Annotated in this window: 55 protein-coding genes; 25 read left to right on the top strand and 30 right to left on the bottom strand. The window is 70.2% G+C overall.

Going from position 1 to position 55923, the window contains the following annotated elements:
• Positions 1-113: 113 nt before the first annotated feature.
• On the bottom strand, positions 114-1454 hold the full coding sequence (locus ACLD7X_RS06435; RefSeq protein ID WP_425625108.1) for a CPBP family intramembrane glutamic endopeptidase: 1341 nt from the start codon (positions 1452-1454) through the stop codon (positions 114-116).
• A gap of 197 nt (positions 1455-1651) precedes the next feature.
• Here ACLD7X_RS06435 and ACLD7X_RS06430 point away from each other — a divergent pair, with 197 nt between their 5' ends.
• Both ACLD7X_RS06430 and ACLD7X_RS06425 read left to right on the top strand, forming a co-directional pair.
• Positions 1652-3007, top strand: coding sequence for a histidine phosphatase family protein (locus ACLD7X_RS06430; protein WP_411422690.1), 1356 nt, complete (start codon positions 1652-1654; stop codon positions 3005-3007).
• Complete coding sequence (locus ACLD7X_RS06425; protein ID WP_411422689.1) at positions 3008-4345, top strand: amidohydrolase family protein; 1338 nt, start codon at positions 3008-3010, stop codon at positions 4343-4345.
• On the opposite strand, the gene lepB is transcribed toward ACLD7X_RS06425, so the two are convergent.
• Complete coding sequence (gene lepB / locus ACLD7X_RS06420; protein ID WP_411422688.1) at positions 4281-5033, bottom strand: signal peptidase I; 753 nt, start codon at positions 5031-5033, stop codon at positions 4281-4283. The genes ACLD7X_RS06425 and lepB overlap by 65 nt on opposite strands.
• A 73-nt stretch (positions 5034-5106) precedes the next feature.
• Between lepB and ACLD7X_RS06415 the strand changes: the two genes are divergently transcribed.
• Complete coding sequence (locus ACLD7X_RS06415; RefSeq protein WP_412007043.1) at positions 5107-6708, top strand: hypothetical protein; 1602 nt, start codon at positions 5107-5109, stop codon at positions 6706-6708.
• Here ACLD7X_RS06415 and ACLD7X_RS06410 read toward each other — a convergent pair.
• Both ACLD7X_RS06410 and ACLD7X_RS06405 read right to left on the bottom strand, forming a co-directional pair.
• Entirely contained in the window at positions 6668-7018 is a 351-nt protein-coding gene (locus tag ACLD7X_RS06410) for an arsenate reductase family protein (protein WP_411422686.1), read from the bottom strand. The genes ACLD7X_RS06415 and ACLD7X_RS06410 overlap by 41 nt on opposite strands.
• Positions 7019-7063: 45 nt before the next feature.
• Positions 7064-7423, bottom strand: a complete 360-nt coding sequence (locus ACLD7X_RS06405) for a 2Fe-2S iron-sulfur cluster-binding protein (protein WP_411422685.1) — start codon at positions 7421-7423, stop codon at positions 7064-7066.
• An 83-nt stretch (positions 7424-7506) separates the two neighbouring features.
• Here ACLD7X_RS06405 and ACLD7X_RS06400 point away from each other — a divergent pair, with 83 nt between their 5' ends.
• A complete protein-coding gene (locus ACLD7X_RS06400) occupies positions 7507-8169 on the top strand; it encodes a class I SAM-dependent methyltransferase (protein ID WP_411422684.1) in 663 nt (220 codons plus the stop codon).
• A gap of 45 nt (positions 8170-8214) precedes the next feature.
• Here ACLD7X_RS06400 and ACLD7X_RS06395 read toward each other — a convergent pair whose 3' ends face one another.
• Both ACLD7X_RS06395 and ACLD7X_RS06390 read right to left on the bottom strand, forming a co-directional pair.
• Complete coding sequence (locus tag ACLD7X_RS06395; protein WP_411422683.1) at positions 8215-8748, bottom strand: inorganic diphosphatase; 534 nt, start codon at positions 8746-8748, stop codon at positions 8215-8217.
• 459 nt (positions 8749-9207) lie between these two features.
• Positions 9208-9669 carry a hypothetical protein gene (locus ACLD7X_RS06390; RefSeq protein ID WP_412007042.1) on the bottom strand — a complete coding sequence of 154 codons (462 nt, stop codon included), beginning with the start codon at positions 9667-9669 and terminating at the stop codon, positions 9208-9210.
• Positions 9670-9900: 231 nt separating this feature from the next.
• On the opposite strand from ACLD7X_RS06390, the gene ACLD7X_RS06385 reads away from it, so the two are divergent.
• The 4 genes from ACLD7X_RS06385 to ACLD7X_RS06370 all read left to right on the top strand — a co-directional run bounded on the left by ACLD7X_RS06385 (position 9901) and on the right by ACLD7X_RS06370 (position 14701).
• Complete coding sequence (locus ACLD7X_RS06385; RefSeq protein WP_411422680.1) at positions 9901-11748, top strand: proline--tRNA ligase; 1848 nt, start codon at positions 9901-9903, stop codon at positions 11746-11748.
• Between the two features lie 38 nt (positions 11749-11786).
• Positions 11787-12242 (top strand): photosystem II protein Psb27, encoded by a 456-nt coding sequence (gene psb27 / locus ACLD7X_RS06380; RefSeq protein WP_411422679.1) that lies wholly within the window; start codon positions 11787-11789, stop codon positions 12240-12242.
• Between the two features lie 86 nt (positions 12243-12328).
• The gene (locus tag ACLD7X_RS06375) at positions 12329-13642 is read left to right on the top strand and encodes an adenylosuccinate synthase (RefSeq protein ID WP_411422678.1); all 1314 of its coding nucleotides are present in this window, start codon (positions 12329-12331) and stop codon (positions 13640-13642) included.
• Positions 13643-13705: 63 nt separating this feature from the next.
• Complete coding sequence (locus ACLD7X_RS06370; protein ID WP_411422677.1) at positions 13706-14701, top strand: adenosine kinase; 996 nt, start codon at positions 13706-13708, stop codon at positions 14699-14701.
• Positions 14702-14772: 71 nt separating this feature from the next.
• On the opposite strand, the gene cutA is transcribed toward ACLD7X_RS06370, so the two are convergent.
• Both cutA and ACLD7X_RS06360 read right to left on the bottom strand, forming a co-directional pair.
• Positions 14773-15111 carry a divalent-cation tolerance protein CutA gene (gene cutA / locus ACLD7X_RS06365; RefSeq protein WP_425625107.1) on the bottom strand — a complete coding sequence of 113 codons (339 nt, stop codon included), beginning with the start codon at positions 15109-15111 and terminating at the stop codon, positions 14773-14775.
• 16 nt (positions 15112-15127) lie between these two features.
• Positions 15128-15970: a precorrin-6A/cobalt-precorrin-6A reductase gene (locus ACLD7X_RS06360; protein ID WP_412007041.1), complete on the bottom strand. Its 843-nt coding sequence runs from the start codon at positions 15968-15970 to the stop codon at positions 15128-15130.
• A gap of 31 nt (positions 15971-16001) precedes the next feature.
• Here ACLD7X_RS06360 and ACLD7X_RS06355 point away from each other — a divergent pair, with 31 nt between their 5' ends.
• Entirely contained in the window at positions 16002-16514 is a 513-nt protein-coding gene (locus tag ACLD7X_RS06355) for a single-stranded DNA-binding protein (protein WP_411422674.1), read from the top strand.
• A 55-nt stretch (positions 16515-16569) separates the two neighbouring features.
• Here the strand turns inward: ACLD7X_RS06355 and ACLD7X_RS06350 are convergent, their stop codons facing one another.
• Positions 16570-16920 carry a hypothetical protein gene (locus tag ACLD7X_RS06350; protein WP_411422673.1) on the bottom strand — a complete coding sequence of 117 codons (351 nt, stop codon included), beginning with the start codon at positions 16918-16920 and terminating at the stop codon, positions 16570-16572.
• Between ACLD7X_RS06350 and ACLD7X_RS06345 the strand changes: the two genes are divergently transcribed.
• The 3 genes from ACLD7X_RS06345 to ACLD7X_RS06335 are packed head-to-tail and all read left to right on the top strand — an operon-like array spanning position 16919 to position 19527.
• Positions 16919-17467, top strand: coding sequence for a DUF2854 domain-containing protein (locus tag ACLD7X_RS06345; protein WP_411422672.1), 549 nt, complete (start codon positions 16919-16921; stop codon positions 17465-17467). The two genes, ACLD7X_RS06350 and ACLD7X_RS06345, sit on opposite strands and share 2 nt — an antisense overlap.
• Before the next feature lie 32 nt (positions 17468-17499).
• A complete protein-coding gene (argB, locus tag ACLD7X_RS06340; RefSeq protein ID WP_411422694.1) occupies positions 17500-18399 on the top strand; it encodes an acetylglutamate kinase in 900 nt (299 codons plus the stop codon).
• A gap of 18 nt (positions 18400-18417) precedes the next feature.
• Entirely contained in the window at positions 18418-19527 is a 1110-nt protein-coding gene (locus tag ACLD7X_RS06335; RefSeq protein WP_411422671.1) for a DUF3153 domain-containing protein, read from the top strand.
• Here the strand turns inward: ACLD7X_RS06335 and priA are convergent.
• Positions 19524-21776 (bottom strand): replication restart helicase PriA, encoded by a 2253-nt coding sequence (gene priA, locus ACLD7X_RS06330; RefSeq protein WP_411422670.1) that lies wholly within the window; start codon positions 21774-21776, stop codon positions 19524-19526. The genes ACLD7X_RS06335 and priA overlap by 4 nt on opposite strands.
• A 554-nt stretch (positions 21777-22330) precedes the next feature.
• Here priA and rpoD point away from each other — a divergent pair.
• The 4 genes from rpoD (at position 22331) to ACLD7X_RS06310 (ending at position 27194) form a co-directional block, all read left to right on the top strand.
• Positions 22331-23647 (top strand): RNA polymerase sigma factor RpoD, encoded by a 1317-nt coding sequence (rpoD, locus tag ACLD7X_RS06325; RefSeq protein WP_411422669.1) that lies wholly within the window; start codon positions 22331-22333, stop codon positions 23645-23647.
• A 79-nt stretch (positions 23648-23726) separates the two neighbouring features.
• Entirely contained in the window at positions 23727-24122 is a 396-nt protein-coding gene (locus tag ACLD7X_RS06320; RefSeq protein ID WP_411422668.1) for a DUF1824 family protein, read from the top strand.
• A 137-nt stretch (positions 24123-24259) separates the two neighbouring features.
• Positions 24260-25225 (top strand): hydroxymethylbilane synthase, encoded by a 966-nt coding sequence (hemC, locus tag ACLD7X_RS06315; RefSeq protein WP_411422693.1) that lies wholly within the window; start codon positions 24260-24262, stop codon positions 25223-25225.
• Positions 25200-27194 (top strand): chloride channel protein, encoded by a 1995-nt coding sequence (locus tag ACLD7X_RS06310; RefSeq protein WP_411422667.1) that lies wholly within the window; start codon positions 25200-25202, stop codon positions 27192-27194. The genes hemC and ACLD7X_RS06310 overlap by 26 nt, the downstream gene beginning before the upstream one ends.
• 39 nt (positions 27195-27233) lie before the next feature.
• On the opposite strand, the gene ACLD7X_RS06305 is transcribed toward ACLD7X_RS06310, so the two are convergent.
• The 4 genes from ACLD7X_RS06305 to ACLD7X_RS06290 form a co-directional block, all read right to left on the bottom strand.
• Entirely contained in the window at positions 27234-27392 is a 159-nt protein-coding gene (locus tag ACLD7X_RS06305) for a hypothetical protein (RefSeq protein ID WP_412007040.1), read from the bottom strand.
• Between the two features lie 258 nt (positions 27393-27650).
• Complete coding sequence (locus ACLD7X_RS06300) at positions 27651-28235, bottom strand: L,D-transpeptidase (RefSeq protein WP_411422665.1); 585 nt, start codon at positions 28233-28235, stop codon at positions 27651-27653.
• Between the two features lie 99 nt (positions 28236-28334).
• Positions 28335-28922 (bottom strand): inorganic diphosphatase, encoded by a 588-nt coding sequence (locus ACLD7X_RS06295; protein ID WP_411422664.1) that lies wholly within the window; start codon positions 28920-28922, stop codon positions 28335-28337.
• Positions 28923-28978: 56 nt separating this feature from the next.
• Positions 28979-30505, bottom strand: a complete 1527-nt coding sequence (locus tag ACLD7X_RS06290; protein ID WP_411422663.1) for a hypothetical protein — start codon at positions 30503-30505, stop codon at positions 28979-28981.
• Between the two features lie 103 nt (positions 30506-30608).
• Between ACLD7X_RS06290 and ACLD7X_RS06285 the strand changes: the two genes are divergently transcribed.
• Positions 30609-31202, top strand: a complete 594-nt coding sequence (locus ACLD7X_RS06285) for a zinc metalloprotease (protein WP_411422662.1) — start codon at positions 30609-30611, stop codon at positions 31200-31202.
• Positions 31203-31221: 19 nt separating this feature from the next.
• On the opposite strand, the gene ACLD7X_RS06280 is transcribed toward ACLD7X_RS06285, so the two are convergent.
• The 4 genes from ACLD7X_RS06280 to ACLD7X_RS06265 all read right to left on the bottom strand — a co-directional run bounded on the left by ACLD7X_RS06280 (position 31222) and on the right by ACLD7X_RS06265 (position 34056).
• Positions 31222-31671 (bottom strand): OsmC family protein, encoded by a 450-nt coding sequence (locus ACLD7X_RS06280; RefSeq protein ID WP_411422661.1) that lies wholly within the window; start codon positions 31669-31671, stop codon positions 31222-31224.
• A 92-nt stretch (positions 31672-31763) separates the two neighbouring features.
• Positions 31764-33356 (bottom strand): phytoene desaturase family protein, encoded by a 1593-nt coding sequence (locus ACLD7X_RS06275; RefSeq protein ID WP_411422660.1) that lies wholly within the window; start codon positions 33354-33356, stop codon positions 31764-31766.
• A complete protein-coding gene (locus ACLD7X_RS06270) occupies positions 33353-33820 on the bottom strand; it encodes a thiol-disulfide oxidoreductase DCC family protein (protein ID WP_411422659.1) in 468 nt (155 codons plus the stop codon). The genes ACLD7X_RS06275 and ACLD7X_RS06270 overlap by 4 nt, the downstream gene beginning before the upstream one ends.
• Positions 33817-34056 carry a hypothetical protein gene (locus ACLD7X_RS06265; protein WP_411422658.1) on the bottom strand — a complete coding sequence of 80 codons (240 nt, stop codon included), beginning with the start codon at positions 34054-34056 and terminating at the stop codon, positions 33817-33819. Before ACLD7X_RS06265 ends, ACLD7X_RS06270 begins: the two co-directional genes overlap by 4 nt.
• 66 nt (positions 34057-34122) lie before the next feature.
• Between ACLD7X_RS06265 and ACLD7X_RS06260 the strand changes: the two genes are divergently transcribed.
• The 4 genes from ACLD7X_RS06260 (at position 34123) to ACLD7X_RS06245 (ending at position 36288) form a co-directional block, all read left to right on the top strand.
• Positions 34123-34575: a secondary thiamine-phosphate synthase enzyme YjbQ gene (locus tag ACLD7X_RS06260; protein ID WP_411422657.1), complete on the top strand. Its 453-nt coding sequence runs from the start codon at positions 34123-34125 to the stop codon at positions 34573-34575.
• Positions 34576-34686: 111 nt separating this feature from the next.
• A complete protein-coding gene (locus ACLD7X_RS06255; RefSeq protein ID WP_411422656.1) occupies positions 34687-35052 on the top strand; it encodes a hypothetical protein in 366 nt (121 codons plus the stop codon).
• 75 nt (positions 35053-35127) lie between these two features.
• On the top strand, positions 35128-35430 hold the full coding sequence (locus ACLD7X_RS06250) for a 4a-hydroxytetrahydrobiopterin dehydratase (protein ID WP_411422655.1): 303 nt from the start codon (positions 35128-35130) through the stop codon (positions 35428-35430).
• An 84-nt stretch (positions 35431-35514) separates the two neighbouring features.
• Entirely contained in the window at positions 35515-36288 is a 774-nt protein-coding gene (locus tag ACLD7X_RS06245) for a Coq4 family protein (protein ID WP_412006703.1), read from the top strand.
• Between the two features lie 40 nt (positions 36289-36328).
• On the opposite strand, the gene clpB is transcribed toward ACLD7X_RS06245, so the two are convergent.
• Both clpB and ACLD7X_RS06235 read right to left on the bottom strand, forming a co-directional pair.
• Complete coding sequence (clpB, locus tag ACLD7X_RS06240; protein WP_411422653.1) at positions 36329-38980, bottom strand: ATP-dependent chaperone ClpB; 2652 nt, start codon at positions 38978-38980, stop codon at positions 36329-36331.
• Positions 38981-39188: 208 nt separating this feature from the next.
• Entirely contained in the window at positions 39189-39515 is a 327-nt protein-coding gene (locus ACLD7X_RS06235; protein ID WP_411422652.1) for a hypothetical protein, read from the bottom strand.
• An 88-nt stretch (positions 39516-39603) separates the two neighbouring features.
• Between ACLD7X_RS06235 and ACLD7X_RS06230 the strand changes: the two genes are divergently transcribed.
• Positions 39604-39822, top strand: a complete 219-nt coding sequence (locus ACLD7X_RS06230; RefSeq protein ID WP_425625106.1) for a hypothetical protein — start codon at positions 39604-39606, stop codon at positions 39820-39822.
• A gap of 187 nt (positions 39823-40009) precedes the next feature.
• On the opposite strand, the gene ACLD7X_RS06225 is transcribed toward ACLD7X_RS06230, so the two are convergent.
• From ACLD7X_RS06225 to ACLD7X_RS06180, 10 genes are all read right to left on the bottom strand, one after another.
• Positions 40010-40351 carry a c-type cytochrome gene (locus tag ACLD7X_RS06225; protein WP_411422650.1) on the bottom strand — a complete coding sequence of 114 codons (342 nt, stop codon included), beginning with the start codon at positions 40349-40351 and terminating at the stop codon, positions 40010-40012.
• 180 nt (positions 40352-40531) lie between these two features.
• A complete protein-coding gene (locus tag ACLD7X_RS06220; RefSeq protein ID WP_412006702.1) occupies positions 40532-40879 on the bottom strand; it encodes a plastocyanin/azurin family copper-binding protein in 348 nt (115 codons plus the stop codon).
• 20 nt (positions 40880-40899) lie between these two features.
• Entirely contained in the window at positions 40900-41967 is a 1068-nt protein-coding gene (locus ACLD7X_RS06215) for an NAD-dependent epimerase/dehydratase family protein (RefSeq protein ID WP_411422648.1), read from the bottom strand.
• Positions 41964-43022 (bottom strand): uroporphyrinogen decarboxylase, encoded by a 1059-nt coding sequence (gene hemE / locus ACLD7X_RS06210; protein WP_411422647.1) that lies wholly within the window; start codon positions 43020-43022, stop codon positions 41964-41966. Before hemE ends, ACLD7X_RS06215 begins: the two co-directional genes overlap by 4 nt.
• A gap of 142 nt (positions 43023-43164) precedes the next feature.
• The gene (glgB, locus tag ACLD7X_RS06205; protein ID WP_412006701.1) at positions 43165-45462 is read right to left on the bottom strand and encodes a 1,4-alpha-glucan branching protein GlgB; all 2298 of its coding nucleotides are present in this window, start codon (positions 45460-45462) and stop codon (positions 43165-43167) included.
• Positions 45463-45531: 69 nt separating this feature from the next.
• Complete coding sequence (locus tag ACLD7X_RS06200) at positions 45532-46347, bottom strand: hypothetical protein (protein WP_411422645.1); 816 nt, start codon at positions 46345-46347, stop codon at positions 45532-45534.
• The gene (locus ACLD7X_RS06195) at positions 46347-48038 is read right to left on the bottom strand and encodes a CocE/NonD family hydrolase (protein ID WP_411422644.1); all 1692 of its coding nucleotides are present in this window, start codon (positions 48036-48038) and stop codon (positions 46347-46349) included. Before ACLD7X_RS06195 ends, ACLD7X_RS06200 begins: the two co-directional genes overlap by 1 nt.
• A 6-nt stretch (positions 48039-48044) precedes the next feature.
• Positions 48045-48275, bottom strand: a complete 231-nt coding sequence (locus ACLD7X_RS06190) for a hypothetical protein (RefSeq protein ID WP_425625105.1) — start codon at positions 48273-48275, stop codon at positions 48045-48047.
• A 159-nt stretch (positions 48276-48434) separates the two neighbouring features.
• Positions 48435-48836 (bottom strand): DUF4332 domain-containing protein, encoded by a 402-nt coding sequence (locus ACLD7X_RS06185; RefSeq protein WP_411422642.1) that lies wholly within the window; start codon positions 48834-48836, stop codon positions 48435-48437.
• A gap of 22 nt (positions 48837-48858) precedes the next feature.
• Positions 48859-49329 (bottom strand): Ycf51 family protein, encoded by a 471-nt coding sequence (locus tag ACLD7X_RS06180; RefSeq protein WP_412006700.1) that lies wholly within the window; start codon positions 49327-49329, stop codon positions 48859-48861.
• A gap of 250 nt (positions 49330-49579) precedes the next feature.
• Between ACLD7X_RS06180 and ACLD7X_RS06175 the strand changes: the two genes are divergently transcribed.
• The 3 genes from ACLD7X_RS06175 to ACLD7X_RS06165 all read left to right on the top strand — a co-directional run.
• Entirely contained in the window at positions 49580-53764 is a 4185-nt protein-coding gene (locus ACLD7X_RS06175; RefSeq protein ID WP_412006699.1) for a translocation/assembly module TamB domain-containing protein, read from the top strand.
• A 57-nt stretch (positions 53765-53821) separates the two neighbouring features.
• A complete protein-coding gene (locus tag ACLD7X_RS06170) occupies positions 53822-54751 on the top strand; it encodes an ROK family protein (RefSeq protein ID WP_411422640.1) in 930 nt (309 codons plus the stop codon).
• Positions 54752-54758: 7 nt separating this feature from the next.
• The coding region (locus ACLD7X_RS06165) for a glutamate-5-semialdehyde dehydrogenase (protein ID WP_411422639.1) at positions 54759-55923 on the top strand (1165 nt) is incomplete at its 3' end.

Genomic DNA, 55923 nt, shown 5'->3' with positions numbered 1-55923 from the left:
AGGACCTGCTGGGTGGAAGCCTGCCGAGGCGAGAACGAGGCGACCACGGTCGGAGCCGAACACTGCGCAAGTGAACCACCCCGCCCGCTGGACAGCAAGGCTTTGTGGGCCACTCAGCCAGCCAGCAGCAACAGGTTGGTGAAGGTGAGGCCATTCCAGAGGGCATGCATCAGCACGCAGCTGCCCAGCCGGCCTCCCTGCAGCCGCAGCCAGCCCAGTCCGAGACCGAGCACCACCAGGGGCGCCAGTTCCCCGATGCTCAGGTGGGCCACCCCGAAGATCACGGCGCTCACCACCACCGCCACTCCGCCGCCCCAGCTCCGCCCGAGCACCGGCAGCAGCACGCCCCGGAACAGGGTCTCCTCGAACAGCGGTGCCAGCACCACGGCGGTGATGGCGAAACAGGCCAGGGCCAGGGGCTGGTTGGTGGTGAGCACCAGCTCGAGCAGGGGATTGCTGCCACCCTGATCCCCCAGCAGGTGCTCCGTCAGCCAGCCGACCAGCGCCACCAGCGGCAGCACCATCAGCACCTGTGCCAGTCCCCGCAGCACGGTGCTGGGCAGCGGGCGCCAGCGCCACTGCAGCCATCCTCCTTCGGGACGGCAGGGCTCCAGGGGGCGCAACTGGGCCCAGAGGATGGCCAGGGGGGCGGCCATCAGCCCCAGGTAGAGCACCAGGATCAGCACCCCCTGCTGCAGGGCGGGATCGCCGTCGAGCGCCCGCAGCAGCGGCTGAACGGCGGGAGCGAGCACCAGGGGCACCCCCAGCTCGCCGATCACCACGAAGCCACCGGCGATCAGCAGCGTGACATCCACCGGATCGAGGCTCGGACCCACCAGGGGCTGGGCCGCCGGGGCCCTGCCGCGCAACCGCAGCACACCCTCCCGCAGCAGCAGCCCGGCGCCGGCGAGCAGCAGCAGTCCCGGGGCCCAGCTCACCCCCACGAGGCGCCAGAGCGCCTGTTCCGCCTGCTGCCGATCGGTGCAGCGCTCCGGAGTGGTGCTCAGCGCCTCGCAGACCAGCCGCTCGCTGAGGGGGCTGAGGCTCCAGGGGCTGCTGAGCAGCTCGCGCTCCGCCGCCGGCAGCGGCGCACCCTCCTCGAGGGCGACCACCAGCGGCCGCTGGTCCGGTGGAATCTGCCCGAGCAGCCGCTCCCGCAGCCTGCGGGCCTCGGCCGCCCCCTCGCTGCGGGCCTCCAGCAGTCCCAGCTGGAGCAGGGTCTCCGGCTCCCCGGGCCCCGCCGAGTCCTCCAGCCGGCTGCGCAGATCCTCGCGCAGATCGTCCAGGGGATCCCCGCCGATCAGCGGCTCCTGGAGCGCCGGCGGGAGGGCCGGTTCGGCCAGCGCGGCCAGTTCCAGCTGGCGCTGGTTCAGCACATTGCCGACGGTGGGCTCCTCGAAGCTCTGCAGCAGGCCGTTCACCCAGAGCAGGCCACTGAGCACCAGGCTGAGCATGGCCAGGAGGGTCTTCCAGCCGGGGCTTCCGGGGCCTCGTGGTGACAAGCGCGTCTCCCGCGGTGAGGTGATCCGCCCGATTCTCCCCCTGCAGGGCGGCGGCAGGGGCTCAGGCGCAGAGCCGTGCCAGCGGCCATGGCTGCCCCCAGGTCGCTTCGACGTGCTCCCATACGATGTGGCCGAGCAGCCAGAGGTCCGTGGCCCTTCGGATTGTGTTGGTCCGTCACGGGCTGAGCAGCTTCAATGTCGAGCACCGCATCCAGGGGCGTGATGACCTCTCGGAGCTCACGGCCGAGGGGGAGCGCCAGGCCCTGGCGGCGGGGGAGGCCCTGGCCGACGTGCCCTTCAGCGGGGTCTACAGCTCACCGCTGCGCCGGGCCGCCGACACGGCCCGGCTGATGCTCCAGACCCACGGCCAGGGGCTCGAGGCCAGCCTGGACGACGATCTGATGGAGATCGATCTGGCCCCCTGGAGCGGCCTGTTGCGGCGTGAACTGCGGGAGCGCTTCCCCGAGCAGGAGCAGCGGTGGCGGGAAGCCCCCCAGGAGCTGGTGCTCGAGCGCGCCGACGGCAGCAGCTACCGCCCCCTGCCCGAGCTGATGGTGCAGGCGGATCGCTTCTGCCGGCGGCTGATCGAACGGCATGGCGCAGCCCTCGGGGAGGACGGCCCCGGCGGTGATCCCGCCAGCGTTCTGGTGGTGGCCCACAACGCCATCCTGCGCTGCCTGGTGCTCAGCCTGCTCGGCCTGGAGGCCTCCGGGTTTCGCCGGCTGCGGATCGACAACGGCTCCATCTCGGTGCTCAATCTCAGGGCCGGCGAGCGGCAGCGGCCGGACGTTCAGCTCGAATCGCTGAACAGTTCAGCCCACCTCGGCGATCCGCTTCCGCCCAAGGGGGCCTGTCCCCGCCTGCTGCTGGTGCGGCATGGCGAAACCGACTGGAACCGCCAGGGACGGTTTCAGGGGCAGATCGACATTCCCCTCAATGCCAATGGCCATGCCCAGGCCGAAGCGGCGGGTGCGTTTCTGGCTTCGGTGGCGATCCAGCGGGCCTACACCAGCGCCATGGCCCGTCCCCGCCAGACGGCCGAGGCGATCCTCGCCTCCCATCCGGGGGTGCCCCTGACCAGCACCACCGGCCTGGTCGAGATCGGCCATGGCCTCTGGGAGGGGCGGCTGGAAGGGGAGATCGCCGAGGGCTGGTCCCAGCTGCTGGCCGACTGGAAGCGGGCTCCGGAAACGGTGCAGATGCCCCAGGGCGAGACGATTCACGACGTCTGGCAGCGTTCCCTCAGCACCTGGCAGCGGATCGCCGCGAGCCTCTCCGCCGACGAGACCGCGCTGGTGGTCGCCCACGATGCCGTCAACAAGACCATTCTGTGCGCGCTGCTCGGCCTCACCCCTGCCGACATCTGGATGATCAAGCAGGGCAACGGCGGGGTCACCGTGGTGGACTACCCCAATGGACCTGCCGGAACCCCGGTGGTGGCGGCGATGAACCTGACGGCCCATCTCGGCGGTGTGCTCGACCGCACCGCTGCGGGAGCCCTCTAGGTGGCGGCGGGGCCCCTCTGGCTGCACCGGGTCCAGATCCTGGTGGGTCCGGATCAGGAACCGGTCCGCGCTGGCGATGCCCTCATCGGTGCGGACGGGGTGTTGGAGGCGCTGGGGGCCGAGGCGGTGGCCCGGGCGCGCCAGCTTGACCTGGCACCCACCGAGGCGGGCCCCTGGCTGCTGGCGCCGGTGCTGGTCGATCCCCACAGTGTGCTGGAGGAGCCATGGGCTGGGCCAGCCGAGACCCTGTCGAGCCTGGCGGCGGCCGCCGCCGCCGGGGGCTACGGCACCGTTGCCCTGCTGCCCTGGGCCCGGCCATGGCGGGACCGGCCCGAGCGGCTGGGGCTGCGCTGGGACCCGCCCCTGGAGCTGCGGCTGTGGGGCAGCTTCAGTCGGGATGGCGCCGACGCCGATCTGGCTTGCCACGCCGAACAGATCGAGGCCGGCGCGGTGGGTCTCGCCGCGGCGGCGGAGTGCCCGCCCTGGCCGCTGCTGGAGCGGGGTCTGCTCCTGGCCGAGGCGGGCGACGCCCCGGTCCTGGTGGCGCCCCGTCTCGCCGCCCTCACCAGTGGAGGCTTCGTGCGCGAGGGCGTGGAGAGCCTCAGGGCCGGCTGGCCCCCCGATCCGGTCCACAGCGAGCTTCTGCCGCTCCAGGCTCTGCTCAGCCTTGCCCAGGGCCCTGCAACCCGTTCCCTGGTTTTGATGAATCTCTCCACGGCCGCCGCCGTCGAGGCCCTGGCCGGTTCGCCGCGCCCCCCGGCCGCCACGGTGTGCTGGTGGCACCTGGTGGCGGACAGCGCCTCCCTGGCGCCCACGGCCGAGGGATGGCGGCTGGAACCCTCCCTGGGCACCCCCCGGGATCGTCAGGCCCTGATCGATGCCCTTGCCGCCGGGCTGCTCCAGGGGGTGGCGGTCCACCACCAGCCCCTGGACGCGGAGGAACGGCTGCTGCCGCTGGATCAGCGCCGCCCCGGCGTCGCGGGCCACGGCGGCCGCCATGGCCTGGTCCTGCCCAGCCTCTGGCAGGAGCTGGTCGCCCTCCGAGGCTGGACCCCAGGCCAGCTCTGGCAGGTGCTCAGCTGGGGGCCTTCACGTCTGCTGCGGCAGGAGCCCGAGCAGCTCTCCGTGGGCAGCCGCCGCTGGCTGCTCTTCGATCCCTGGGCCGAGCAGGGCCCGGGAGCGGGCAACGCTGGGACCGGTGGCGGTCCCTCCCTGGCGGCCAATCAGCCGCTGCTGGATCGGCCTCCGCGGGGCATGGTGCGCGCCACGGGCCTCAGGGTTGCCGATCAGTGGCGCCTGGAGCCTCTGCCGCCGGCAGCAGACTCCCCGCCTGCTTGAGGGGATAGAAGCGGAAGAAGGCCCGGCCGATGATCTCCCGGGTGGGCAGGAACGCACCCCCCGGCCAGAAGCGTCCGTCCCAGCTGTTGGCCCGGTTGTCCCCCAGGGTCAGCACATGACCGGCCGGCACGACCGCGTTGATCGTGCGGCAGGGACCCATGCCCTGGCTGTCGACCGGGCAGTAGTTCCGCACGTAGGGCTCGGTGAGCTTCACGCCGTCGATGAAGACCTGGCCCATCGGGTTGACCGTGACCTGGTCACCCGGCAGGGCCACGACCCGCTTGATGTAGGCGTCGCAGGCGGGGTTGGCCAGGCCCGGCAGGGATCCCAGGAAGGGGATGTTGACCATCAGGCAGCGCAGGGGGTTGCGGTCCGTGCCGCTCGCCAGCACCGGGTCGAAGTGGTGGGGCGAGTGGAACACCACGATCTCGCCACGCTGGGGGGCGCGGGTGCGGTAGGTGAGCTTCTCCACCAGCAGCCGGTCCTGGATCTGGAGACCCGGCAGCATCGACCCTGAGGGGATGTAGCGGGCCTCCACGAGGAACTGGCGGATCCCCAGGGCCACCGCCAGGGTCATCAGCACACTGCGCCAGAACAGCCAGGGGCTGTCGCTGTGGCCGGTGGGGGGCCGGCTGCCGGAGGAGGGGGCTGGTCCGGCGGTGTCCACCTCCCTGTTCTGCTCGCTCAACTCCAGGACTCTCCGCTGCGGCATGACGGCTCGGCCACGGCAGATTAGGCACGCCCGAACCCCCGATCGGCTGATGGCCCGCCCGCGATGGCAGCGCGCTTCCACCGTTGACGGGGGGCGCTGGGGGCTGGCCTGGGACCGTTTCGTGGCGCTCTGGGCCACGCTCAACCTCCTCTGGGTGGCCTTCGACATCACGTATGTGCCGCTGCGGACCTTCTGGCTGCAGCGCAACCTCTACCCGATCCCCTCGGTGCCCCTGGTGGTGCCGCTCACCCTCCTGCCGGACATCACCCCCTGGGTGGATCCGATCAAGGGCATCGAGCCCCATCGCCAGACCCAGGCCTACCGCGACCACTTCGAGCGGGTGGACCGGGCCCTGCAGAGCCTGCCGGCCGGCGCCCGGCCCGATGCCACCCAGCGCTCCCTGCTGGACACGCAGGTGGAACTCACGGCGCGGATGATCGATGAGAATCCCTTTCTGGCGTCAGGGAAGTCCGGCACCCTCGAGAAGATCAAGAACCGGCTCGAGAAGCGTGCCGGTCTGGATTCGGGCAAGGACTCCACGGCCCGGCTGCTCAGTGACCCCTGGCTGGCCGACCATCCCTGGTCCGAGGAGCGCCGCTTCTGGACGGAGCAGGTGCTGCCGCTGGTGGAGACGAACTACTGGCGCTCCATCGATGAGAACGGTCGACCCACCGACCACTTCTGGCGGATCGATCTGCTGCTGTTCCAGAGCGTCTTCGCCCTCGACATCCTGCTCCGGGTGGTGCGGATGAAGCGGCGTCTGCCGCGGCTGAGCTGGCGGGATGCCCTGCTGCGCCGTTGGATCGACCTGCCCCTGCTGCTGCCCTTCTGGCGCTGGCTGCGCCTGCTGCCCGTGGTGGAGCGGCTGCAGACGTCCGGCCTGGTGAACCTCGAGCCCCTGCGGGCCGTGGTGAGCCGCGGCGTGGTGGCCCTGCTGGCGGTGGAGCTGTTCGAGGTGCTGGCCCTGCAGCTGCTCGACGGCATTCAGGGGTTGATCCGCTCGCGGCAGTGGCCCCAGCGGATCCGGGCGCTGCGCAGCCACCAGAGCGTGGCCAGCAGCCGCGATGAGCGGGAACTGGCCGAACTGGTGCGGATCTGGGGGCCGCTCCTGCTCAGCCAGGTGGCCCCTCGCCTGGCACCCGAACTGCAGGGGGTGCTGGGGTACACCCTGCGGCAGAGCCTTGACCGCACCGTCGTTCCCCCTCCCCTGCGCCAGCTCCAGCCCCTCCTGCAGGTGGAAACCGGGCTGAGCCGCCAGCTGGCCGCGGGCATGGTCGACAGCCTGCTGGATCTGGCCCGCACCACGGGGAATCGCCTGGCCCAGCGGGATGATCTGCAGGTGGAGCTGCTGCAGCGCTGCATCGACCGCTTCTGGGAGGAGCTTGCCCTGGCTCTGGAGCAGGGCCCGGGGCTCGAGCGCTCCCAGGAGCTGCTCTGCTTGCTGCTGGAGCAGCTGAAGGGCTCCTACCTCAGCCAGATCAGCCGGGCCGGCATCGATGCCCTGATCCGTGAGCTCGATGAGCTGATGGTCGCGGGAGCGGCTGGGGAGACCTCCGGCAGTCCCTCACGACCTTCGCCGGGCTCCCCTTCCCCGGGTTCCGGGGGCGGATTCACGGTGCCAGCAGGGCCTCCTGCCACTCCTCCGGTTTGAAGCCGGTCAGGATCCTGCCATCGTCGCTGATCAGGAACGGCCGCTTGATCAGCTTGCCGTCTGCGGCGAGGGCAGCCAGGGCCTGACCATCGTCCATGGCCTGCACGGCGGCGGAGCCGAGGGCGCGGTAGCTCTGGCCACTGGTGTTGAACAGTCGCTTGCGCCCCAGCTGTTCAAGGGCCTGGCCCAGTTCCTCCAGGGTCGGAGGCTGACGGGTGATGTCGATGGGATCGACGCTGATCGCCCTGTCCCGCAGCCAGGCGAGGGCCTTGCGGCAGGTTCCGCAGGCTGGGTAGCTGTAGAGCTTCATGGCGCCGCGCAGCGGCCGGGCAGCCCCGGCCCAAAGGCCTCCTGCTCAGCGGCCGACGAGGGCCTTCAGGGCTCCCACCAGGCTGTTGGAGCCCTTGCCGACGGCCTCGGCGGGGCGGGTGCGCACGGTGACATCGCCATTGACGCTGGTGCGGCAGCTCAGGCGGTAGTTCGCGGGACGATCGGCCAGGTACACCTCCTCGACATCGCTGCGGGGGGAGAGGTTCTGCATGCCTTCGACCACCTCCATCACGCAAGTGCCGCACTGGCCCAGGCCACCGCAGTTGTTGACGTTGTTGAGGCCCTTGTAGGGGTTGATCCCGGCGTCCAGAGCCGCCTTGCGGAGGTTTGCCCCCTCGATGCAACCGACCTGCTGGCCTTCCTGTTCAAAACGGATGGTGGGCACGGCCGATCAAGGGTGAAACGCGCCCGCAAACTTAAGGCCCCCGGGGTCCCCCTGCCTAGCATCGATGCAGTTGTTCCGAGTTCTTGGCCGTTCCCCAGGGTTACGACCTGACCGTGCAGCAGCTGATTCCGGGTTACGCCAGCCTGGCTCGGCTCTCGGTGGCCCTCCTGGCCGCCTCACCGCTTGCCTCCCGGCCGGGGGCGGCCGTTCTGGTCGCCGGTTGCGGCACCGGAGCGGACCTGGTCGAGGCCCGGGCCCAGCGCCCCGACTGGCAGGTGACCGCCATCGACCCCTCTGCCGAGATGCTCGCCGCTGCCCAGCAGCGGCTCGGACCCGCGGACATCGTCTGGCGCCAGGCCCGGGTGGAGGAACTCGAGGCCGAGGCCTGCTTCGCGGGGGCCCTCTCGGTGCTGGTGCTCCAGTCGTTGCCCGATGACGGCACCAAGCTCGCCTTCCTGAGCGCCCTGGCCCGCAGCCTGGAGCCCGGCGGCCAGCTGGTGCTGGTGGACCTGATGGCCCCCGAGCGCTCACCGCTGCAGCCCCAGGTGGCGGAGGCCTGGCTGGGATTCCAGCGGGCCAGCGGCCTGCTCGCCCGCGACGAGGACCTCCTCGCCCTGACCCAGGGCCTGCATCCGATCGGTGAGGCGCGCCTCACCGCCCTGGTCAACGCCGCTGGATTCTCCGACCCGGCCCGGGTGTTCCAGGCTCTGGGCTACGAGGGATTCCTGCTGCAGCGTGCCCGCTGACCACCCGTGCCCCCTGACCGCAAGTGCCCCCTGACCGCAGCCGAGTCAGGTGCCTGCCGTCGCTGAACCCTTCGTGGCGGCGCTAATGCAGTGCTCCAGCAGGGCGGGCACGGCGTCCGCATCCAGCCATCCGGAAATCCTGGTCACCCGTCCCTCCATGTTCTTGTAGGTGCGGAAGAACTCCGCCACCTCTTCGAGGGTGTTCGGAGCGATCTGCCGGATGGAGTGGATGTCCCGATGGCGAAATCCAGCTTCGGGCACGCACAGCAGCTTGCCGTCGTGGGCACCGGAGTCGACCATGTCGAGGATGCCGATCGGCCGCGCCCGGATCAGACAGCCGGCGAAGGTCGGCTCCTCCATGATCACCATGGCGTCGAGGGGGGCGCCGTCGTCGGCGAGGGTGTTGGGGACGAAGCCGTAGTCGAACGGGTAGCGCACGGAGGAATGCAGCACCCGATCGAGAACCATCAGCCCGGCGGCCTGGTTGTACTCGTACTTGTTACGGCTGCCTGCCGGGATTTCCACCACCAGGTTCACCAGCCCGGGCGCTGGGGATGCCGGCAGGTGGCGCAGATCCATGGAGGGTCGGAGGGCCTTCTGTGGGTGGGCGGCCCGCCACCACCGTGGCCAGGGGCACCACGGCTGTGATCAGGGCGATCAGGGTTCCGAACAGAAAGGCGAGGGGTTCGGGGCCCGGACTGTGGGGATCGTCGCCGGCCTCGTTGCCCGAGGACTGCAGTGCCGCCAAGCCTTCGGCTTCCCCAGAGCGGGCGGGGGCGAAAGGACCTGGCGATGGGCTCGAAAGTTGCGTGTGGGTCATGGGTGCGGCCCTTGGGGCATCGCGTGCTCCAGGCCTTGAGCCCAGGAGATGTCGACGCAGGCCGTAACCGGTTCAACAGGAGATGGCGCGATTATGCCACCGATGGGCGCAGAAGTGGCGGCCGATCCGCAGGCGGATGGATCGGAAGGGCGTGACCGCGAAGGGCGATGGGTTCAGGTCGCGGCCAGCGATCAGGCGGCAGGGCGTGCGCCCAGCGATCAGGCGGCAGGGCGGGCCTGTTGGTCAAACCGGTTGGCCAGCGCCGGGGGTGTGGAGAGTCCCCCGGCCGGGGCCTCATCGAGGCGATCGAGCCGATGCCGAATGGCCTGCAATTCCTCGAGGATCGCGCTCAGCAGCTGGTGGGTGGCGGTGGAGGGGGAGTTGAGCACCTCCACCGTGACTTCCTTGATGCGCAGAACGTCCCGGGCGAAACGGGCCACCTCGTGGGGGTGGAAAAGCAGGGGATCCTTCTGGTCGCTGCGGTACTCGGGATTGAGTTTGCGCGGGTTGAAGGGCGGGTTGAGATTGCGGGGGTCGGTGTTGGTGTAGCGGTACACCGAAGCCCGGGAACGGTTCAGGGCCTTCTGAACCTCGTCGATGCCGATCAGGGCGTCGGCGGCGCCGTCGCCGCCGCCGCGGGTCTCCGGGGCGCCCGCCAGGGAACCGGGATCGATGGTCAATCCTTCAGCTGTCCCCAAGGTGTTGACATCGCCTTGGTTGGGAAGCATGAGACGCGCTTTGGACTGACTGGATTTGTTCGCGGACACTAGCAGAGGTCTCGGGCGCCGGATGTGGTCCTCGTTACGTCTGCAGCGCCGGCTGTGGCGCTGGCGAAGGCCTTGTTTCGGCCCTGCCGGATCGGGCCCCTGAAGGAGGGGTGATAGTTTCCGCCAACCCTGAAGTTGCTTTCCATGCGCGTCTCCCGCCTGATGCTGGTGACGCTGCGGGATGATCCCGCCGAAGCCGAGATTCCTTCCCATCGGCTGTTGCTCCGCGCCGGTTACATCCGCCGCTTGGGCAGTGGCATCTATGCCTACCTGCCGCTGCTCTGGCGTGTCCTGCAGAAGATTTCCGCCATCGTGCGCGAGGAGCTCGACGCCACCGGGGCCCTCGAAACCCTGCTCCCCCAGCTGCAACCCGCCGAGCTCTGGCAGCGCAGTGGGCGGTGGGCCGGCTACACCCAGGGCGAGGGGATCATGTTTCACCTCGTGGATCGTCAGGGCAGGGAGCTTGGGCTGGGGCCGACCCATGAGGAGGTGATCACCGCCCTGGCCGCCGACCTGTTGGTCTCCTACCGGCAGCTTCCGGTGAATCTGTACCAGATCCAGACCAAGTTCCGCGATGAGATCCGACCCAGGTTCGGCCTGATGCGCGGCAGGGAGTTCATCATGAAGGATGGTTATTCCTTCCATGCCGATGAGGCCTCCCTTGGCGCGACCTACGCCGCCATGGATCTGGCCTACCGGCGCATCTTTGCCCGCTGCGGGGTGAACGCCGTGGCCGTGGAGGCCGACAGTGGCGCCATCGGTGGATCGGCCAGTCAGGAGTTCATGGTGACGGCCGATGCGGGTGAGGATCTCATCCTCAGCAGTGCGGATGGCCGCTACGCCGCCAACCAGGAGCGGGCGGTCTCCCTGCCGGTCGAGGCCCAACCCCTGCCGGGTGGCCCCAGGCTGGATGGTCGGGGTGAACCGCTCGCGACGCCCTCCCAGACGACCGTCGAGGAGCTCTGCCAGGCCCATGGCTTCCATCCCAGTCAGATCCTCAAGGTGCTGCTGCTGCTGGCCCGCTTCGAGGACGGGGCCCAGCAGCCCCTGCTGGTGAGCCTGCGGGGCGATCAGCAGCTCAACGAGGTCAAACTCGCCAACGCGGTGACGGAGCGCTGCTCCGCCGAGCACGGCACGCTGCTGGAGATTGCACCGCTCACGGCCGAGGCCGTCGGGGCTGAGGGCCTGCGCCCCATCCCCTTCGGCTACCTCGGCCCGGACCTTGCCGATGGGGTGCTGGACGGGGCCCGGCGCTGGATCCCGAACTTCCTGCGGCTGGCCGATGCCACCGCGGCCGATCTGGACGCGTTCATCTGCGGGGCCAACCAGGTCGACACCCACCGCAGCGGCGCCAGCTGGGGCGCGCTGGGACCCTGTCCGGGCAGCCTGGATCTGCGGGCGGCCCAGCCGGGCGATCGCTGTCTCCACGATGCCGGCCAGCGGCTGGCCGCGACCCGCGGCATCGAGGTGGGCCACATCTTCCAGCTGGGCCGCAAGTACTCCACGGCCATGGACGCCACCTTCACGACGGAAGACGGCGTGGAGCAGCCCCTCTGGATGGGCTGCTACGGCATCGGTGTCTCGCGGCTTGCCCAGGCGGCGGTCGAGCAGCACCACGACGCCCAGGGCATCTGCTGGCCCACGGCGATCGCCCCCTACGAGGTGATCATCGTGGCGGCGAACGTGGCGGAGGAGACCCAGCGGCTGCTGGCCGAGCGGCTCTACGGGGATCTCCAGGAGGCCGGCCTGGCCGTGCTGCTGGACGACCGCAGCGAGCGGGCCGGGGTGAAGTTCAAGGATGCCGACCTGATCGGCATCCCCTGGAGGGTCGTGGTCGGCCGGGGGGCCGCGGAGGGCCGACTGGAACTGGTCCAGCGGGCCGGAGGCGACCGCAGGGAGCTGTCCCAGGACGCGCTGCTGCAGACCCTGGTACCCACGGTGCTGCGGGAACGCGGGGGCCTGCAGCCGCTGCCGGGATCACCCTTGCCCTGAGGGGAGGTCCTTAGGATCGGCGCACTTGCACAGCGGCCATGGTTGGCGCCCTCTCGACCCAGGTCCGCCGATGGCTGCAGGCTTGCGGCCGGGCCCTCCGGGCCGGTCGGCGTTCCGTCCTGGCGCTCTGCCTGACGGGCTGCCTGCTGCTGACCGCCTGCGGCAGCGTCGATGGCAGTCTTTCCGGCAACTATGTCGACGACACGGTCGCCGTGGCGGATGCCCTGATCGCCACGGTCGGGATGGGCGCGGACGACGCCGGACGCTCCGAGGCCGAAACCGAGGCGCGCCAGCTGATCAACGCCTACATGGCCCGCTACAGGCCCCGCCAGTCCGTGAATGGGCTGGCCTCCTTCACCACCATGCAGACGGCCCTGAACTCCCTGGCCGGCCACTACGCGAACTACCCCAACCGTCCGGTGCCGGATGCCCTGCGGGATCGGGTCACCAAGGAACTGCAGAAGGCCGAGCGCGGCGTGGTCCGCGGGGCCTGATCCGCGGGGCGTGATTTTGACGAAGGGGACCTCCATCTGAGAGTCTCTGTGGTTGTGCTGTGAAGCGGCTCCGGGCCGCTGTGTCCTTGGCCAACGTTGTCGTCATCGGTGCGCAGTGGGGTGACGAGGGGAAGGGCAAGATCACCGATCTCCTCAGCCGCTCCGCCGATGTGGTGGTGCGTTATCAGGGCGGTGTCAACGCCGGGCACACCATCGTCGTGGACGACAAGGTGCTCAAGCTGCACCTCATCCCCTCCGGGATCCTCTACCCCGACACGGTCTGCCTGATCGGGTCGGGCACCGTGGTCGATCCCCGCGTGATGCTGGAGGAGCTCGACATGCTGGCCACCTTCGGCATTGACGTCTCGGGCCTGCGGCTGGCCTCCACGGCCCACGTGACCATGCCCTACCACCGCTTGCTGGACCAGGCGATGGAACAGCGGCGTGGTGACCGTCGCATCGGCACGACGGGACGGGGGATCGGGCCCACCTACGCCGACAAGTCGGAGCGCAACGGCATCCGCATCATCGACATCCTCGAGGAGGCCCGCCTGCGGGACCGGCTGGCGGGCCCACTGGCTGAAAAGAACGAGATCCTCGAGAAGCTCTACGGCATCGCCCCCCTCGACTTCGAGGCCGTGGTCCAGGAGTACCTCGGCTACGGCCAGCGTCTGGCTCCCCATGTGGTGGACTGCACCCGCACCATCCACCAGGCCGCACGCGCCCGCCAGAACATCCTGTTCGAGGGAGCCCAGGGAACCCTGCTGGACCTCGACCACGGCACCTACCCCTACGTCACCTCCTCCAATCCCGTCAGTGGCGGCGCCTGCATCGGTGCCGGCGTCGGCCCCACCCTGATCGACCGGGTGATCGGCGTCGCCAAGGCCTACACCACCCGGGTCGGTGAGGGGCCCTTCCCGACCGAGCTGCAGGGCAGCCTCAACGACCACCTCTGCGACCGGGGAGGCGAATACGGCACCACCACCGGTCGGCGCCGGCGCTGCGGCTGGTTCGACGGGGTGATCGGCCGCTACGCCGTCGAGGTGAACGGCCTCGACTGCCTGGCCATCACCAAGCTCGACGTGCTCGACGAGCTCGACGCCATCCAGGTGTGCGTGGCCTATGAGCTTGACGGCGAGCGCATCGAGCACTTCCCCAGCAGTGCCGAAGTGTTCGCCCGCTGCAAGCCGGTGTTCGAGACCCTGCCCGGCTGGCAGACATCCACGGCCGAATGCCGCACGCTGGAGGATCTGCCGGCCACGGCGATGAGTTACCTGCGCTTCCTGGCCGAACTGATGGAGGTGCCGATCGCCATCGTCTCGCTGGGGGCAGACCGGGACCAGACGATCGTGGTGGAGGACCCCATCCACGGACCGAAGCGGGCCCTGCTCAGTGTCTGACCTGCTCAGTGTCTGAGCGGTGCTGCCCTCCCGATCCGCCGCGTCGACCCTCCCCGATCCTTCATGACCCCCAAAACCCTTGATGTCGTCGGCATCGGCAACGCCATCGTCGATGTCCTCGTGCAGGCGGACGACCGCTTCCTCGGTGACCACGGTCTGACCAAGGGCACCATGGCGCTCGTCGACGAGGCCCAGGCCGACCGTCTCTACGGCAGTGTCGGTCCCGGGCTGGAGACCTCCGGCGGCTCCGCGGCCAACACCCTGGCGGGCATCGCCCAGCTGGGTGGCCGGGCCGGCTTCATCGGCCGGGTGCGGGACGATCAGCTCGGCCGGATCTTCAGCCATGACATCCGTTCGGTCGGGGCGCGGTACGAGACCCCTGCCGCCACCAGCGGGCCCTCGACGGCCCGTTGCCTGATCCTGGTGACGCCCGATGCCCAGCGCACCATGTGCACCTATCTGGGTGCCTCGGTCGCCCTGGACCCTGCCGACCTGGATCTGGCCATGGTGGCCCAGGCCAAGGTGCTCTACCTCGAGGGCTACCTGTGGGACAGCGAGGCGGCCAAGCGCGCCTTCATCGCCGCGGCGGAGGTGGCTCGCTCCCATGGCGGCCAGGTGGCCCTGAGTCTCTCCGATGCCTTCTGCGTCGAACGGCACCGGGACAGCTTCCAGGAGCTGGTCGACGGCCATGTGGACATCCTCTTCGCCAACGAGATGGAGATCACGGCGCTCTACAGGGCCAACAGCTTCGAGGCGGCGGTCGAGGAGGTGCGCGGCCGCTGTGCCGTGGCGGCCCTGACCCGCAGCGAGCAGGGCTCCCTGGTCCTCAGCGGCGAGCACAGCCACGCGATCGCGCCGTACCGGCTCGGGCCCCTGGTCGACACCACCGGCGCCGGTGATCTCTATGCGGCGGGCTTCCTGCACGGCTTCGCCCAGGGATGGGATCCGGCCCGCTGTGGACGCCTCGGCTCCCTCTGTGCCGGCCAGGTGGTCACCCAGCTGGGTCCGCGGCCCCAGGTCGACCTCGGCGAGCTGGTGGCCACGCACCTGCCCTCCTGAGTCCGGCTCACCGGCATCCCGGATCGCCCGAACACCGCAAGAGGGCAACACCGAATCACCGAATTACCGAATCACCGAAGGTCGCTGCTGCACTCCGCGTTCCCTGGGCCGCAGGCCGTCAGCCACGCCCCGTAACCGCGGCTGCAGCTGGCCTCCCAGTGGATCCACTCGGGGGTGTCGTAGCTGTGCAGTCGGTGCACGAGGGCTTCGAGTTCCTGCAGCTGCTCCGGCCGGCTCTTGATCAGCAGCTGCACTTCGTGCCCAGTGACCAGTTCCCCCTGCCAGTGGTAGAGCGACTGCAGCGGCGTGAGGGCGACACAGGCCGCCAGCCGGGCCTCCAGCACCGCCCTGGCCAGGGTTTCGGCCTGCTCCTGGCCTGCCTCGGTGGTGATCGCCAGCAGCAGGGTCATGCGGTTCCGGGCGCCCTCAGCCATCCTGCCCCGCGGCTCCCGTTCCCCCGGGACCGGGCCAGGCCGCCAGCCGGGCCAGCAGAGCCTGCTGATCCAGTCCCTGGACGCCTGTCGGGTCCGGCGGCCGGCGCAGCAGCAGCAGGCGGCACCCTTGCCGGAGGGCCAGGTGACGCCACAGGGCTTCGGGAGGCCCGCCCGACTGCCGCGCCAGGATCAGCGTGATGCCCCAGCGCTTCAGCAGGGCCTCCTCGACGGCCCCCCCGGCCGTCGGCCGCAGGCAGGCCACCCGCTCCGCCGCCAGCCCCGCCGCCATGGCCTGCTGGAGCGCTGCGGCGCTGGGCAGCAGGCGGGCATGGTGGAGGGCCCCCGGGCTGCAGGCCACCGCATCGGCCAGCCGGCGGGCGCCGATCGCCAGCAGGATCCGCTCACCCCGCAGCGGGACCCGGCGCAGGGCGTCGAGGTCGGGCAGCAGGGGCACCGGGCTCGCCGCGCCGTCGTCGGCCAGATGCGGACGCTCCAGCCGCAGCAGCGGCAGCCCCTGGGCGCCGCAGCCGGTTACCAGGGCCTGCCGGATGGAGAGGGCAAACGGATGGGTCCCATCCACCACCAGCGTGAACGGGGCACCGTGCCGCTCGGCCTGCAGCAGCTCCCGCTGCAGGCCTGGGGCCCCGTCGAGGGCTCCGGTGCACAGCTCGACCCCTGCCAGATGGTCATAGGCCCGGCCCGCCGCCGGGGTCACGACGCTCACCCGCACCCGCCAGCCGAGCGCCAGCAGGGCCTCGGCCAGGCGCGGGCCCTCGCCGGTACCGGCGAACAGCCACAGCCGCCGGCGGGGCTGGTGTGCGCTGCCCTGGTGCATCAGGATGGGCTCACCCAAGGGTTGCCGGAGCGTGAATCACTGTCTGCTGGAAGTCGATGTGCTGGAGGCCCCCCAGGTGCGCTACACCCAGGACAACCAGACTCCTGTGGCGGAGATGGCGGTCCAGCTCGATGGCCTGCGGCCGGATGACCCGCCGGGCCAGCTGAAGGTGGTGGGCTGGGGCAATCTGGCCCAGGATCTGCAGAACCGGGTCCAGGTGGGGCAGCGCCTGATGATCGAGGGCCGGCTGCGCATGAACACCGTCACCCGGCCCGATGGGGTGAAGGAGAAGCGCGCCGAGTTCACCCTCTCCAGGCTCCACCCCCTCGTCGCTGGATCAGCTCCCTCCATGGCGCCCTCCATGGCGCCCCCCCCGGCGACCCGCTCCGTGCCCCCCGTCGCCAGCCCGGCGCCGGCCTCCGGGCGCCCGGCCCCTCGGCCGGTGCCGCGGGCGGCGGCGGCGGCGGAGGCGGAGCCCCCCACCTGGAATGCCTCGCCCCTGGTGCCCGATCTCCCCGAAACCGACGACGAGATTCCCTTCTGAGGCCGGCCTGAACCGCCTGCGGGCCAGTCAGCCTGGCGGAGTTTCACCGGAGGGGTCAGCCGCCGCCGTCCTGCAGCGGGGTCACCCGGTCGAGCAGTTCCCCCAGCTCCCGCTCCAGGGCCGCCAGATCCAGGCGCCACTCGGGCCAGGCCCCGGCGTCGATCTGGCGCAGGAGCCAGAGCCGGTCGGCCTGGAGCTTCTCGATCAGCTCCGCTGTGGGGATTGGGGCCTGCGGGGGTTCAGCCTTCCCTGGGTCCTCCGGTTGTTCCGGGGGCTGGGCTGTTCCCCGGGACTCGGCTGTTCCCGGGGGGGCGGAAGGCGCGGCGTTCGCGGGCGGCGTGGACTCGCCGGGACGGGGGGGACTGGACATCGCGGCGGCCGGGCTGATCGTGGAGGATGGCGTCATGCAAGCACTTTTCTCCCCAGGGAGTCTCGTCACGGTGGCCGGCGCCGCGCTGTCCGTGATCGGCTGGATCGGTTACGCGACGGGCAACCCCAACCTCAGCCTTCCCACCATCTTCTACGGCATCCCGATTCTGCTGGGGGGGCTGGCCCTGAAGTCCTCGGAGCTCCCTCCCCCCGAGCGTCTCAACCCTGCGGGTCCGTTCAAGGCCCTGCGCGAACGACCGGAGAGTGAGCCGCTGCGCAAGCTCCTGGCCGATGTGATGCGCTGGCGCTACGGCCAGAAAGCCCATCTCGAGAGCTCCCTGGAGGTGCTCAAGCTCTGGGACGAGGACGAGCCCCCCCAGCTGCTGGCCGTCGAGGAGCTCGACCATGCCGGGCAGTACGGCCTGAGCCTGCGCTTCGACGCCGGCGCCGTGCCCTTCGAGCGCTGGCAGGCGCAACAGGAGCGTCTGGGCCGCTTCTTCGGTGCCGGCCTCTGCTGTGAACTGGAACAGCTCCAGGGGGGGCGCTTCACCCTGCGGCTGCTGCCCCAGCCCGCCTCCAGTTGAGAGCTCCTGCCGAACCACTCCCCATCAGCCCCATCGTGAGCCCCGATCCCACCATCAACCAGACCGATGCCCTGCGGGTGTCGGTGCTCAGCGAAGCCCTTCCCTACATCCAGCGCTTCAGCGGTCGCCGCGTCGTGGTCAAGTACGGCGGCGCGGCCATGGTCCAGGAGGAGCTGCGCGATGCCGTGTACCGCGACCTGGTGCTGCTCAGTTCCGTCGGGGTGCAGCCGGTGATCGTCCACGGCGGCGGCCCGGAGATCAACGAGTGGCTGGCCCGGCTCAACATCGCGCCGGAGTTCCGGGGAGGGCTGCGGGTGACCACCCCCGAAACCATGGATGTGGTGGAGATGGTTCTGGTCGGTCGGGTCAACAAGCACATCGTCAACGGCCTCCACAAGGTGGGGGGCCGGGCCGTGGGCCTCTGCGGCAGTGACGGATCGCTCGTGACGGCCCGCACCTATGGCGAGGGATGCAACGGGCTCGTGGGCGAGGTGGCGGCCGTGGACCCCTCGGTGCTCGGCCCCCTCCTCGATGCCGGCTACATCCCGGTGATCTCCAGCGTGGCCGCCGATCGCGAGGGCCAGGCCCACAACATCAATGCCGACACGGTCGCCGGCGAGCTGGCCGCGGCCCTCCAGGCCGAGAAGCTCATCCTGCTCACCGACACGGCCGGCATCCTGCGCAACCGCAGCGATCCCGGCTCGCTGATCCGTCAGCTGACCCTCGCGGGTGCCCGTGAGCTGATCGCCACGGGGGTGGTGGAGGGGGGCATGACCCCCAAGACCCAGTGCTGCATCCGGGCCCTCGCCCAGGGGGTGGCCGCGGCCCACATCGTCGATGGCCGGGTGCCCCATGCCCTGCTGCTGGAGGTGTTCACGGACGCGGGCATCGGCACCATGGTGGTGGGCAGTCCCCAGCTGCTCGAGAGCTGAGGCCAAGCGTCCTCCCCCATGGCTGACGATCCCTTCCTCCCGGCGCGCCTCAGCCTCGAACGGGGCGACTATGGCCAGGTGCTGCGCACCCTGGCGGATCTGGCTCCGGCCCATCCCCCGGCCACCGCCCAGGGAGCCCAGTTGCAGCTGCTGATGGCCACCGCCTGGATGGGACAGGGCAACACCGCGCAGGCGATGGCCTGCTGCCGTCAGGTGAAGCGCTGCAGTGACCCCGGTCTGCGGGCCCAGGCCAGGGATCTGCTCACGGTGCTGGAGGCTCCCGCCCTCGAGCGTCCGCGCCGGTGGTCCATCACCCTGCCGGCGCTGGGCGAGGCCGAGCCCCTGGCCGGGGGGATGCAGCAGCTGGCACGCCGCCGCCGCCGGGCCCAGCGTCCGGCGCCGCCCCCCCCACCACCGGTGGGCCCCACCCGGCCGCCGCTCGGTTTCGCCGCGCTGGTGCTCGCGCTGCTGCTGCTGGCGATGCTGCTCGGAGGATGCGGCACCCTCCGCAGCGAGCTCCACTTCCATGGTCCCGGACGCCTCCAGGTGGGGCAGCGGCTGGGGCATGACGCGGCTGGGGTGCCGACGCCGTGGGAGCGCCAGTTCGGATCGGCCCTGCGGCAGGCCGGCCTGAAGCCCGCCGCCGCCGATCCGGGCCCCACAGGGGAGCGGTTGCTGGCTCCGGTGATGCCCGCGGCCGAGGCCCTCGAGCTGCTGGCGGCCAACGTCGCCGAGGCGGCCCGCCTGGCGGGCATGGCGATGCCCCGCCCCAGGCTCGAATGGCACGAGCGCAACTGGCTGGTGGGGGTCCAGCAGCGGCTGGTGGTGGAGGTCGATCTCAGCCAGGCCGATCCCCTGCCGGGCGCTGGCCTGAGTCTGGATCTCGAGCCCCTGCGTCCGGCCGCGGTGCGCCGCGCCAGCCCCGAAGCGGCGGTGGTGCTCTCCGCCGTCCGGGGAGTCCGCTGGCCGCTTCGCTGTGGCGCCGTCAATGCCCTGGAGGTCCGCTGCTGGCGCTGGAGCCCCCTCGGCCTCGGCGCGGGGGCCATCCTGCTCGGCCTGTCGGTGGTGCTGCTGCTGGGGCGCCTGCGCCAGCAGCTGGGTTTCGGCCTGCCCGGCCTGCCGGCCTAGAGGTTGATCGGGTCCGGGTCGATGGCCAGGCCGACACCGCTCGGCAGGGTCTGCCGCAGGATCGTCTCCGGCGGCAGGGGCAGGCACGGCGATTGGGATGGGTCCGGCTCGGCCGGACCATGCAGGAGGAGCTGCCAGCGGCTGCGGCCAGCCACCCGCGCCACCGGGGCGGGGGCCGGACCGATCAGCCACCACCCGGCGGCCTCCACCGCGGGCCTCAGCAACTCCGCGACGGCCGCCGCCGCCGTCGCGGTCCGGCTGGCCTGGGGGCCGCTGAAGCGCAGCAGACAGGCCCGGCTGAACGGCACCAGCCCGCCATGGCGGCGCAGCTCCAGTTCACTGGCCAGGAACCGGTCGTAGCGCCCATCGACCAGATGCCGGATCACCGGATGGTCCGGGCTGTAGGTCTGCACCAGCACCTCCCCAGGCCGCTCACCCCGTCCCGCCCGTCCGGCGAGCTGGAGCAGCAGTTGCAGGCACTGCTCCGAGGCGCGCAGATCCGGGCGGTGCAGCAGGCCGTCGGCGGCCAGCACCGCCGCCAGGGTCACCCGGGGCAGGTCCATGCCCTTGGCCAGCATCTGGGTGCCCACCAGCACATCGGCATCCCCGGCGGCGAAGCGCTCCAGCAGCCGCCGATGGCCATCGCGCCCACGGGTGGTGTCCCGGTCGAAGCGCAGCACCCGCAGGCCCTCGAGTTCTTCCCCGAGTTGTTCCATCACCCGCTGGGTCCCGGCTCCGAACGGCTTGAATGCCGTCGAACCGCAGTGCCCGCAGCGGGTCTGCATCTCGGCGCGGTGGTCGCACCAGTGACAGCGGAGCCATTCCTGGCTGCCGGAACGATGGACGGTGAGAGCCACGTCGCAGTGGGGGCACAGCACCGCCTCGCCGCAGCTGCGGCAGCTCAGGAAGGTGCGATAACCGCGGCGCGGCACCAGAACGACCGCCTGCTCACCCCGCTCCTGAAGGCCCTGGAGCCGGGTCATCAGCGGTCGGCTGAGCAGGCGGCGGTGCCCCGCGGCCAGCTCCTGCCGCATGTCCACCAGCCGTACCGGCGGGAGCGGGCGGCCGCCGATGCGCTCGCGCAGCCGGAGCAGGGTGGTCTGCCTGGGGCCGGTGGTGTGGCAGGCGAGCCAGGTTTCCAGGGCCGGCGTGGCGCTGCCCAGCAGCAGCACGGCCCCGGTCTGCTCCGCCCGCAGCCGCGCCACCTCGCGGGCGTGATAGCAGGGCATCGGACTCTCCTGCTTGTACGAGGTGTCGTGCTCCTCGTCGAGCACGATCAGACCCGGCTGACCCAGGGGAAGGAAGACGGCCGAACGGGTTCCCACGGCCACCAGCGGCTCCCCCTCCAGGCAGCGCCGCCAGGCGGCGACCCGCTCGCCTTCGCTGAGGCCGCTGTGGTACTCGACGACGGCGGCGCCGAAGCGGCGCCTGCAGCGGTCGAGCAGCTGGGGGATCAGACCGATCTCCGGCGTGAGCAGCAGGCTGCTGCGGCCTGCCGCCAGGTGCCGGGCGGCCGCCTGAAGGTACACCTCCGTCTTGCCTGCACCGGTCACGCCCCACAGCAGGAACGACTGGCCCGGCCCAGCTGTCTCCAGGGCCTGGATGGCCTGGGCCTGCGCAGGGGTGAGGGGCTGGGGCGCTTCGAGCGGCTCGCCGCTGCAGCCGCCTTCTCCTCCGGGTCGGGCGGCCCTGCGCCGCAGCAGTCCCCGGCCTTCCAGCGCCTGCACCACGCTGCGGCTGAATCCGGCTCTGCCGCAGAGTTCCCGCAGGGGGACGGGGGCGGCTGCGCTCTCCAGATGGCTGAGCAGGGCCCGCTGGCGCTCTGTCAGGCGCTCCGTCAGGCGCTCATCCCCTCCGACCGGCCGGACGGGTTCCACCACCCAGATCGGTCGGGGCGCCCCGGTCCGGCTGGCCCGCCGCTGCCCCAGCCAGCCCGGCGGCAGGGCACTTTTCAGGGTCTTGAAGACACTGGTGTGGCAGTGTCCTGCCACAGCCGTGATCAGGCTCTGCCACGTCCCGTCGACGGCGGCGCTCTGCAGGATCGCCTCCACCGGCAGCAGCCGGCGGCCCCGGAGTTCCTCGGGGGGCTGCCGGAGGCCGTCGACGACCAGGCCGCTGTGCAGGCGGCCCTGCAGCCGGACCTGCACCAGATCCCCGATGCCCACAGGCAGATCCAGGGGATTGGCATAGGTGAACACCTGTCCCTCGCGGCCGGCCTCGAGCCAGATCTGCAGCCACGGGCTCAGCAAACTTGCAAAGGTCTCCGGGCATTCATAGGATGGTGCTGTTGGGCAGTCCAATGGCTGCCGTCGGAACCAGGCAGAGTTCCGTCCAGTGGGAAGACCTGAAGAGAGAGCCCTGGGATTACCCCCATCCAAGCCCTCCGGTCTGCGACCACCCCTGACAGCACTGCTCCGGCTCCGGCCACCTCCATGCGCTGCCGACAGCTTTTTCCACCGTTGGCCCAGCCGCTGACCGCCCCCGCTCTCCTGTCTGACGTCCACCCCTGACCTGACGGTCGCCGCTGGGTAGCTCCCGAGGGAGTTGTCCCCTGCTGCGCAGGCTTCGTCTTGGTTTCAGTCGTCCACCCCACGGTGGAAGACTGGTCCTGAGGCCTGGCTGGTCTGTTCGCACCGCGGTGCATCCCCATCGCTGTTCGTTCCGGTTCCTGGCCGTCCAGCTCCCAGCCGTCCCCCAGGCAGCCCGCCGCCTGTTTCTCAGGCCCGGCCAGAGCGTGCCTCTTCCCGTCCACCAGGATCCCCGTCTCCCCGTTCACCCTTTCGTCCCAGCCGCCCGTTCGTCCATGAGCCCTGCAGTTGCCAGCCCCAAGTCCGCTCCCGAGATCCTGATGGTGGCGACGGCAGCGGGGGGGGCGGTCCAGGTGACCGCCAAGGGTTCAGGCCAGGAACCAGACACCACGGCCAGCAAGGTCGCCCCGAAGCCCAAGGCTGCGGCCGGGGGCAAGGCCAAGGCCGCCGCCAAGTCCTCCGCCAAGCCCAAGGCCGCCTCCCGGACCGCCAAGGCAGCAGGCGCCAAGCCCGGCTCCACGGCTGATCTGGATGCGGCGGCGGACCAGCTGCTCGCCTCGGCCTCGGCCTCTCCGGCAGAAACGGCCGACAAGGACGACAAGGCGGCCAAGGCGCTGGCGAGCATCAAGGTCGGCCCCAAGGGGGTCTACACCGAGGACTCGATCCGGGTCTATCTGCAGGAAATCGGCCGCATTCGTCTGCTGAGGCCCGACGAGGAAATCGAACTGGCCCGCAAGATCGCCGACCTGCTCCAGCTGGAGGAGCTGGCGGCCCAGTTCGAGGCCGACCACGGCCACTATCCGGACACCAAGGAATGGGCGGCCCTGGTGGAGATGCCCCTGATCAAGTTCCGCCGCCGGCTGATGCTCGGCCGCCGGGCCAAGGAAAAGATGGTGCAGTCGAACCTGCGGCTGGTGGTGTCGATCGCCAAGAAGTACATGAACCGGGGCCTGAGCTTCCAGGACCTGATCCAGGAAGGCAGTCTCGGCCTGATCCGCGCCGCCGAGAAGTTCGACCACGAGAAGGGCTACAAGTTCTCCACCTATGCCACCTGGTGGATCCGTCAGGCGATCACCCGCGCCATTGCCGACCAGAGCCGCACGATCCGGCTGCCGGTCCACCTCTACGAGACCATTTCGCGCATCAAGAAAACCACCAAGACCCTCTCCCAGGAGTTCGGCCGCAAGCCCACGGAGGAGGAGATCGCCGAGTCGATGGAGATGACCATCGAGAAGCTGCGCTTCATCGCCAAGAGTGCCCAGCTGCCGATCTCCCTGGAGACGCCGATCGGCAAGGAAGAGGATTCCCGTCTCGGTGACTTCATCGAAGCCGACATCGAAAACCCCGAGCAGGACGTCGCCAAGAACCTGCTGCGCGAAGATCTGGAAGGTGTGCTGGCCACCCTCAGCCCCCGGGAACGGGATGTGCTGCGGCTGCGCTACGGCCTCGATGACGGCCGCATGAAGACCCTGGAGGAAATCGGCCAGATTTTCGATGTCACGCGGGAACGCATCCGCCAGATCGAAGCCAAGGCCCTGCGCAAGCTGCGCCATCCCAACCGGAACGGCGTGCTGAAGGAATACATCAAGTAACTCTCGGCCCCCTCCCCCCTCGGCGGACCCCGGGTCGCTCGACCATCCTGTAGGAGGGGACCGTTGTGTTCCACCTCTGATGGCTGAAGCCCTTGCCGACCTCCGGGGCCTCCGCACGGCTCCCCACCTCGACGCCTCCCAGCGTGAGCAGCTGCGCAGCGAGCTTCTGCTCCGCATGCAGGCCTGTGACTGGTTCACGGTCGGGGTGATGGCCCCCACGGCCAGGCAGGCGGTGCAGGTGCTGCGTTCCCTGGAGTCCGAGCTCGGCTGGCAACCCCTGGAGCCGGACCCGGCCGGTGAGAGCCTCGAGATGGTCGAGGGTCCGGTGTTCCTGAAGGCCAACCAGCACACCGGACGGTTTCTGCTGCGCCGTGAGCAGGGACTCGGGGAGGGATTGCTGATCACGGGCCACAACCCGGCCGAGCCGGCGGTGGAGGATACGTGGGGCCCCCTGCCACTCGACTGCTTCGGCTGAAGGGCCTGATGGCCCTGCGAGGGACTGCCGAACCTCCAACCCGATCACGGACCATCGCAAGCGGCTGCTGCGGGAACGTCAGTCCCTAGGCTGGGCGGCTGTTGATCGGCAGTTCGACTGCCAACCGAAGGTTCTCGATGGCCGGCTCCACCCTGCGCATTGCCTCCCGCCGCAGCCAGCTCGCCATGGTGCAGACCCACTGGGTGCGCGATGAGCTGGCCAGGGCCCACGCCGGCCTGGAGATCAGCATCGAGGCGATGGCCACCCAGGGGGACAAGATCCTGGATGTGGCCCTGGCCAAGATCGGCGACAAGGGGCTCTTCACCAAGGAACTGGAAGCCCAGATGCTGGTGGACCGGGCGGACATCGCCGTCCACAGCCTCAAGGACCTGCCGACCAACCTGCCCGAAGGGCTGATGCTCGGCTGCATCACCGAGCGGGAAGACCCGGCCGATGCCCTCGTCGTGCACGCCAAACACAGCGACAGGAGCCTGGCGACCCTGCCGGAGGGTGCGGTCGTCGGCACCAGCTCCCTGCGCCGGCTGGCCCAGCTGCGCCATCACTTCCCCCACCTCACCTTCAAGGACGTGCGGGGCAATGTGATCACCCGGCTGGAAAAGCTGGATGCCGGCGAGTTCGATTGCCTGATCCTGGCCGCCGCGGGGCTGGGTCGCCTGGGCCTGGGCGGGCGGATCCATGAGCTGATCGATCCCTCGATCTCCCTGCATGCCGTCGGCCAGGGTGCCCTGGGCATCGAGTGCCGCGAGGGGGATGAGGCCGTGCTGGCCCAGATCAAGGTGCTCGAGCACCTCCCCACAGCCCGTCGCTGCCTGGCGGAGCGGGCCTTCCTGCACGAGCTCGAGGGGGGCTGCCAGGTGCCGATCGGGGTCAACACCCGCTTCAGCGGCGACGACGACACCGGCGAGCTGATCCTCACCGGCATGGTGGCCAGCCTCGATGGTCTCCGGCTGATCCGCGATGAAGCGCGTGGGCCGCAGGAGGACCCGGAGGCCATCGGCAGGGGCCTGGCGCACCGCCTCAGGGAGCAGGGGGCTGGCGAGATCCTGGAGGAGATCTTTGCAAGCGTCCGGCCCGAGGCCTGAGGCCCCAACGCCTGGCTCCGCCGAGGCTGGCCGCCAGCCCTTTCAGTGGAACCTGCTCGCCTGGGCCGCCCTGGTCGGCGGCCTCACCGGGCTCGCGGTGGTGGCTTTCCACGAGCTGCTCGGTCTGATCAACAACGGACTGTTCGGTCCCCTCGTCGAAGTGCTCCTCAGCGTCGGTCGTGCACCTCTGAGCGAGCCCCCGCCCGAGCTGGTCCAGTTGCCGCCCCAGAGCGGCACACCCCTGCGCGCCCTGCTGCAGATCGGCCTGGGGGGGCTGGGATTTCTGCCGCCGCCGCCCGCCAGCCTCGAGCCGCCCCCCCTGCCCGTCTCCGGGCTGCCCGACTGGATCAACCTCTGGCCGGTGGTGGTCGTCCCCACCCTCGGGGGGCTGGCCGTGGGTCTGCTGCGCCGTCTGGGCGGCGATCTCGGGCCCGGCCTCCCCAGTCTGCTGGCCATGGCGGATGGGGCTGTCCCCCCCATGCCCCGGCTTCCAGCCCTGCGGCTGCTGGGTGCTTCCCTGAGCCTCGGCAGCGGCGCTTCCCTGGGCCCCGAGGGCCCGAGTGTGGAAAGCGGCGGCAACCTGGGCCTCTGGGTCGCCCTGCGGGCCGGGCTGCCTCCCCAGAGCCAGAAAGCCCTCGTGGCGGCGGGGGTGGCGGCGGGGCTGGCTGCCGGCTTCAAGGCCCCCATCGCCGGGGTGTTCTTTGCCTTCGAGGGGAGTTTCAGCGCCATTCAGGGCCGGCCGAGTCTGCGGGCGGTGCTGGTGGCGGCGGTCGCCTCGGCCCTGGTGACCCAGCTGGTGCTCGGGGATGCACCGATCCTGCGGCTGCCGGCCTACGAGGTGCGTTCACCCCTGGAGCTGCCGTTGTACCTGGGGCTTGGGCTCCTGGCGAGCCTGGTGTCCTGGCTGCTCCTGACGGTGCTTGCCCTGGGCCGCAGCGATCGGCTGCAAGGCGCGCTGGCCCGCCTGCCGGTCGGACTTCCCACGGCCCTGGGGGGGGCGGCGGTGGGCGTGATGGCCCTGGGGTTTCCCCAGGTGCTCGGCGTCGGCTACGACACGATCGAGGCCCTGCTCGGGCGCGACGGGGGCATCCCCCTGCTGGCCCTGCTGGTGCTGCTGGGGATGAAGCTGCTGGCCACGGCCATCAGCAATGCCACCGGGTTCGTGGGCGGTGGCTTTGCCCCCTCCCTGGTGCTGGGAGCGGTGCTGGGCAACTGCTACGGCCAGGTGCTGGGCGATGGCTGGCTGCACCTGCCGATTGCCGAGCCACCCGCCTATGCCATGGTCGGCATGGCGGCCGTGCTGGCGGGCAGCGCGCGGGCGCCGCTCACGGCCCTGTTGCTGCTGTTCGAGCTCACCCATGACATCCGGATCGTGCTGCCGCTGATGGCGGCTGCCGGCTTGAGTGCTCTCCTGGTGGAACGCTGGCAGGGGATCAGCGATCCCGGTCTGCTCGGCCCCGACGCCGAGGAGGAGCGCCGCCGGCGTGAACTCGCCGCCGTCGGCGTCAGCGAGGCCTTCGAACCCGAAGCTCCCCTGGTGCTGCCGGCGGAGTCTCCGGCCGTGACAGCCCTGGCCGAGCTGGTGGCGGCCCATGGTCACTGCCTGGTGGTGGCCGAGGGGCAGTGGGTGATCGGCCTGGTGACCCTGGCGGATCTTCAGCGGGTGATCAGCGCCCGCTCGGACTCCCCCGGCGCTCGGTCCGGCGCCACGCCTCTGCTGCGGGACTGCCTCCGGGGCGATCTGGTCTGGCTGCCTGAATCGGCCCATCTGGCGCAGCTGGAGGATCAGCTCGCCCCCACGGGCTGCCGCCAGGTGCCGGTGTTCGCGGTGGAGGCGATCCGGGCCGGGGTTCTGCCCCATGGCCTGCCGAATCCCGGCCTGGCGGTGGCCTCGCTGCGGGGACTGGCCAGCCGGGACGGCATGGCCAGAGCCCTTGCCCGCCGGATGATGCTGCCGGCGCAGCCCTGAGGGTCGCCGGTCAGGGCTGCTTCAGGCCCACAGGGAGATTCAGGCCTGCTCGCGCTGCACGGCGCCGAAGTGGCTCACATCCAGTCCGCTGGCGATGGGGTCGGCATCGGCCAGACGGGCGATGATCCGATGCAGGTCGAGCACGGAGAGTTCCCCGTCGCTGGACCATTTGAGGGCCGTGCTGTGCTCCTGCTCCATCACCTGACCCCAGCTGCCGCGCGCTCCGGCACCACCGCCAGAGCAGGAGGACAGCTCTCCGGCTCCACCCTGGTGTGAATGCGGGGGATGCACAGGAATCATCGGCCACAAATCTGAACCGGAAACTTACGCTCAAGCCCCTCAGATTCGTCCATGCCGGGGGGCGATCTCAAGAATCTCTTTCGGTTCAGTGATGGTGTGCATGGAGCGGGGGACGAGCGGGGTCCCGATGGCGCCCATGGAGCCCCGTTCAGGGCCTCAGCGTTGGACGATCACCGGGGTCCCCACCTCGACCCGATCGAACAGCTCGCGCACGTGGGGGGTCAGCATGCGCACGCACCCATTGGAGACGGCCGCGCGGGAGGTGACGGTCCAGGCCCAGGCGGTGGGGGTGCCATGGATGCCGTACTGGTTGGCACCGCTCTGCTTGAAGCCGATCCAGCGGTCCCCCAGAGGCCCCTGGGGCCCGACGGTGGCGTTGACCTTGCCGCTGCGGGTGCTCTGGTAGCGCGGATTGATCACCTTGTTCTCCACCGCGAAGCGCCCCACGGGGGTGGGGGTGCTGGGATCGCCGATGGCCACCGGCCAGCTGCCCACGACCTTGCCGTTCTCCCGCAGGCTGATCTGGCGCCTGCCCAGCTCCAGCACGATTTCGCGGTTCACCGTGGCCGGCACCACGGTGGTGGTGCTCGAGCTGGTGCTGCTGCCGGGGGCTGCGCTGGGCGCCGTGGCCTCGGCCGTCCAGCCTGCGGTCTGTCCCAGGGGCACCAGGAGAGCGGCGCTGAGGAGTCCGAGGGCTCCGGCGCCGAACCGCTGGAACTGGGTGGGGCGGTGGGGCTGCATCACGGCAATGGATCGGATCGGGGATGGTGGCTGGGACGAGGGCTGGGGCGGCGTTCCCGGCAGGAAACAGGAGCGGCCGCCCGGGTGGCGCGCGGCGCCTCAGTTCACCAGTTTGGCGTCGATCTCAGCCTGGTAGCGGGCCTCGCACGCCTTGACGATGGTCACGGCTTCGGCGCTCTCGAAGAAGCCATTCACCTTGCAGGTGCCGGGCTTCTTGAGGTCCTTGTAGTGCTCCCAGTAGTACTGGGTCTCCTTGAGCCAGTGATCCCCCAGCTGGGTGTAACTGGTGATGTGGTCCATCCGTTTGTCGTCCGCCAGCACGGCGATCACCTTGTCGTCGACCTCACCGCCATCGTCGAATTTCATGACGCCGATGATCCGAGCCTCCACCAGGGAGCCTGGAACCAGGGGTTCGGTGACGCCCACGATCTCGATATCCAGGGGGTCGCCGTCCTCGTCCCAGGTGCGGGGGATGCAGCCGTAGGCAAAGGGATAGGCCAGCGAGGAGTAGCCCACGCGATCGAGCTTCAGGTGGCCGGTTTCGGTGATCAGCTCGTACTTGTTGATCGTCATGGAGTTGAGCTCCACGATCGCGTTCAGCCGCAGCTCCGCTTCATCGGCAAAGGCCGGCAGCACATGCAGCAGGTTCAGCATCGTGCGGCTGGGGGCGTGGTCGATGTTCGCCATCAAGCAGGTTCGGTGGGCGGCCGGCATCCTAGGGATCGGCTCCGGAGCCGATTGCGCTAGCCCTGCAGCTGCCCCAGCTTCCGCTCCAGATAGGCCAGGAAGGGTGCAGCGGAGAGGGCGCTGCCGCAGACCTGCGCCACCAGTTCCTCCCCATCCACCTGGCGGCCGAGGGGCCAGACATGGCGGGCCAGCCACTGTTGCAGCCGTTCTTCCTCCCCTTGGGCCACGCAGTCTTCGATCGCCCCGGCTCCGCCGAGATCGCGCTCGAGGGCCTCGGCGAGCTGGGCACTGATCAGATGGCCGAGGGCGTAAGAGGGGAAATAACCGAACAGTCCCTCGGCCCAGTGGATGTCCTGCAGGCATCCTTCGGCGTCGCTGGCGGGCCGGACACCGAGGAGTTCGCCCATCCGCCGGTTCCAGTGGTGGGGGAGTTCCTCCACCGGCATGGCCTGCTCCAGCAGGGCCAGCTCCAGTTCGAAGCGCAGCACGATGTGCAGGCCGTAGCTGAGCTCATCGGCCTCCACGCGGATCAGGCCCGGTTTCAGCGGGTTGAGGGCGCGCCAGAAGCCGAAGGCCCCGTTCCAGGGATCGCTGCCCAGCCCCTGGCAGAAGCGGTGGTGCCAGCGCTCGGCGAAGGCCCGGCTGCGGGCCACCCTGCACTCCCAGAAGAGCGACTGGGATTCATGCACTCCCATCGAGGTGGCTTCCCCCAGGGGCCACGGGAAGTAGTGGTCGTCGGTGCGGGGCAGGCCCTGCTCGTAGAGCGAATGGCCCCACTCGTGGGCGGTGGCCAGAAAGGCCGACAGCGGCTGGCCTGGCACCACCCGGGTGGTGATGCGGAAGTCCTGGGGGCCGACGGTGCAGGAGAAGGGGTGGGCCGACCGCGAGCGCTGGCAGCGCTGGGGGTCGTAGCCCCAGCTGTCCAGCAGCTCGGCGCAGAGCCGCTCCTGCAGGGCCTCGGCCAGATCGCCGCCGGAGCCCTCCGGAGTGCTGCTGGGAGCCACCCGCTGGAGCAACGCCGGCAGCCCAGCCCTGAGGGGGGCAAACAGCTCCTCGAGCCGGGCCTTGCTCACATTCGGCTCAAAGGGCTGGGCCAGGATTTCCCAGGGGCTGCGGGCCACCGGCTCGGCAGCAGCCAGCTGGCTGGCCTGCTCCAGGCGCAGGCTGATCAGCTCGGCGAGCGCAGGAGCAAAGGTCCCGAAATCGTTGCGGGCGCGGGCGTCCTGCCAGACGGCATTGCCCCGGGACTGGGCCTTGGCCAGGGCACTCACCAGGGCTGGGTCCAGACAGCGCTGGCGCCCCAGCTCCAGCCGCAGCAGCTCCAGGTTGCGTCGCAGCTCCGGTGGCGCCTCGCTGTCGAGCTCCGCCTCAGCCGCCACCAGCAGTTCGGTGTAGGGCGCGCTGCTCTGGCGCTCATGCAGTTCACCCGCCAGCAGTGCCAGCTGCTGGCCCCGCCACTCGGCCCCGGCCGCCGGCATCACAGTGTTCTGGTCGTAGTAGAGCGCACTGCTGATCGATCCCAGCAGCCGGGTCTGATGCAGGTGGTCGCGGAGGCGCCGGAGCGCCGTGCCCGGTACGGCCATGGGGCGGGATCGTGCGGCTTCCCAGCATGGCGCCTGGCCATGGAACAGCCTGGCGGCGTTGGAGCCGCCTCCCTAGGGTTGAGCGCGCGTCTGCCGCGGAGCTGTGGGCATTCCGATCGACGGCATCGTCAACCCGAGGCTGGCCGATCGCCTGACCCGCTTCACGGGCGCCGCGAAGGTTGTCACCTACTACCTGGAACGGCAATCCGGTGTGCGAATGGTCGGGGGGCGCCGCAGGGCCACCACGGCGATGTCGTGGAGAGAATCGCGGCTGATTCGAAGGTTCCTGAACGGGATTGACAAGCTGACCGGCCTTTCCTTCGAGCGTGTGCCTTCCAGGGAGGAGGCCGTCATGGACATCTATGCACTGAAGCGTTATCTCGATCCAAATGTGATCGGATCCACCTTCTTCACGAAGGATGGTTACGATGTGACCTGGCAGAACATGAGGCGGGGCCTCGTGGGAATGGACGAAAGGGTGACGATCAAGCACGAGATTCTGCATGTGCTTGGGTTGGATCACCCTTACGGCGATGGCTTTAACTACCGCTACGACACCAGCGATACTCTGATGTCCTACTTCACCCGTCGTGGGTTTGATTCACTGACGGGTTCCGACCGCGCTGCTCTGGTGTCGCTCTGGGGTACGGAAAGCTCGGGCACCGGAAGCTGGGGGACCGAAAGCCCGGTCGCCTGATCCTGCGCTGCTTCTGGCCTCAGGTCCCGGACGTGTCGCCGGAACCTCCGCTGCTTCCCGATCCGTCCTTCTCCCAGTGCAGCGTCATCGGCACGGCCCCGTCAAGGCTGGTTTTCACCGGACAGGTCTCCGCCGCCCTGCGCAGGGTCGCCTGCTGCTGGGCGTCCAGCCCTTCCGGCAGGGTGAGCCAGACCTCCAGAGCCGCGATCCGCCGGGGCAGGCCGCTGCTCATGCGTTTCTCCACCCGGGCCGAGGCGCCCTCCAGGGGCCAGCCATGCCGCTCCGCCACGATTCCCATGATCGTCAGCAGGCAGGTGGCCAGGGACGTGGCGATCAGATCGGTGGGGGAGAAACAAGCGCCTTGCCCCTGGTTGTCCACCGGGGCATCGGTCTCCAGGGAGCTGCCCGATGGGCCGTGTTCCGCGCGGCACCGCAGCCCTCCGCTGTAGTGGCAGGTGATGGAGGTCATGGTCAGACGCTCGGCCCGGGTGCTCGCCCCACTCTGACGGCGGACCGGGGCCGGCTGGCTGCTCCCCCTGGCCGGAGACGACGATCGCGCTCTCACTGCGCCAGACGCAGTTCCTCCAGCAGCGCGCGCTGCTGCTTCGCCGTGACGAACCGATGGGCCGCCATGGCTCCGCTCACCGCGACGGGCGGAACGCCGATCCCGGGGAAGACGCCAGCGCCACAGAGCACCAGAGCCTCGATCGGCGTGCTCCCCCCTGGGAAGGGGCCCCGATCGGCGGGCCAGGCCGGCCCGTAGGTTCCCTGGTGCACCCGCAGGAAGCGCCGATGCGTCAGGGGCGTGCCCTGGAGTTCGAGCACCACGTGCTCCTGCCAATCGGGAACCAGCTGCTCCAGCACGCGATGGAACAGGCTGCAGCGTTCTGCCTTGAGCCTGGCGTAGGCGGGGCTTCCCGGTTCGAGATCGCGCCAGAGTTCCCAGGGCTCGTTGGCGGGGGTGTAGCCGTGCAGCACCTGATGGCCCGCCGGAGCCAGGGAGGGATCGAGCAGCGACGGCATGGACAGCACGGCCATGTTGCGCTCCGCGTCGATGCCCCGCTGCCAGTCACCGACCCAGACGTGGTGGATCGGCAGGTCGCCCATCGCGGGGCTGGAGCGCAGGCCCACATGCCAGTGCAGAAAGCTGCGGCAGGCGGGCGTGGCGTCCTGGCGTCCTCGCCAGCGGGCCGGGATCGCGTCGGCGGGCAGCAGCGGCAGCAGATCCCAGGGACTGGTGTTGGCGATCACTCCCCGCCGGGCGAGGATCCGCTCCCCGTCGGCCAGGCGAACTCCCCGGGCACGGCCGTCCTCCACGAGGATCTCGCCCACGGGAGCTCGGGTGCGCAGCGCACCGCCGTGGCGGCGCAGACCGCGCACCAGGGCTTCCACCACCGCCGGACTGCCGCCCAGGGGGTAGTCGAGGCTGGCCTCTGGCTCGAACCATTCCCCGAACAGGGTGGCCATGGCGGCGGCACTGGTGTGCTCCATCGGCATCCCTGAGATCAGGAAGCAGAGCAGATCCACCCAATGGAGCAGGAAGGGATCGCGCAGACGGCGCCGGGCCAGCGGGCCGAAGGCTCCGCCCAGGCTGGCCAGCCTCCCGGCCTGTCCCAGCAGGGCCAGTCCAGGCCCCCCGCTGAGGGTGGCGGCCAGCCCCAGGCCCGGCCGCAGGGCCAGCAGCGGCAGCTGGCGCGCTGCCTGGCAGAACGGGGCCAGCCAGGCCATGAAGGCGGACCACTCCTCGGCCGCCGCCGGACCGCGCAGCTGCCGGACCACCTCCAGGAATGGATCCAGGCCCACGCCGATCCGCAGCGATCCCTCCGGCAGCAGCAGACCCCAGCTGCGGTAGGTGGCCACCGGGACGGTCTCCCCCACGGCCCGCAGCACCTGGGCCAGCGGATTGGCGCTGGGCCATCGCCCGAGGCCGGACCAGAGCGAGGGGCCGGACTCGAACTGGAAGCCGCCGCGCGCAAAGCCGTGGGCGGCTCCCCCGGGCCGGTCGTGCGCTTCGAGCACCAGAACCTCCAGGCCATGACGGGCCGCCACGGCTCCGGCGCAGAGCCCCCCCAGTCCGCTGCCCACCACCACCAGATCCACGGCCGGCTGCGGGGTGGAGGGGGCGGTGCCGGGGGAAGGGACGTCGGGGCTCACGCCTCCACCGAGGGATGGACCGGCAGGCGTGGTCCGCAGCGCTCCTGGCAGAGGACCTCCAGGCTGGGGCGACCGGTGAACCGAAGCCGGGCCGCTGCCCACAGGCGGTAGGCGCCATCGATCAGGGGCTGGACCAGGGGCCAGCTGGTGGGGGCATAGAGCCAACCCAGACCGATCAGGGCGTAGGCCTGGCGGAAGACCTCCACATCGGTGAGCACGGTGCCGTCATCGGTGATGGCATGGATCCGACCCATCGCGGCGGCGTAGTCGATCCCGGCGTGGGCAGCGGGTTCATAGTCCGCGGCATCGATGTCGATGAACGCCAGCCGAGCGTCAGCACCATGGCGCTGTCGGTCCCGGCGGCGAAGGAAGGTCACCTCACGGCGGCAGAGGGGACAGGCTCCGTCAAAGAGGATGCGCAGCTTCGGAGGCCGGGCGGAGCTGGGCTGGGTCGGTTGGCTCACTTTTTACGGCAGTACTTTCCGCCCACATTCATCCAGCCTGGGGGGCAGGGTTGGCCATGGGTGGGTCTCACGGTGTAGTGCATCAACCCCAGGGTGCTGCAGCTGCCGTTGAGCATGTCGACGTAGCCCAGGGGACACATCCAATCGAGCTTCCTGACCACCCGCTGGGCTTCGGCCGGCAGGCTGAGCAGGAAAGTCGCCGGCAGGGCGAGCAGGGCCGTCGCAACGCCACGCATGGTCTGCTCGATGGGACGGATCGATCACTCGGGTGATGCTAGGCAGGACAGTCCTGCCTAGCGCCCATGCTGCGCCAGTTCCTGAGGATGCTGGCGGTGCAGACCTCCGGGGAGGGGTTCACTGATCTCACCGGGGCTCTCAACACCGAAATCCAGGCGAGCGGCCTGACGCTCGGCACCGCCACCCTGGTCTGTCTGCACACCTCCTGCTCGCTCACCATCAACGAGAACGCCGATCCACGGGTGCTGCAGGACCTCACCAGCTTTGCCAGGGCCCTGGTGCCCCAGGAGGGGATCGTGCCGGCGGGCGCTGCCGGGCCCCGGCAGCCCTACCGCCATGCGGACGAGGGCCCGGATGACATGCCCTCCCACATCCGCACCGCCCTGACCGCCACCAGCCTCAGCCTCTCCTTCCAGGAGGGGAGCCTCGTGCTCGGCACCTGGCAGGCCGTCTACCTCTGGGAGCACCGGCGGCTGGGACAGCGCCGCCGTCTGAGCCTCCACCTGATCGGCAGCTGAGCCATGGCTACCTGACGGATTGCTGCCTGCGGGGGGCAGTCCTGGGCAGGGTTTCGATTCGGCCCTAACTTGCCCTCAGCACCTCCGGGCCCACCGCCGTTCCTGCAGCCCATGTCCCGCCCCCTCCTGACCGGCTCCCTCGCCGCCCTGCTCTGCCTTGGCCTGTCAGGTCTGCCGGGCCGGGCTGAGGAAGCCTCCTCCCCCCAGGTTGAAGACGCCTCCACCCGCCAGCCGGATGATTCCTCCTCCCGCGTGAAGGTTCTCGGCGGCTCGGAGAGCTACACCTCCTACGTGTCGGAGGTGGATGCCTGCAACCGCGCCCAGATGCTGCGTCCCGCCGGCACCACCGTGACCGGCATGCGCTACTGGCGGCTGGGGCGCCGCAACGCCAGGGCGACCACCTGCTCGATCCGATGGAGCGACTCCGAGAACGCCACGCCCACCTACCGCCCCATCCTGTTCGGCCGCAGTTCCTGAGCTCCTCTCCGAACTCGGAGGCTGAAGCCATCGACCCGGCTGCGCCAGCCTGAGCGCCCCCACCGACCCTCCTCCATGGCTGCCATCCCCCTCACTCCCGAGCAGATCAACGCCCTGTCGCGTGAGCTCCCCGCCTGGAGTCTCCTCAACGGAAAGCTCCATCGTGAGCTGCGCTTCAGCGACTTCGTGGCGGCCTTCGGCTTCATGACCCAGGTGGCCCTGGTGGCTGAAGCCATGGGCCACCACCCGGAGTGGAGCAATGTGTGGAACCGGGTGGTGGTGGACCTCACCACCCACGACACCGGCGGCCTGTCCGATCTGGATCTGGAGCTGGCGCGACGGATCGATGCCCTCGCGGCCGAGGGGGCCGGCCGGTAGCGATCGCGGCACCAGGCCCCCCTGGTTGCAGGGGAGCGGCGTGGCTGCCGGGCCGTGCCAAGCTTGACGGTTTGCCCTCCTGGCATGGGGTTCCGCTACCTCGATCGGGTCGCCAGCGCCGAATCGATCCAGCAGTTTCTCGATCTGGCCGATCTGGCTCTGGGGGCCGGCCAGTCGGCCCACAACGTGTTCGCCCTGTCCCACCGGCTTCGGGAGTCGCGGCCGATGCAGCTCTGCCGCACCCGTCTGCAGCGCGACCCGGCCAGCTGGGAGTGGGTGGAGCAGCGCCGGCCCTGCGGGCCCTACGACATCGAGGCCTTGAAGGCGATGCCGAAGGGGAGCCTGGGTCACACCTACGGCACGGTGATGGCCACCCTCGGTTACGACATCAATTTCTTCCCGAAACCGGAGTTCTTCAACAACCTCGAAACCGACGCCGACTACATCAACTACCGGGTGTTCGCCACCCACGACATCCACCACATCCTCACCGGTTTCAGCCTCGATAACTTCGGCGAACTCGGGGTGATCAGCCTCAGCGTGGCCCAGTACTCCCACCCGGGGCTGGCCTTCACCGATCTGATCGGGCTGCTGATGTCCTGGTTGCGCACCGACACCCCGATCACGGATCTCGAGAGCGAGCAGGAACAGGCCCGCACCACAGCCTATGTGTTTCGCATGATCAGCCGCGGCCTGGAGATGGGGCTGGCGGCCCAGCCCCTGTTCCCGGTGCGGTGGGAGGAGCGCATGGAGCAGAACCTCGTGGAGCTGCGGGCCGAGCTGGGGATCGAGCCGGTGCTGGAGGGGATCTCCAGCTGGCACAGCGATGAGGCCCTGGCCGCTGGGCTGGCCGCCTGAGCCTCCCGGGGCCCCGGCAGCCAGCCCATCGTCCGCGGCTTCAGACCAGCACGGGAAGCTGGGCGGGGTCGCTCTGCTGGAACCGCAGCCTCCGCTGCTCGCCGGTTGGGCCGTTGACCCCGCTTTCCACATCCACCGTGATGGTGTGGCCGCCGGTGAACGTGCCAGCCAGGATGCCCTTGGCGATCGGGGTTTCCAGCTCCCGCTGGATCGCCCGCTTCAGGGGCCTGGCGCCGTACACCGGGTCGTAGCCCACCCCGGCCAGCCAGTCGAGGGCATCGGCATTGAGCTGGAGCCCCAGCTTCTTCTGCTCGAGCCGGGCCGCCAGGCGCTGCACCTGCAGTTCCACGATCTCGCGGAGTTCATCCTGCTTGAGGCTGTGGAAGATGATCGATTCATCGAGCCGGTTGAGGAACTCGGGGCGGAAGTGGGCCCGCAGGGCCTCGTTCACCCGCTTCTCCATCTCGCCATGGCGGGCGGGATCACCGGCCAGATCGAGAATCGAACTGCTGCCGATGTTGCTGGTGAGGATCAGCACGGTATTGGTGAAATCCACCGTGCGGCCCTGCCCATCGGTGACGCGACCGTCATCGAGGATCTGCAGCATCACGTTGAACACATCGGGGTGGGCCTTCTCCACCTCGTCGAAGAGGATCACGGCGTAGGGCCGGCGGCGTACCGCCTCGGTGAGCTGGCCGCCCTCCTCGTAGCCCACGTAGCCCGGAGGCGCTCCGATCAGGCGGCTGACGGCGTGCTTCTCCATGTATTCGCTCATGTCGATGCGCACCATGGCTTCCTCGGCATCGAAGAGCTGGGCGGCCAGGGCTTTGGAGAGTTCCGTCTTGCCCACGCCTGTGGGGCCCAGGAACAGGAAGCTGGCAATGGGCCGGTTGGGATCGCTGAGGCCAGCGCGGGAGCGCTGGATCGCGTCAGCGACCGCTGTGACGGCCTGCTGCTGCCCGATCACGCGGGTGTGCAGTTCATCCTCGAGGTGGAGCAGCTTCTCCATCTCGCTCTGCACCAGCTTGCTCACCGGGATGCCGGTCCACTTGGCGATCACCTCGGCGATGTCGTCCTCGGTGACCTCCTCGCGCAGCAGGGTCTTCTCGCCCTGGCTGTCCCCATCGGTGAGTTCGGCTTCCTTGGCGGCCAGCTTGCGGTGCAGATCCGCGAGGGTGCCGTATTCCAGTTCGGCGGCCTTGTTCAGGTCGTAGCTGCGCTTGGCCTGCTCCACCTGGAGTTGCACCTGTTCGATCTCCTCCTTGATCGCGCTGAGTTCATCGATCGAGCCCTTTTCCTTCTGCCATTGGGCATTCAGGTTGCTCTGCTGCTCGCGCAGCTCAGCCAGTTCCCGTTCCAGGCGCTCCAGGCGATCCTTGCTCGCGGCATCCGACTCGCGCCCCAGCGAGAGCTTCTCCATCTCCAGCTGCAGGATGCGACGGTCGAGCTCATCGATCTCCTCCGGCTTGGAGGTGATCTCCATCTTCAGGCGCGCGGCCGATTCATCCATCAGGTCGATCGCCTTGTCCGGCAGGAAGCGATCGGCGATGTAGCGGCTGGAGAGCACGGCGGCGGCCACCAGGGCGTTGTCGGCGATGCGCACGCCGTGGTGCACCTCGTAGCGCTCCTTCAGGCCCCGCAGGATCGAGATGGTGTCTTCGACGGTGGGCTGATCCACGAACACCTGCTGGAAGCGGCGCTCCAGGGCCGGATCCTTCTCGATGTGCTGACGGTGCTCATCGAGGGTGGTGGCGCCGATGCAGCGCAGTTCGCCGCGGGCCAGCATCGGCTTGAGCAGGTTGCTGGCATCCATGGCCCCGCCGGTGGCACCGGCCCCCACCACGGTGTGGATCTCGTCGATGAACAGCACGATCTGGCCCTCGGAGGCGGTCACCTCCTTGAGTACGGCCTTGAGCCGCTCCTCGAATTCACCGCGGTACTTGGCGCCGGCGATCAGGGCGCCCATGTCCAGGGCGATCAGCTGACGGTTCTGCAGGGCCTGGGGCACGTCGCCGTTGACGATCCGCTGGGCCAGACCCTCCACGATCGCCGTCTTGCCCACGCCCGGTTCGCCGATCAGCACCGGGTTGTTCTTGGTGCGGCGGCTGAGGATCTGGATGGTGCGGCGGATCTCCTCATCCCGGCCGATCACCGGATCGAGCTTGCCCTCGCGGGCGGCGGCGGTGAGGTCGCGGCCGTACTTCTCCAGGGATTCGTAGGTGCCCTCGGGATTCTGATCGGTCACGGTCTGGCTGCCGCGCACGGCCTGCACGGCGTCCTTGAGTCTGTCGGCGCTGGTGCCGGCCTGGGAGAGCAGCTGCTTGCCGCAGCGGTCATCGATGGCCAGGGCCAGCAGCAGGTGTTCGATGGCGATGTAGCTGTCGCCGTAGGTCTGCTTGAGCTGGTCGGCCTGATCGAGCACGGCATTGAGCCCCTTGCCCAGATAGACGTTCTCGGGGGGGGCATTCAGGCTGGGCTGGCCGGCGATGAAGCTCTCGACGCTCTGGCTGAGGCTGCCCACCGCCACGCCGGCCTTCTCGAGGATGCGCCCCGCGAGGCCCTGCTGGGCCAGCAGGGCGGCGAGCAGGTGCTCGCTCTCCATCTGCTGCTGACGTTTCTGCTGGGCCAGTTGCTGGGCAGCCACGACGGCGCCCCAGGCCTTCTCGGTGAACAGTTCGGCGGTGGGATGCATCGGAAAACCTCCCGGACATGCGGCGTTGGAATCAACCTATGGAGGGTCTGCGGGGGTGAAACCCGTGGGGGCCGTACCTCGGAGTACGGCGCCCCGAACTCAGGTTGGGCAGGCCGGCGTCAAAGGGACGGGAAACCGTTGCCGAGCTTCAGGATCCCCAGGCCACCAGCCCTGCGCTCGCCAGGCCACCAGCCCTGCGCTCGCCAGGTCACGGCCCGCTGGTCTCGGGCGGTGGCAGCGGCAGGACCCCCGCCTCGGGACCACACAAGCGGAGAGGACATCCATCCGGACCGTAAACGGCATCGTGGGGGGAGAGGCATCCCCGGGCGTTCTTGCCGGGCACCTCGGCAGGGTGAAGCCGTTTGGGCTGCAGTTCCCGCTGACGCACCGGCACCAACCAGGGACAGCCGCCGGTGATGAGCGTCTGGCTCTGGGCCGGGAGCTCCAGCGTCAGGCCGCTGGCCAGCAGCAGCCATCCGGCTGTCCTTCCCAGGCCCCGCCCCCATCGGGGCTTGGCCATGGAGGCTTTGGCCATGACCGCTCTCTGCAGACGCTTCTACTGTGGCCGGGTTTCGCCGGGCCAGCCGCGGCGCACCCTGTCCCTTCAGATCGACGCTATCGCCATGGAAGGACCTCCCTATCCCCAGGAGCTGATCGACCAGCTGGTCGAAGCCTCCAGGGACTTTGACGCCACGGCCCGCGACCCGGAACGCAACTGCTGGTTGGTGGTGCATCGCCATGTGCACGGGGTGCTGCCGAGTGAATACGACATCCGGGAGGTTCCGGAAGAGCTCTACCTCGCAGTCCTGGCCCAGCGCAGGCAGGAGCCGGCTGCGTCGTGAGGCGCTGGGGCTCACGAGTTGGTCATGGGGAGCTGCCGGTGAGGATCCGGCTCTGGGCTGGCGGCAGACGCGAAAAGAGCCCCGGCGGTGACCGGGGCTCCTGAAGGTGGATCAAAGCTTCGATCGCTCCTGGAGGGGAGGGACGATTCAGGTTCTGCGCAACAGCCTGGAGCGATCGGCGATGGGCTCAGGCCCAGCCTTTGGAGGCCATGTCTTCGACGTAGGCGGCCACATCGGCGATGTCACCTTCGCTGAGCTTGCCGCCGAAGGCCGGCATGGCGTTCTTGCCGTTGGTCACCTGGTAGGCGATGGCAGCTTCATGGCCGCTGCTGTAGTTGGCCAGATAGGCCTCGAGGGCGTCCTGCTTGAGGGTGCGCTCCGCATTCACCACGTTGCCGCCACCCATGTGGCAGGCGGCGCAGTTGGCGGAGAAGAGCTGGCCGCCATGGGCCACATCGGCGGCGTAGCTGGGAGCGGCACCCAGCACCAACGCCAGGCAGAGAGCGATCAGGGAGAAGAGTCGGCGCATGGAAGGGCGCTTCAAAGCACGTGCAACCCCGAAAACCTAAGGGGTGGCCGGGGGGCTGTGCCCTCCGGGGCGTCGGTTCGAAACATTTGCGACACCTGGGGGTACTCCTTAGGCGACATCCCGAGACCTCGCCTGGGGTTGCCCTGGTGCACCGCCCGTTCCCTGGGTGAAGTGTCCCGTTCAGCTCCCGGCGGCCGGGGTCACCGTGAGGCTGCCCTCCATCCCGGCAAAGCGGTGGGGTTCACACCAGAGGCGGAAGCGCCCAGGGGTGTCGAACCGCTGCTCCCAGCTTTCCCCCGGGCTGAAGGCCAGCCTGGGGTGGCTCCACTCCGGGTGGTCCTCCACGATCAGGTTGTGGGGGCCCAGGCCCGCCACCTCCACATGCACCACGTCTCCCGCCGCGATCGTGAGCTGGCTGGGTTGCAGGGCCAGCAGGCCCTCGTCGCTGCCCAGCTGCAGGCGGTGGGTGGCGGCCTGGGCAGGCGCACTGAGCCCCACCAGCCACAGCAGCAGCAGCAGCGGGCACACCAGCCTTTGCCAGCACCGCCTCATCGCTCCGGCGACCTCGGCACCGGCCCGCGATGCGGCAGGCCGGCATCGGCGAACACCGCTTCGAGGGTGGGGGCATGGCTCACCCGCCCGAAGCGCTCCGGCGGGCTGATCGGTTCATGGACGAAATGGCGCTGGCGAATCGAGAAGCGGTCCCAGGCATTCACCTCGATGCGCAGCAGGCGGATCAGTCCTTCCACCAGCCAGCCCCGCAGATCGAGGCCCCAGGGCGGCAGCCAGCAACCTCGCCACTGGCCCAGCCGCCGCACCGTCTCGTTCACCCCCACCGCCGGCTGGCCGAGCACGATCCGCCGCAGCGCCCCCTGACCGACTTCCGGATTCGCTTCGTGGGGTGCGGTGGCCAGGGCGAGGCAGACCCGGGCGATGTCGGCGGCGTGGATGAAGTGAAACGAGGCGTCTGCCCGCAGCCAGCGGGCCAGCCAGAGCCAGCGGGCCGCCTCCCCCAGCCCGGCGGTGAGGTAGCTGGTGGGGAACGGGCCGCTGCCGTCGACCCGGCCGCCGAACACCAGGGTCGGAAAGACCGCCACGATCCGTGCAGCCAGGGGATGGTCCTCGAGCTGCTGCAGGCAGAGGGCCTTGGTCTGGATGTACTCCGTGCCGTACTGGCTCGCCTCCGGCAGCAGGCGCAGCCGGCGATCGAGCACCGAGGCCGTGGAGAAGTAGATCACCTGCTCCAGCTGTTCCGGATCCGCGAGGCTCAGCAGGGTCTTCACCGCCTCCACGTTCACCTGCCGGGCGCGTTCGGGATCACCCCAGGCGGTCGCGGTGTGGATGATCCGGGTCGCCGCGGCGATCGCCCGGGCGAGGGCGGGGTCGGCGCCGGGGCTGCCGAGGTCGCGCAGATCGCCCACCAGGAGGGTGATCCGCGGGTCCGTGGCCGCCACGGCCGTGAGCTTGCTGGGTTCCCGCAGCAGCAGCAGCAGTTCGGCGTCCGTCTCGCGCAGGAGGAGCTCGGCGATGTACTGGCCGACGCAGCCACTGGCCCCGGTGATCAGGATCCGCTGGGGCCGTCGGACGCCGGCGGGACCGCTGGGGGCTGGGCTCAAACGGCGGCTCCCAGCAGCTCGTTCACCGCCTTGCCGGTCTCGAAGAACACGCGGGCGTTCTCCTCAGGGGTTCCCGGCAGGATGCCGTGGCCGAGGTTGAGGATGTGGCGCCGGCCGCGGGCCTTGCGCACCGTGTCGAGGATGCGCTCGCGGATCGCCTCCGGGGTGCCGAACAGCAGGCCGGGATCCACGTTCCCCTGCACGCCCACGTGGCCCGGCAGGCGTGCGCAGCCGTCAGCCATGTCCACGGTCCAGTCGAGGGAGATGAAGTCGACTCCGGTGGTGGCCATCCGTTCCAGCACCCCGGCGCTGCCGGAGATGTAGAGGATCAGGGGGGTGTCCGGGTGGGTGGCCTTCACCTGGTCGATCACCCGCTTCTGGTAGGGGGCGGCGAACACGTCGTAGTCGATCGGGCTGAGCTGGCCCGCCCAGGAGTCGAACAGCTGCACCACCTGGGCGCCACTGTCGATCTGGTAGCGCACGTAGGCGGCGATCGAATCGGCCAGATGGCCCAGCAGCTGGTGGAGCAGGGCGGGCTCCCGGAAGGCCATGGCCTTGATCACCGAGTAGGTCTTCGAGCTCTTGCCTTCGACGGCATAAGCGGCCAGGGTCCAGGGAGCGCCCACGAAGCCCAGCACGGCGGCCTCGTTGCCCACGTCGGCACGCAGCCGGCCGAGCACCTCGCCCACGAAGGGGAGAGCCTCGGCCGGATCCAGGGGGCGGAGGGCATCCACCTGCTCCTGGGTGCGGATGGCGGGCTCGATGATCGGCCCCCTGCTCTCGATGATGTCGAAGTCGATCCCCATGCCCGGCAGGGGCGTGAGGATGTCGGAGAACAGGATCACGCCGTCGGGCCTGAAGGCGTGGAACGGCTGCATCGAGATCTCGTAGGAGAGATCGGGGTTCTCCGAACGTTCCCGGAATCCCGGATGGCGGTCGCGCAGATCCCGGTACACCTTCATGTAGCGGCCGGCCTGGCGCATCATCCATACCGGCGGACGCTCCACCTGCTCACCTCGGGCGGCGCGCAGCAGCAGGGGGGCGGTTTCGGCCATGGAGCGGGGTGTGGGAAGCGATCCGGCAACCTAGCCGAAGGGCCCGGTCAGCCCCGGGAGCCTGGGGCCGACGGCGTGACATTTCGACAACGCCCGGCCACCTGGAGCCGAGCACCGCTGGAGCCTCGGCGCGCGCTCGGTCTCAGGCGGCGGTCAGTTCCGGCGCCGGCACCTGGCTGCGCTTTTCGTCGCGCTGCAGCACCACCACCGACAGGGGAGGCAGGCAGAGGTCGAGGGAGTTCTCGTAGCCATGCACCGCCCAGCTGTCGGTGAACTTGCCGCCCAGGTTGCCGAGGTTGCTGCCGCCGTAACGCTCGGCATCGGTGTTGAACACTTCGGCGTAGAACCCCTCCACCGGCACCCCCACCCGGTAATGGGAGTGGCTCTGGGGCGTGAAGTTCGCCACCACCACCAGCCAGCGGCCGGTGGCACTCTCGCGCCGCATGAAGCTGATCACCGAGTGGCGGTTGTCGTTGCAGTCGATCCACTGGAAGCCGTACTCGTTGAAGTCATCCCCCCAGAGGGCCCGCTCCGACTTGTAGAAGGTGTTGAGGTCGTCGATCAGGCGCTGCAGCCCCTGGTGAGGCTCGAACTGGAGGAGATCCCACTGGAGGTCCCCCCAGACGTTCCATTCGGAACGATGGCCGAATTCCATCCCCATGAAGATGGTCTTCTTACCGGGGTGGGTCCACATGTAGGCCAGCAGGGCCCGCACATTCGCGAACTTCTGCCAGTCATCCCCGGGCATCTTGTGAAGGAGGTGGCTCTTGCCATGCACCACTTCGTCGTGGCTGAGGGCCAGCATGAAGTTCTCGGTGTAGGCATACCAGATCGAGAACGTCACATTGTTCTGATGGAACTGGCGGAACCATGGATCCAGCTCGAAGTAATCGAGCATGTCGTGCATCCAGCCCATGTTCCACTTCAGGTTGAAGCCCAGGCCGCCGATGTTCGTGGGCTGGGTCACCATCGGCCAGGTGGTGGATTCCTCCGCGATCGACAGGGCCCCCGGGAAGTGCTGGAACAGCACATGGTTGGCCTGCTGAAGGAACAGCACGGCCTCGGTGTTCTCACGCCCACCGTGCTCATTCGCCAGCCACTCCCCGTCTGGCCGCAGATAGTCCCTGTAGAGCATCGAGGCCACCGCGTCCACGCGGATCCCATCGATGTGGAATTCCTCGAACCAGTACACCAGATTGGCCACGAGGAAGTTGCGGACCTCGTTGCGGCTGTAGTTGAAGATCAGCGTGCCCCATTCCTTGTGCTCGCCGATGCGGGGGTCGGCGTGCTCATAGAGATGGGCGCCGTCGAAGAAGGCCAGGCCATGGGCATCCTTGGGGAAATGGCCCGGCACCCAGTCCAGGATCACGCCGATGCCTTCGGCATGGCAGCGGTCCACGAAGGCGCGGAACTCCTCCGGTGTGCCGTAACGGCTGGTGGGGGCGTACCAGCCCGTCACCTGATACCCCCACGATCCATCGAAGGGGTGCTCGGACACCGGCATCAGCTCGATGTGGGTGAAGCCCCGTGCCTTCACGTAGGGGATTACCCGGTCCGCCAGTTCCGGGTAGGTGAGCAGCCGGGCGCCCGGCTTCATGTCCGCCGCCGGGACGGGGGGGCGGGGTGTCCCGTCCGGCTCGATGTAGGGCTGGTCGGCGCTGCCGTGCATCCAGCTCCCCAGGTGCATCTCGTACACCGCCACGGGCTGGTCGAGGGGGTTGCGGCTGTCCCGCTCCGCCATCCAGGCGCCATCCGACCAGGGGAAGCCCCCCAGGGGCTGCACGATCGAGGCGTTGGCGGGTCGCACTTCGTGGCGGAAGCCGTAGGGGTCGGCCTTGGCGTAGCAGTGGCCCGCCTGGGTGCGGATCTCGTATTTGTAGACCTCGCCGGCGCTCAGCCCGGGGATGAACAGCTCCCAGAGGCCGCCGAGGCGGGACTGCATCGGATGGTGGCGCCCATCCCAGCCGTTGAAGTTGCCGATCACCGAGACGCTGCGGGCATTCGGTGCCCACAGGCAGAACATGACCCCGGCCACACCATCGCGCTCCACGAGGTGGGCGCCCATGCGCCGCCAGATGTGGTGATGGTTCCCCTCGGCGAAGAGATGGCGATCCAGTTCGCCCATCCACTCGTCGCGGAAGGCCCAGGGATCGTGGGTGATGTGCTCGATGCCCCCGCGCAGCACCTGGATCCGGTACTGCCGCCCGGGATCGTGGTCGACCGTGGCCTCGAAGATCCAGGGGTGATGCGGCGTGCTCAGGGTGAGGGCGGTCTCCCCGAGGAGCAGATCGACCCGCTCGGCCTCCGGCATCCACACCCTGACCACCCAATGGCCGTTCTCCAGGGGCTGGGGACCGAGAACGGCCAGGGGGTGGTCATGCCGACATTCCGCCAGGCGCTGGGCGTCGTCCACCATCCAATCGAGACAGGGGACCGACATCGAGGCACTGCATGGAGTCCGCGAGCTTAGGTGCTCCGCCCGGGGGGGCCGGAGCCGGAGCCTCGACGGTCAGCTGGCCGGGGCCTCGGCCCGGGCGGGCGGCTTGGGCTCGCTCGGGAAGTCAACCCCCGTGATCTCGTTGTTGGTGTTGAGAATCACGTAGAGATTGTCGGTGACCCGGTTGAACTCGGTGTTCACCAGCACCAGCTGGGTCTCGCTGGTCCTGTCCGCCTCGATCACCCGCAGCACCCGCTGGAAGTTGCCGGTGATCCGCTGCAGCTGCTGCCACTTGGTCTGGAGGATGGCCGGCGTGAGTTCCTCCTGCAGCGGCAGGCTGAGGAAGCTGCGGGCCGTGATGAAGTGGCCGCTGCTCAGGGCCCGGACGAAGTCCGCCGCCACCAGGCTGGCCTTGGCGTCGGTGAGATCCAGGTGATAGCCGGCCAGCTGCCCCTGGCTGTTCAGCACCATGAACAGGTCGCGCGGGCCGTCACTGGTCTCGAGGGTCGCTTCCACCGTGGTGGTGCTCAGGCCACCGCGCACGCTGAGCAGGGTCCAGTTGAGCAGCCGCGGCTGGGTTCGCATTGTCTGCGCCACCATCGCCGGGCTGCTGATCGCCTGGAGCTCCGGGGAGAACTGGGCATAGCGCAGATTGGGATCCCGGGTCTGCACGGCTTTGAGGATCCGGTTGGCGGCGTCGCGGGCCTGCTCCACGCTCAGCCCTGTCGTCGCGCCGGCCGGGGCCCCCGGCTTGGCCTGGGCCGGCATCGGGCCCGCCGGGAGCACGGCCGGGCTGGCGCCGAGCATCAGCCCGAGGGCCAGGCAGGCGAGCACGGGGTGCCGCAGGGCGGCGGCGTGAGGGTGGCCCGGGCGCAGGGTGAGGCGCATCAGGGGGGCGGGACGAGGTCGCCACAGTTTGCCCCAGCTTTCTCTCCGAAGCAGGGCTCCAGTTCCAGGGTCGCCGTGGCCGTCGCCAAGGTCAGGGTGATCACCCGATGGCCTGGGCCCACCGGTCCGAGGGGGGGCTCGCCACTGCCTGGATTCACGGCGATCTGCGGCCAGGCCGCCGCCGCCACGGAGAGGCGAAGCCGTTCCCCCGCCTTCAGGGTCGCCAGGAGGGGCTGGAACCTGACCTCCCGGGCGCGCGCTTCACGGCAGCCGCTGCCCAGATGGCGGGCCACCCCTGTGCACAGCTGCCGCACGGTGCGGCCGTTCGCCTCCACCACGGCGAGGGCCGCACAGAGGTCGAACCCCGGCTGATCCGCCGCCACGGGGATCTGCAGCAGGGGCCGGCCGATCAGCCGCAACGGCGCGACGAGCGGAGCGGAGCTGAAACAGGCCACATCGCCGCGCCCATCCAGATCGTCCCGTTCGCAGGGACCGGCATCAAGGCCGAGGTGACCGCCCCGGCCGGGCACGGGCCGCCAGGGGTCGTGCACGAGCGTGACCGTCGTCGCTGCGGTCGGCTGAGCCTCCCGGCTGGGACCGCTGCCGTCCAGGGGGACAAGCTGGCTGCCCTGGCTGTCCTGGCAGGCCAGCCCATCCGTGTGCAGCCCCCAGGTGCAGCGCTGCTGAGCAACGCTGCCCCCGGCTGTGTCGTGCCCTGCGTCCGCCTGGATGGCCTGCCACGTGCCGCTGCGGCTGTCCTGGAGGGCGACGGGGATCTGCAGTTCGGGGTCGGGCGGGGCGTCCTGCAGGTGGTGGCGGAAGAAGGCCAGCTGCAGGCGGTCAAGCCCGCCACCCCACTGGAGGTGGCTCCAGGCGCCGATCCGCAGCAGTGGCCGCCCACCGCCCTGGCGGGACCGGCTCCACAGGTCCAGCACCCCCTCCAGGTGGGGGTCATGCCAGCCGCCGATCAGCAGCATCGGCCGCTGCCAGATCCCCGGCTGGGGTTCGTGGCGCGGCCACGCCTCGGGGACAGCCGGATCCAGGGCCAGCCAGCGCTGCGCCATGCCCTCCGGGTCGTGCCGCTTCAGCAGCGCAGCTCCCTCGGTGGGAAACGTGCCTGACGCCAGGCTCTGGCGAATCGCGGCCCAGCCTGCCCCGTCGCCGTCGCGGCGGCAGCGCTGGGCCGCCAGCTGCAATCCCCAGCCCAGACCGAGGCTCCACCAGTGGGCGCCACCGCTGCTGGCCCAGTGCAGCCGCTCATCGCAGCCGGCCATGGCCGGGGCCAGACAGTCGGGCATGGCCTCCGGAGCGTCGCTCAGCAGCTGGGTGACCCCCTGGTACGAGAAGCCATAGCAGCCGAGACGGCCATTGCTGCCCTCCAGCTGGCGGGCCCAGCGGAGCGTGTCCGCTCCGTCGCGGGCCTCCTGGGCGAACCCCCCGAACGCTCCCTCCGAGTCCCCCTGACCGCGCACGTCCTGCACCACCACCAGGAAGCCGTGGGCGGCGTACCAGCTGGGGTGGGCATAGGTGACCGTGGAGGCGATGGCCCGGCCGTAGGGCTGACGCATCAACAGCACCGGCCAGGGTCCGTCGCCTGGCGGCGACCAGATCCGGCTCACCAGGCGAATGCCGTCACGGCAGGTGAGCCAGGCGTCAAGGCTCCCTGGCCCTGCTGGGGCTGCCCCCTTCACCCCGCGTCAGCGCACGTCGGGGCAGTGCAGGCCCACCACATAGGTGGTGAGCACTTCAGCGTCGGCTGGGCTGAGGTTCTCCTGGCTGGCGATCTGCCGGGTGGCCTGTTGGCTCGTGTAGGAGATCCCCTGGCTGTTCAGCTGTTTCAGCTGGGCGCAGATCGCCTTCGCCTTGCCCGGGTTGCGCTTCACGGAATCCAGCAGGGCCGACTGGCTCCAGACCGGCAGTGGGGCCATCAGCAGGGAGGAGAGGACCAGGAGCCCTGCACCCCAGCGAGGCTGCCGCTGGGGGCAGGCCGGTCTTCGGCGCCCGTCGGAATTGGGATGGGAGGTCATCGCAGGCCTCGGCTTGTTCCCATTTCAGGGGGCGCTGCAGGTTCGGGTTGCTCGGCTGGGTCAGTTTGTCTCCCGGCGTCCACCGGCGCGGGCCTGGAGAATCCAGCGCCGCAGGGTTGCCAGATCGAGCAGCGGCATGGCCATGCCGGTGAGCGTTCGCTGAAGCCTGCCCATCTGGGTGAGCAGCCGCTGGGGATCCGCCTGGGCCAGGCTCCGGCGGTCGGGGACGCCGGCATGCAGCAGCAGGGCGGCCTCGGCCGGCTCCAGGCCCACGTCCACCACCAGGCGAGCCTGGCCGCGGAGTCGGATCAGGCGGCTCTCGCTGGCCCCGCCACGGCGGCCAAGGCGCCGCAGGGCCGCGTCGTCGAGGGAAGCGAGGGCTGGCCAGTCGGTGATGCCGGCCTCCGTCAGCTGGCGCTGTTCCCGGGCGAAATGGGGCGGCAGGATCCAGCGGGGGGCCATGGCGTTCAGGCGCGGCGCGGCGTCAACCGGAGGTCACCACCACCTCGCCGCTGACCAGGTTCCGGGTGGCCTGGGCCAGCACGCGGGGCTCGCTGACCCCCTGGCCGGCCGGTTCAACCCGTCGCAGCCTCACCTGCACCAATCCGTCGGCGGTGTTGCGGCCGCTGCCGCGCAGGTTGCGGGCGACCTGCTCGACGGTGGGCCGCTCAGCCTCCCGGGGAAAGTCCGGCGGCGCCGCGGCGATCACCAGGTCGCCCCCGTTGTCGAACACCACGGGCACGCTGAGGGCACCGACCACGCTCACGCGGGGCCTGTAGCTGACGGCGAACGCCAGGCAGGAAATCGCCAGCAGGGCCGTGAAACTCGTCACGCCCACCAGCCGGAAGCGGAACCCCCAGCTGAGCAGGAACGCCGTGATGGTGAGCAGGGCCAGAACCCCGCTGGCAGCGCCCAGCCACTGGCCGGCCAGGAAGAGCGTCGGGTCGGTGGGCATGGGGGTCTGGCGGCCTTGGCAACGCCGTTATATTGCGCCCGACCGATGCAATGGCAGCCCCGGGGGGATGGCGGTGTTGCCGGACGGTGGTCCTGGCGGAGAACGATCCCCGGGTTCGGATACCTCGCTGCCCAAGTCCTCCGGCGGGTCCGCTGGCACGGGCCGACGGAGCTCCCGCCGGGGAGGGCGAGGCCGCGATGACGACCCGCTCCAGCGGCAGCGGCAGCTTCGGCAGCGGCGGCAGCTCGGTGTGGCCTGCGCCATCGCGCTGGGTTCCACGGTCGCCCTGGTCGCCTCGGCCGACCAGCTGCTGGGCTACGTCTATGGCCGCTTCCGCCCCGGCCTCGAGCAGCAGATCGGCCAGGTGCTGGGCCACCCGCTTCGCCTGGGCGACTTCCGCGGCTTCGGCTGGTCTGGCCTGCGGCTCGGCCCGACCCGGGTGCTGCCCGTGCCGGGCGATGGGTCCTCCCTGAGCGCCGACGAACTGGCCGTCAGCCTCGATCCCCTGGCCAGCCTGCGCCAGCGCCTGCCCGTGCTGCATCTCAGCCTGGCTGGCCTGAAGGCCGATCTGCGCCGCAACGCCCAGGGGCGCTACTGGGTTCCCGGAACGTTGGATCCGGCGATCGAGCCGCCGCGGCTGGATCTGCGCCTGCGGCTCAGCCAGCCTGCGGTGGTGACCCTGGCCCCCGCCGGGGTCCGGCTGGCCCTGGACGCGTCGGCAGGGCTGCGGCCCCATCGCCGCGAGCTCGATCTCCTGGCCCGGATCCGCTCGCTGGACGGCGGGCGGCCCCTGCCGGGCAGCCTGCGCCTGAAGGCACGGGGCGACTGGAGCCGGCAGATCTACGAGGGCCAGCTCCTGGCCGATCGTTTTCCGCTGCAGACCCCGGCCCGGCTGGCGGGCCTGGGCGGGCGGCTCGATGGCCAGGCCAGCGGACGGCTGCAGCTGGCCTGGCGCCAGGGCACGCCGGACTGCCAGGGGGAGGTGCGCCTCCGCAACGTGCTCTGGAAAGCGCCCGGATCCGCTCCATCCCTCGGGCTCGCCGATCCTGCCCTGGGCTGCGAGGGCCAGCGGCTGCGCCTGGCGGAGACAGGCTGGCGCTGGGGCGACCTCGACGGTCGCCTCGCCTTCCAGGCGCTCTGGCGCGGTGACCGGGTGGCGTTGGAGGCGTTGGAGCTGCGCCGCAGGAACTCCTGGCTGCGGGCCCGCGGGGAGGTGGGCCGCCAGGTGGATCTGCGGGCCGACTGGCAGCTCAACCCCGCAGAGCTTCCCCTGCCGGAGAACACCCCCGTGGCCCTGCTGGGGGATCCGCTGCGGGGGCGTCTGCGGGTGCGGGGGGCCTGGCCCGCACCGCTGCTCGAGACCACCCTGGCCCAGGGCGCCAACCCCCTGGTGGGCGGCTGGGATGCCCGGCTGCGCTGGAGCGATCAGCGGCTGCGGCTGGAGCGCCTGGCCAGCCCCTACCTCACGGCCTCCGGCTCCCTGCCGCTGCGGCTGAAACCGGGAGAACCCGTCCGCCTCGGCCCCCTGGACCTGCAGGTGGCGCTGCGGGCCTATCCCCTGCCGCGGCTGGGCGCCCTGGTGGGCACCAGCCTGGAGGGGGTGCTGGAGGCGACGGGCACGATCCGCGGACCGCTCTCCGGCTTGACCCCGGACTTCGATCTGCGGGTGCAGGGACCCGGGGCGGGGCCCCTCAAGGTGGCCGAGACCTGGGAGGGGTCCTGGTCCGGCGATCCCGCCGGAGGTGGACGCCTGGCGATGGCCCTGGTGGAAGGGGCCGGCCCAGCTGATCTGCAGGCCCGGCTCGACCGGCGCTGGGTGCCGGTGTCGGTCGTGCTCCAGCGCCACGGCGGTGAACTGGGGCTGGAGGGGGCGCCCCGCGCCTACCGCTGGCGGGCCCGCAGCTTTCCCCTTGAAGGCCTCCTGCTGGCGCTGGGCCCCCGCAGCCAGTACCAACCCCTGCGGGGCCTCCTCTCCGGTCAGGGGGATCTGGAGCTCCAGCCGCTGGCCTTCAGCGGCACCGCCCGCCTGGAGCACCCCGTGCTGCTCGGGGTCTGGGCGCGGCAGGTCACCATCAGCGGCCAGTACACCGAACGGCGCTACGAAGCCCGCCTCGGGGTCGAGCCCCTCGGTTCGGGCAACCTGGCGATCGACTGGAGCGGTCGCTGGAAGGGGCCCTTCCAGGCCTCGATCACCGGCCGCGAACTGGGGGATGACCTGGTTCGCCAGATGCTGGAGGCCTGGCCCCGCTGGCAGGGCGATGTGGCGATCGCCCAGGGCACGGCGAATGACCTGGGCAGCTTTCTGATCGACACCCTCGGCGGCAGCCTGGATGGCCAGCTCACCGCCCTGGACCGCGCCCGGGCCGCGCTGCAGGGGGCCCGCCAGGACCCGTTCAGGGGGCTGACCGTGGCCGAGCGTCTCGACACGCTTTCGGCCCGTTTCGATCTGGATGCCCGGCTGGAGGGACCGCGGCTGGTGGACACCCGGGCCGATCTGACCCTGCGCGGTCACCTGTGGCTGCCTGGTCAGGACCGCGATCTGGCCCTCACCGAGGAGCCGGTGCGCCTCAGCCTTCAGGGCCCGTTCCGGATGGGCGAGGGTCAGCTCTCCTTCTCGGGCCTGCCCCTGGCCCTGATGGCGCTGCTCACCCCGGTGCCGGAGGGTCTGCGCGGCAGCCTGGGCGCCACCGGCCGCTACCGCCTCGGCGCGGCGGAGCCTGAGCTCAGCGTCGAGCTGGCGCTGGTCGACGCCGCCGTCGGCAAGACAGCCCTCCGTCTGGAGCGTGGGGCGGTGCGCGTTGCCGAGGACACGCTGACCCTCGATCTGGCGGCCCGGGCCGATGGGGCGGCCAATCCGATCGAGCTGGCGGGGAGCATCCCGCTCAACCCCGCCCAGGAAGGTGTGGAGCTCCGCCTGGCCAGCCGCGAGGACGGCCTGCGCTTCCTCACCGAACTCGCCCAGCCGGGCCTGGTCTGGAAGGCGGGCAGCGCCGACCTGCAGCTCCTGGTGCGCGGCAGCCTGGAACAGCCGATTGCCAACGGGTTCCTGCGCTTCCGCGACGCCCAGCTCGAGGTGGTCGGCCAGAGCGTGGAGAACCTCCAGGCCACGGTGCTGTTCGACTTCGAGCAGCTCTTCCTGCAGGATTTCTCGGCCCGGGTCGGCAAGGGTGGTGAGCTCGCCGGCAGCGGCAGCCTCGGTCTGCTCAGCCCGGCCACCACCGAGACCGGCGAGCCCTCCCGGCTGCAGATCAGCCTGAAGGCGGTGCCCTTCGTCCTGCCGCGCATCAAGGCGGTGGCGGATGGCTCCCTGGCCGTGGCGGGCAGCCTGGCTTCGCTCGACATCGGGGGGGAGCTGGCGGTCTCGAAGGGCTCGATCAACGTCCAACCCGGCCAGCTGGAAACCGGATCCGGCGAGGAGGCCAGCAGCGTCTCCCAGCTGGTGGTGGAGCGCTGGAACTTCAAGGAGCCGCTCGTGCTCTTCGGACCGGATGTGGAGAGCCAGGCCAGCGAGAAGCTTCGCGCCCAGATGCCCAGGTTCCGCCTGGTGGGCTTCGACGATCTGCGGCTCACCCTGGGTCCCGATCTCGCGGTGGGGGTGCCCAACCTGGCCAGCTTCAACGCGGCCGGTCTGCTGCGGATCGACGGCCGGCTCGACCCCTCGCTGCAGGCCAGGGGGGTCGTGCGGCTGGAGCGAGGTCGCCTCACCCTGTTCACCACCACCTTCAACCTCGACCCGGACGCTCCCAACGTGGCTGTGTTCACCCCCTCGTCGGGGCTGATCCCCTACCTCGACATCGCCCTGCGCACCCGCGTCTCCGACAGCCTCAGTGCCGGTGGCCTCACCTCCGGTCTCGCCAGTTCCTCCTATGCCCCCTCCCTGACGGAAATCGAATCCCAGGGTGGGACCGGCTCCCTCGACCAGCTGAACCTGGTGCGGGTGTACCTGGGTGTCAGCGGCCCGGCCGACCGCCTGGCCGACAACCTCACCCTGCGCAGTTCCCCACCCCTGCCGGAAGAACGCCTGCTGGCCCTGATCGGCGGCAACTCCCTCGCGGGGCTGGTCGGCGGCGGGGCCGGCGCGGCCCTGGCCACCGTGGTGGGACAATCGCTTCTCTCACCCGTCCTGGGGACACTCAGCGATGCCTTCGGCCAGCGCCTGAGCTTTGCGCTCTATCCCGCCTACGTGAACCAGGCCGTTGACAGCAAGTCGGAGCGCCGCTCCGAGCGCGTTCCGCCCCAGCTGGTGCTCGGCGCTGAGATCGGTCTGGACATCACCGAACGGTTCAACGCCTCGCTGCTCGCCGCCCCGAACCGCACCGATGTCCCCCCCCAGCTGAACCTCAACTTCAAGGCCTCCGAGCTGATCAACATCCAGGGCTCCGTCGACAGCCAGGGGATCTGGCAGACCCAGCTCCAGGTCTTCTTCCGGTTCTGACCCCTCCGCCGGCAGCCCCCTGGCTGCCAGCCCTCCCTGCACCCCTCCCACGCCGTCATGCCCGTCCCCGGGGCCCCACAACGGAATGCTCCCGAGGCGATCGGGGTGGATCTGGGGGGCACGGCGATCAAGCTGGGGCGCTTTGACCGCTCCGGCCGGCTGCTGGCCGAACGGGAGTGCCCCACCCCCCGGCCGGCCATGCCCGGGGCCGTGACCCTGGCCATCGCCGAGGCGGTGGCCAGCCTCGATCCCGACCGCCGCGCCGATCGGGTGGGGATCGGCCACCCCGGGCCCAGCGACCGCACCGGCCGGCTCGCCCGCATCGCCATCAACCTGCCGGGCTGGCTCGAGGTGCCGCTGGCGGACTGGCTGGAGCCGATGCTGGAGCGGCCCGTCACCCTGGCGAACGATGCCAACTGCGCGGTGATCGGCGAGCGCTGGCATGGAGCGGCCCGGGGCGCTTCGGATGTGCTGCTGCTCACCCTGGGGACGGGCGTCGGCGGAGCGGTGCTGCTGGGGGGACAGCTGTTCACGGGTCAGGGCGGCGCGGCCGCCGAGCCCGGCCTGATCGGCATCCAGCCCGATGGCCCCCCCTGCAACAGCGGCAACACGGGCTCCCTCGAGAGCTACTGCAGCATCGGCGGGCTGAGCCGCCTCAGCCCCATCGACCCCGCCAGGCTCTGCCGGCTTGCGGATCGGGGTGATCCGGAGGCCAGGGCCGTGTGGGAGGCCTATGGGCGGCTGCTCGGCATCGGGATCAGCTCCCTGCTCTACGTGCTCACGCCCGAGCTGGTGCTGCTCGGCGGCGGGCTGAGCGGGGCCAGCCACCACTTCCTGCCGGCCGTCTGGGCCGAGGTGGAGCGCCGCGTGCTCGCGGTGAGCCGGGAGGGCCTGCGCATCGAGCGCTGCGCCCTCGGCAACGGGGCCGGCCGGCTCGGAGCCGCCCGCCTGGCCTTCGAGCGGCTTGGGGGAGCCCCCTTGGGATGATGGCCCCATGAGCACCCCCGCCCCCTCCGTTCCGGAGCCCTCTCGCGAACTGCTGCAGCGGGCCGCGGCCGTGCGCCGCAGTGCCATGGCCCTCGGCCAGCTGGGCGACGGCGATCGCCAGCAGGCCCTGGGGGCCATGGCCGACGCCCTCGAGGCCGCCCGTGCGTCCATCCTCGCGGCCAACCAGGAGGATCTGGCGGCGGCGGCGGCCGATGGTCTGGCGCCGGCCCTGATCGCCCGCCTCAAGCTCGACGGTCCGAAACTGGATGGGGCCATCGCCGGGGTGCGGCAGGTGGCCGAGCTCGCCGATCCGCTCGGCCGGCGTCAGCTGCACACCGAGCTGGATCGGGGCCTGGTGCTGGAGCGGGTCACCGTTCCCCTCGGTGTCGTGGGCGTCATCTTCGAGGCCCGGCCCGATGCGGTGATGCAGATCGCCGCGCTGGCCATCCGCTCCGGAAACGGTGCCATCCTCAAGGGCGGTCGCGAGGCCGCCCGCAGCTGTGCGGCGATCCTCGAGGCCCTGCAGAGCGGGCTCGCCGCCAGCCGGGTCGAGGCCGAGGCCCTGGCCCTGCTCACCAGCCGCGAGGAGAGCCTGGCCCTGCTCAAGCTCGACGGCCTGGTGGACCTGATCATTCCGCGCGGCTCGAACGCCCTGGTGCGCTTCATCCAGGACAACACCCGGATCCCGGTGCTGGGCCACGCCGACGGCATCTGCCACCTCTACGTGGACGCGGCGGCGGATCCCAGCGAGGCGTTGCGCGTGGCCCTCGATGCCAAGACCCAGTACCCGGCGGCCTGCAACGCCATCGAGACGCTGCTCGTGCACGAGGCCATCGCCGCCACGTTCCTCCCCCCGGCGATCGAGGCCTTCACGGCGGCGTCCGTGGAGCTGCGGGGCGATCCGGCGGCCTGCGGCCATGGTGTTGCCGCTGCCGCGAGCGAGGCGGACTGGAGCACCGAGTACTCCGACCTGATCCTGGCGGTGAAGGTGGTGGCCGATCTGGAGGAGGCCATCGCCCACATCGGCCGTTACGGATCCCGCCACACCGATGCGATCTGCACCACCGATCCGGTCGCGGCCGAGCGGTTCCTGGCGGCGGTGGACAGTGCGGGGGTCTATCTCAACTGTTCCACCCGGTTCGCCGACGGCTTCCGCTACGGCTTCGGCGCCG

This window comes from Aphanothece microscopica RSMan92, from assembly GCF_046613545.2.
In the GTDB taxonomy this organism is placed as follows: Bacteria; Cyanobacteriota; Cyanobacteriia; order PCC-6307; family Cyanobiaceae; genus NIES-981.
The sequence above is the reverse complement of the archived record's forward strand: the minus strand, read 5'-3'. Positions and strand labels throughout refer to the sequence as shown.

Bases quoted from the DNA above. Each gene is read 5' to 3' on its own strand.
- ACLD7X_RS06435 (WP_425625108.1), bottom strand. From the start codon at position 1,454: ATGCTCAGCCTGGTGCTCAGTGGCCTGCTCTGGGTGAACGGCCTGCTG.
- ACLD7X_RS06415 (WP_412007043.1), top strand. From the start codon at position 5,107: ATGGCCCGCCCGCGATGGCAGCGCGCTTCCACCGTTGACGGGGGGCGC.
- ACLD7X_RS06410 (WP_411422686.1), bottom strand. From the start codon at position 7,018: ATGAAGCTCTACAGCTACCCAGCCTGCGGAACCTGCCGCAAGGCCCTC.
- ACLD7X_RS06395 (WP_411422683.1), bottom strand. From the start codon at position 8,748: ATGGATCTGCGCCACCTGCCGGCATCCCCAGCGCCCGGGCTGGTGAAC.
- ACLD7X_RS06385 (WP_411422680.1), top strand. From the start codon at position 9,901: ATGCGCGTCTCCCGCCTGATGCTGGTGACGCTGCGGGATGATCCCGCC.
- psb27 (WP_411422679.1), top strand. From the start codon at position 11,787: ATGGTTGGCGCCCTCTCGACCCAGGTCCGCCGATGGCTGCAGGCTTGC.
- ACLD7X_RS06370 (WP_411422677.1), top strand. From the start codon at position 13,706: ATGACCCCCAAAACCCTTGATGTCGTCGGCATCGGCAACGCCATCGTC.
- cutA (WP_425625107.1), bottom strand. From the start codon at position 15,111: ATGACCCTGCTGCTGGCGATCACCACCGAGGCAGGCCAGGAGCAGGCC.
- ACLD7X_RS06360 (WP_412007041.1), bottom strand. From the start codon at position 15,970: ATGCACCAGGGCAGCGCACACCAGCCCCGCCGGCGGCTGTGGCTGTTC.
- ACLD7X_RS06345 (WP_411422672.1), top strand. From the start codon at position 16,919: ATGCAAGCACTTTTCTCCCCAGGGAGTCTCGTCACGGTGGCCGGCGCC.
- ACLD7X_RS06350 (WP_411422673.1), bottom strand. From the start codon at position 16,920: ATGACGCCATCCTCCACGATCAGCCCGGCCGCCGCGATGTCCAGTCCC.
- ACLD7X_RS06335 (WP_411422671.1), top strand. From the start codon at position 18,418: ATGGCTGACGATCCCTTCCTCCCGGCGCGCCTCAGCCTCGAACGGGGC.
- rpoD (WP_411422669.1), top strand. From the start codon at position 22,331: ATGAGCCCTGCAGTTGCCAGCCCCAAGTCCGCTCCCGAGATCCTGATG.
- ACLD7X_RS06320 (WP_411422668.1), top strand. From the start codon at position 23,727: ATGGCTGAAGCCCTTGCCGACCTCCGGGGCCTCCGCACGGCTCCCCAC.
- hemC (WP_411422693.1), top strand. From the start codon at position 24,260: ATGGCCGGCTCCACCCTGCGCATTGCCTCCCGCCGCAGCCAGCTCGCC.
- ACLD7X_RS06305 (WP_412007040.1), bottom strand. From the start codon at position 27,392: ATGGAGCAGGAGCACAGCACGGCCCTCAAATGGTCCAGCGACGGGGAA.
- ACLD7X_RS06300 (WP_411422665.1), bottom strand. From the start codon at position 28,235: ATGCAGCCCCACCGCCCCACCCAGTTCCAGCGGTTCGGCGCCGGAGCC.
- ACLD7X_RS06295 (WP_411422664.1), bottom strand. From the start codon at position 28,922: ATGGCGAACATCGACCACGCCCCCAGCCGCACGATGCTGAACCTGCTG.
- ACLD7X_RS06290 (WP_411422663.1), bottom strand. From the start codon at position 30,505: ATGGCCGTACCGGGCACGGCGCTCCGGCGCCTCCGCGACCACCTGCAT.
- ACLD7X_RS06280 (WP_411422661.1), bottom strand. From the start codon at position 31,671: ATGACCTCCATCACCTGCCACTACAGCGGAGGGCTGCGGTGCCGCGCG.
- ACLD7X_RS06265 (WP_411422658.1), bottom strand. From the start codon at position 34,056: ATGCGTGGCGTTGCGACGGCCCTGCTCGCCCTGCCGGCGACTTTCCTG.
- ACLD7X_RS06260 (WP_411422657.1), top strand. From the start codon at position 34,123: ATGCTGCGCCAGTTCCTGAGGATGCTGGCGGTGCAGACCTCCGGGGAG.
- ACLD7X_RS06255 (WP_411422656.1), top strand. From the start codon at position 34,687: ATGTCCCGCCCCCTCCTGACCGGCTCCCTCGCCGCCCTGCTCTGCCTT.
- ACLD7X_RS06250 (WP_411422655.1), top strand. From the start codon at position 35,128: ATGGCTGCCATCCCCCTCACTCCCGAGCAGATCAACGCCCTGTCGCGT.
- ACLD7X_RS06245 (WP_412006703.1), top strand. From the start codon at position 35,515: ATGGGGTTCCGCTACCTCGATCGGGTCGCCAGCGCCGAATCGATCCAG.
- clpB (WP_411422653.1), bottom strand. From the start codon at position 38,980: ATGCATCCCACCGCCGAACTGTTCACCGAGAAGGCCTGGGGCGCCGTC.
- ACLD7X_RS06235 (WP_411422652.1), bottom strand. From the start codon at position 39,515: ATGGCCAAAGCCTCCATGGCCAAGCCCCGATGGGGGCGGGGCCTGGGA.
- ACLD7X_RS06230 (WP_425625106.1), top strand. From the start codon at position 39,604: ATGGAAGGACCTCCCTATCCCCAGGAGCTGATCGACCAGCTGGTCGAA.
- ACLD7X_RS06225 (WP_411422650.1), bottom strand. From the start codon at position 40,351: ATGCGCCGACTCTTCTCCCTGATCGCTCTCTGCCTGGCGTTGGTGCTG.
- hemE (WP_411422647.1), bottom strand. From the start codon at position 43,022: ATGGCCGAAACCGCCCCCCTGCTGCTGCGCGCCGCCCGAGGTGAGCAG.
- glgB (WP_412006701.1), bottom strand. From the start codon at position 45,462: ATGTCGGTCCCCTGTCTCGATTGGATGGTGGACGACGCCCAGCGCCTG.
- ACLD7X_RS06200 (WP_411422645.1), bottom strand. From the start codon at position 46,347: ATGCGCCTCACCCTGCGCCCGGGCCACCCTCACGCCGCCGCCCTGCGG.
- ACLD7X_RS06190 (WP_425625105.1), bottom strand. From the start codon at position 48,275: ATGGCCCCACTGCCGGTCTGGAGCCAGTCGGCCCTGCTGGATTCCGTG.
- ACLD7X_RS06185 (WP_411422642.1), bottom strand. From the start codon at position 48,836: ATGGCCCCCCGCTGGATCCTGCCGCCCCATTTCGCCCGGGAACAGCGC.
- ACLD7X_RS06180 (WP_412006700.1), bottom strand. From the start codon at position 49,329: ATGCCCACCGACCCGACGCTCTTCCTGGCCGGCCAGTGGCTGGGCGCT.
- ACLD7X_RS06170 (WP_411422640.1), top strand. From the start codon at position 53,822: ATGCCCGTCCCCGGGGCCCCACAACGGAATGCTCCCGAGGCGATCGGG.